Origin of the sequence: Bradyrhizobium sp. LA2.1, assembly GCF_040547725.1 — a bacterium.
GTDB classification, from domain to species: Bacteria; Pseudomonadota; Alphaproteobacteria; order Rhizobiales; family Xanthobacteraceae; genus Bradyrhizobium; species Bradyrhizobium barranii.
Genome location: NZ_JBEPQI010000026.1, coordinates 1 through 55,618, shown reverse-complemented (window position 1 = coordinate 55,618; position 55,618 = coordinate 1). Strand labels below are relative to the sequence as shown.

Here is a 55,618-nt window from a genome sequence, read left to right as displayed (position 1 = left end):
GGGCTGGAGGCGATGTTCGGCGTTCCCGTGCTCGAGACCTACGGCATGACGGAAGCGGCCTCGCAGATCACCGCCAATCCGTTCGAGCTGCGCAAGGTCGGATCGGTCGGCCGCGCTGCGGGCCCCGAGATCGCGATCATGGACGGGGCGGGCCGCACGCTTGCGAGCGGCGAGCATGGCGAGATCATGCTGCGCGGGCCGAACATGAGCCGCGGCTATTATAATGACGAGGCGGCGACACGGGCCGCCTTCCGCAACGGCTGGTTCCGGACCGGCGACCTCGGCTATCTCGACGCCGACGGCTATCTCTTCATCGTCGGCCGCATCAAGGACGTCATCAACCGCGGCGGGCAGAAGATCTCGCCCCTGGAGGTCGAAGAGGTCCTGCTGAGCCATCCGGCGGTGCTGGAGGCCGGCGTGTTCGCCGTCCCGCACCAGAAGCTCGGCGAAAACGTCGCCGCCGTCGTGGTGCTGCGCCCGAATTCCGAAGCGACTCCGGACCAGCTTCGGCAATTCGCGCGCAAACGTCTTGCGGCCTACAAGGTGCCGAGCCTGATCCGCGGCGTGGCCGCACTGCCGAAAGGCGCGAGCGGCAAGGTCAAGCGCAACGCGCTGGCCGATCTGATCGCAACCGCGGAGCATGGCGTCGAAGCGCAATTGCCGCGCAACGCGCTGGAGACCCAGCTCGCGGGGATCTGGGCCGGTCTGTTGGAGCTGCCGCAGGTCGGCATCGACCAGGATGTCTTTGCGCTCGGCGCGGACTCGCTTGCGGCAACGCAGATGCGCTCGCGCTTGCGCGAACGCTTCAACGTCGACTTCTCCTTCGAGGACATCTTCGATTGCGCCACGGTCTCGGCGCTTGCGGCCCGGATCGAGACCGCCACAACCCATCGCGAGACGATGGTGCCCGCATGGCGCCAGGCGGCGGCAGCAGACGCGCCGCTATCGTTCCAGCAGCAGCGGATGTATGTGCTCTCCCGGCTCGATCCGACCCGTTACAATTACAACGTCGTCGAGGTCGCCGTTCTCAAGGGCCTGGTCGACGTCGCCGCGCTTTCTGCGAGCCTCGCCTCGATCTGCGCGCGCCACGAGGCGCTGCGCTCGATCTTCATCGAGCGCGAGGGCGAGCCGGCGCAGCGGGTGCTGCAATCACCTCCGCGATTCGAGCGGATCAAGCTCAAGCCCTGCGCGGCGGACAAGCAGGGCGCAATCATCCGGCGCGAGGCGCTCGAGCTCGCGCAATATCCGTTCGACCTCGCGCGCGAGCCGCCGCTGAAGGTCACCCTGCTGTCGTTCGACAAATCCAGCCACGCGCTGGTGGTCAACGTCCATCACCTCGTCACCGACGGCTGGTCGCAACGGCTGTTCTGGGAGGAGCTTGCCGCCCACTATGCCGCTGCGCGCAAGGCAAGCGCGGTGACGTTGCCCCCGCCCGCCTTCCAGTATCGCGACTTTGCGCTATGGCAGCAAAGCTGGGCTCAGACGCCGGCGGCGAAGGAGCAGCTCGATTACTGGCGGACCCAGCTCGACGGCGTCACCACGCTGCCGCTGCGGACCGACCGGCCACGGCCGGAGGTCTGGAGCGGTCACGGCGCCCGTCACTATCTCGAATTCTCCAAGGCACTGTCGGCCGATCTGCGCGCGCTCAGCCAGGACCAGGGCGTCACGCCTTTCATGACGCTGCTCGCGGCTTTCCAGTGCCTGCTGTTCCGCCACACCGGACACGAGGATGTCGCGACGGGATCGCTGATCGCCAACCGCAACCAGATCGAGAGCGAGCGACTGATCGGGCTGTTCGCCAACACCCTGATCCTGCGCAACGATTTCGGCGGCGATCCGGGTTTTGGCGAAATGTTGCGGCGGGTGCGGCAGGTCACGCTGGATGCCTACCGCAACCAGGACCTCCCGATCGAGGAAGTGCTGCGCGCGCTGCAGATCGCACGCCGGAGCGACGGCAACCCGCTGTTCCGGATCATGTTCATCCTCCAGAACGCCTCGATCGAGGCGGCACGTTTCCCCGGCCTGTCGACGCGGCGGCTGGAGGTCGACCCGAAAGTCGCGCGCTTCGACATCACGCTCGAACTGGTCGAGGCCGACGGCCGCTTCACGGGCTTCTTCGAATACGCCACCGATCTGTTCGACGCTGCGACCATCGAAGGCATGGCCGCTCAATTCAAGACCCTGCTCAAGGCCGTGATCACCAATCCGGAGCAGCGCATCTCGCGCCTGCCGCTCCTGACGGAGGCCGAACGCCGGCAGTTGCTGGCGAAAGGCCAGGGCGTGGTGGCCAATTTCACCACGCGCGGCAATCTTTGCGAACGCCTCGAGCGCCAGGCGAAGAAGACACCGAACGCAATCGCGGTAACGGACGGACACACCTCCCTGACCTATCGGGAGCTCGCCCGCCGCAGCCAGGCGGCGGCACGCTGGCTCGCGCGCGAAGGTGTCGGGTCCGAGAGCGTTGTCGCCTTGCTTGCGGATCGCGGGCCCGACCTGCTCGCCGCGATGATCGCCGCGCAGTGCGTGGGCGCAGCCTTCCTCAATCTCGATCCCGACCAGCCGCCGGCGCGGCTTGCGACCATCCTCGGATCGAGCTGCGCCCGCATGCTGCTGACCGGGCGCGCCCAGTCGGCCATGGTCGAGGCGCTGCTCGAACCGCTGGTCGAGCGCATCCATGTCGCCGAGCTCGAGGACGCGATCGCACCCGGATCGACCAGGCCGGCCCGCGCCGCGCGGCGCGCAGCCGCGAGCCTCGCCTATCTCATCTACACATCCGGCTCCTCCGGCGCGTCGAAGGGCGTCATGATCGAGCAGCGCGGGCTGTCGAACCATCTGGCGTCGCTCATTTCCGAGCTCGGCCTTACGGCCAGGGACGTGATCGCCCAGACTGCGCCGCAGAGCTTTGTCATCTCGGTCTGGCAGTTCCTTGCCGGTCCCATGGTCGGTGCGCGCGTCCATGTCTGCGCCAACGCAATCGTGCAGGACCCGATCCTGCTCGCGCGGGAGATCGAGCGTGAAGGCATCAGCGTGCTCGAGATCGTCCCGTCGCTGCTGCGGGTGATCCTCGACCGCATGGACGAAGCGGAGGTCCAGCGCGCCTTTGCGGGATTGCGGCTCCTGATCTCGACCGGCGAGCCGCTGCCCGTCGATCTCTGCCGCACCTGGTTCGCCCGCTGCCCGAAGGTGCCGCTGATCAACGCCTATGGCGCGTCGGAATGTTCCGACGACGTCTCGCTGCATCGCCTGACCAAAGCGCCGGCGGCGGCGACGAGCAACGTCCCGGTCGGCGCACCGCTGCCCAACACCCAGCTCCATGTGCTCGATCAAAACCTCCAACCGCTGCCGGTCGGCGTGACCGGCGAGCTCTGCATCGGCGGCGCCGGTGTCGGCCGCGGCTACATCAACGATCCCGCGCAGAGCCGGCAGCGTTTCCTGCCCGATCCGTTCGCGCGCCAGGCCGGCGGGCGGCTGTACCGGACCGGCGACCTCGCACGCCGCCGCGCCGACGGCACCATCGAATGCCTCGGCCGCGCCGACCATCAGGTCAAGGTCCGGGGCTACCGTATCGAGCTCAAGGAGATCGAGAACGCGCTTGCCGACCATCCTGCGGTGCGCGCCGGCATCGTCGAGCCGCGCCGCGAGGCCAGCGGCGATGTCAGGCTGATCGCCCATATCGTCGCAAGGGCCGGCAGCCAGAGCAGCGCCAGCGAGCTGCGCGACTTCCTGAAGAGCCGGTTGCCGGGCCATGCCATCCCGTCCGCATTCCTGTTCCTGGACCAGATGCCGCTCAATGCCCATGGCAAGATCGACCGGTCGGCGCTGCTGGCGCCCGCGCAGCAGGACGTCCCCGGACCGGACGCCGCCGTGCCGGCGCGGCACTTCACCGAAAAGGTGCTCTCGGACATCTGGGTCGACCTGCTGAAGGTCGAGAGCCTCGGCGTGACCGATAATTTCTTCGATCTCGGCGGCCATTCGCTGCTGGCGGGCCAGGCGATGGCGCGCGTCGCCCGTGCGCTCGGCGTGTCGCTGCCGATCAAGACCATCTTCGAGGCTCCGACGATCGAAGAGCTCGCCCGCCGGGTTGACGAGGCCGTGGCAGCAAAGCCGCGTAAGCCGGCAACAGGCATGCTGCGGCCTGCTGAAAGCGGGCTCCCAACGCCCTCGATCGCACAGGACCAGATGATGCGGATCGAGCAGAACCTGCCGGGCCTGCCGTTGTTCAACCTGCCCTTTGCCTTCCGCCTCCAGGGCCCGCTCGATCCGACCACCCTCGCGCAGGCGTTCGGCGACATCGTGCGCCGCCACGAATCGCTGCGGACCGGATTCGGCCGGAGAGGCGAAGAGCCCGTCAGCCGCATCGCCACCCCCGGCGAGCTCGGACCGGCCCTCACCATCGAGGTCATCGGCGACGGACGTCCCCACGACAACAAGCGGCGCAAAGCCCTCGAACTCAGGAAGATCGACCTCCTGATCGAGCAGGAGACCTACGCCCCGTTCGACACTGCGCGGCCGCCGCTGTTGCGGGCGCGGCTGTTGCGGCTCCATGCCGACGATCATGTGCTGCTGCTGACGCTGCATCATGCCATTGCCGACGGCTGGTCGATCGGCGTGCTGTTCGAGGAGCTGTCCAACCGCTATGCGGCGCTGGCCGGACGTCCGTCCGTGCCGCTGCCGAAACTGCCGCTCGCCTTTTCGGACGTCGCCCGCTGGCAGCGCTGGTGGTGCGGCACCGACGCCGCCCGCCGCCAGGCCGCCGACTGGACGGAGAATCTGCGCGGCGCGGCCCCCGTCTTCGACGATGAAGCAAGCCCCGGCGCGTCCACCGGGCATCACCCCGTCAGCCTCGAGCGCGAGCTGATCGGCCGGCTCACGGCGTTCGCCGGCCGGCATAACAGCACGCTGTTCATGTGCCTTCTCACTGGCCTGAAAGCCCTGCTGCTGGCGCAGACCGGCCGCAACGACATTTCGGTCGCCACCGCCATGGCCAATCGCGCCCAGCCGGATACCGACCGGGTCGTCGGTCCGTTCGAGAACACGGTGATCGTCCGTACCCGAATCACGCCGGAGCTGTCGTTCGCGCAAGCCCTGGCCCGGGTACGCCAGAGCGTGCTCGACGCGCACGCGCGCCAGGAGCTGCCGTTCAACATCCTGGCCGACCATCTGGAGCAGGAGGGGATCGATCCGGCCTCGCTGCTCCAGGTCTATTTCACCCTGCAAAATCCGCTGCGCCAGCCGCTCGATCTGGCTGACGTCACGATCGAATCGATCGGCAACGTCGCGCGCGAAGGCCAGCCGGTGCTGCCGATCGACCAGACCTGGCTGTCGCTGATGCTCAAGGAACGCCCCACCGGAATCACCGGCTCATGCAATTACAAGGGCGAGCTGCTCGATGGCCGCAGGATCGGTGAGTGGATGGCGCATCTCGTCGCGCTGCTGGATGCGGCCGTCGCCCACCCCAACACGCCGCTCGGCCGATTACTCGCTCGCAGGGCGGCATGACCGGCTGTACGGGACGGGAGAACACAGGTTCACTCGCCAAAGCTGTGCATGACCAAGTTGCATCTTGATTATTTGGCGCCAGCGCGCAAGATTATTCCCTCGATTTGATTTGGACGATTATTTTCAACTTGGGGAGTATGTTGTGGGTTTCATCAAATTTACCAAGGGTACCTCGTTGAGCGACAAGGACCGCAAGGCCCTGCAAAAGTTGCTGGGCGCCGAGAAGAAGAAGCTCCAGTCCGCGCTCAAGGATGTCGACGCCAGCCTTTCGATGCTGGGCGGAGCGAAGAAAGCCAAGAAGAAGAAGAAGTAAGGATCGTCGGCCGGGACGCCGCACGAATCCTCAGGCTTCACTTTCCGGATATGGGCCGCTCGCTCGTCGAGTTGGGGTCTCGCACAAGCTTGCGCCTGTAAACCGGCCTGCAAATCGACAAGAAATTGCCCGGGTGGACCGTTAGAAGCGGTCCGCTCAGTTGATTCTTGCTCAGTTGATTCTTCCGTCAGGGCCGGAGACTTGGCCTCCGCCTGACGCCATGGGCCTTATTGATGGCAGACGACAGAATTGAACTGTTTGTCGGACTGATCGAGACCATTGACGCTCCGGGCGCAGTCGATGCGTGCCGGCGCCTGCTCTCGGTCGACGAACGGATTCGCGCCGACCGCTTCATGTTCGAGCGGCATCGGCGGCAATATATCTTCGCGCACGCGATGCTGCGCCTGGCGCTGTCGCAGGCCGCGCCGAACGTCGCACCCACCGATTGGTCCTTCGGGGCCGGTCGCTACGGGCGGCCGTTTGTTGCGGCGCCCGCGACCTCGACCGCGCTGCATTTCAGCCTGTCCCATGCCGATGGCTGCGTTGCCTGCGTCGTGTCCGGGCATGAGACCGTCGGCGTCGACGTCGAAACCGTGTCGCGGCGGGTCGCGCCACTGTCCACCGCGCTTCGCTTCTTTGCGCCGGAGGAGGTCGAAACGTTGCGCGGACTGCCGGAGCCTGCCGCGATCGAGCGCTTTTTCGACTATTGGACGCTCAAGGAGGCCTATCTGAAGGCAAGGGGTTTTGGGCTCAATCTGCCGCTCGACGCTTTCGCGATGCAGGTGTCCCGGGAGGCCATCGAGATCAGCTTCAAGCCCGATATCGCCGACGATCCGCATGCATGGCGCTTCTCGCTGTGCTCGCCGTCGCCCTCGCATCGCCTCGCGATCGCCGACGGCTCCCGCGCGCGCGGCGGCCTTCCCATCACCCGCAATTCCTGGCCGTTCCAGGAAGCGGCTGAATGACGCCCCCGCGGCTGCGCGTCTTTCCCGCGATCTCGCGCAACCGCGATCCCAAGAAATATGTCGGCGAGCTGATGCGGGTGGCACAGTTCGCCGACCGCAACGGCTTCGAAGGCATCCTGCTGTTCGAAGGCAACGACGTGTTCGTCGAGCCCTGGGCGATGGCCCAGCACATCATGGGTGAGACCACGCGAAGCTCGCCGCTGATCGCGGTCAATCCGGTCTACATGCACCCGTTCACCGCGGCAAAATTCGTCTCGTCCTTTGCGCAGCTCCACGGCCGCAAGGTCTATCTCAACATGATCACGGGGACCGCGGTCAGCGATTTGCAGGGGCTGGGCGACGAGCAGTCGCATGCCGACCGCTACATCAGGCTCGGCGAATTCGTCGCGCTGATGCGCCAATTGCTGGAAAGCCCCCGCCCGGTGAATGTCGAGGGCCGGTTCTACCGCGCGAGCAATCTGCAACTTCGCCCGCGCCTGCCGGCGGAGCTGATGCCGGAATTCCTGGTCGCGGGCCAGTCGGAGGCGGCGCAGCGCGTGGCGAAGGAGACCAGCTGCATCAAGATGCAGATGCTGCCGCCCGATCTCGATCGCGGTCTCGATGCGCCCGGAATGAACTTTGGCATCTTCGCCCGCGAGGGACGCGACGAGGCACGGCAGGCCGCTAAGGCACGCTTTCGCGACAATCCCGATGATCGCGAGCTGCTCGCGCTCACAGTGGAGAACAGCGATTCCGTGTGGAAGCGGCGGCTCTATGAAGGCCAGAGCGGCGAGCTCGCGGACAACGGTTACTGGCTGCTGCCGTACCTCACCTTCCAGGCCGACTGCCCCTATCTCGTCGGCAGCTACACCGAGATCGGCGCAAAGCTGAAGGATTTTGCGGCGAAGGGCCTGACCACGATCATGCTCGATATGGTCGCCGACGAGGCCGAGATGCAGCACGTCCGCAAGGCGCTCGCGGCGAGCGGGATGTTTTAGGACGGCACGCCGAGCGGACTGAGCCGCGCCAATGGCTCGCTGCCCTCCGGCCGCCGCAAGAGCTGCATGACATGCCGCTTCAGGCGCACGAATTCGGGTTCGGTGACGAGATCGTGGCTCCGCGGCCGCGCGAACGGCAGCACGACGTCCTCGATCACCCGACCGGGTCTTGCGCTCATCACGACGATGCGATCGGCGAGAAACAATGCCTCGTCGATGTCGTGGGTGACGAAGACCGTGGTGGTCGGGATCTTGCTCCAGATGTCGAGCAGGACCTCCTGCATCATGCCGCGCGTCTGCGCGTCGAGCGCGCTGAAGGGCTCGTCCATCAGCAGCACCCGCGGCTGGTTGATCAAGACCCTCGCAATTTCCACGCGCTGCTGCATACCGCCCGACAATTGCGCGGGATAGAACGCCTCGAAGCCGGAAAGGCCGACCAGCTTCAGGATCGCGTCGGCGGCGCGGTCGCGCTCCCTCCTCGCAAGGCCCCGCATCTTCGGGCCGAAGGCGACATTGTCGCGCACCCGCTTCCAGGGAAACAGCGTGTGCTGCTGAAACACCATGCCCCGGTCCGGGCTCGGGCTCTGGACCTGCTGGCCGTCGACCGTGAGACGGCCAGCCGTGATCGGCAAATGCCCGGCCAGCGCGCCGAGCAGCGTGGACTTGCCGCAGCCGGAGGGACCGAGGATGCAGACGAGCTCGCCCGGCGCAATCGCGACATCGAGACCGCTGACCGCTTCGAATGCGTCACCGCCCGATCCGAGTGAAATCGAGACATCGGCGAAGTCGATCCGACCGACGCTCTTCGTACCGATATCTGCGACCCGGATGTTCATCGCGCCACCTTCGGGCTACGCCAGGGCATCAGAAGCCGCCCGGCCGTCGTCAGCAGCCAGCTGGATCCCATGCCGAGCAGGCCGATGATCAGCATGCCGACGATGATGTCGGCGTAGTTCTGGAGCGTGTAGGCCTCCCAGGTGTAATAGCCGATGCCGAACTGGCCCGAGATCATCTCCGCGGTGACGAGGCAGAACCACGAGGTGCCCATGCCGATCGCAAGCCCCGTGACGATGCTGGCCGCGGCGTCCGGCAGCACGACTTCGCTCAGGATCGCCAACTCCCCCGCGCCGAGGCTGCGGGCGGAGGCAACCAGCCGGCGGTCGACATTCGCGACACCGTGGACGGTGTTCAGCACGATCGGAAATAGGGCACCGATGAAGGTGATGTAGATCATCGAGAGTTCGGACGACGGAAACATCAAGATCGACAGCGGTATCCACGCCACCGCCGGTATCGGCCGCAGCAATTCCAGCGGCGGCAGCAAAAGGTCGCTCGCGGCGCGTGACCGGCCGATGGCAAAACCAAGGATCACGCCGATCACCACCGCCGCCCCGTAGCCCGCGAACACGCGCCAGAGGCTACTGGTGACATGTGCCGTCAGTTTCGGCGAACGAAACAGGGCGAGCGCGGATTGAACGACCTCGACCGGCGGCGGCACGTTGCGGAAGGTCACGATCCCCAGATTGAGATGCGTTGTCGAAGCGACCTGCCACAGGGCAATGCAGGCCAGGATCGAAATGCCGCGGACCATCCAGCGGATGCCCGCAGGCCGCGCCTTGATAACGGTGGCCATCGCCTCACCGGCTCGCGACGAGGGACTCGCGCGCGGCCGCGAAGTCGAGCACCGCGCCCCCGTTTGTCTTCGACCAGCCCTCGGCCGCCTGCTTGAGCAGGAACGCGCCCAGCTCGCCCTTGGACGACCGCACGAACCAGGCCTGGTTTGCGAACAGCTTGATGCCGCTCTCGCGATCCTGAGCGTAGACGACGCGGATGGTCTTGCCATCCTTCTCGAGGCCGGCGAGCGCCTTGAGCGCGTTCTCGGGCGAGGCATAGTGGCGTACATGAGCCTCGTCCTTGACCCAGATCTGTGCGACGCGGCTGAAGTCGCTGATCTCGGCGCCCGTTGCGGCGTCCTTGGCGCGAAGCGGAAGCTGTGCATAGTTCTTCAGTTCGGAGTCGTAATCGCGGCCCGCCTGCGCCGCCGCGATACGGATGAACTTGTCGGTGACGAACTGGTTGATATCGAGATCGCTGTCCGCGCGCTTGAGCAGCTTCAGCGTTTTGATCGAGGTTGCGACCGCCTGGCGGTACTCCGGCTTCCAGGTCACATCGCGGGTCTGAAGACCGAGCGGCCCGTGAAAGAGGTAGTCGACCTCCGCCTCGATGCCGGTCACCTTCGCGATCAGCTCGCTGTACTTCTCCGGCTCTTCAGCGATCAGGCGGTCCGCTTCCAGCGCTGCGCGCAGATAGGCGACGACGATCTCGGGATATTTCTCGGCATAATCGGCGTCGACCAGCCCGCCGTGGAATGTCGGGGCATTGGCCTGCGCGCCGTCAAAGATCTTGCGCGCGAAGCTGCGCCACGGGAACAGTTCGGCGAACGGAACGAAGTCGGCATGCGCCTCGATCTTGCCGGCCTGCAAGGCCGGCCCCGCCACCTCCGGCGCCTGCGTGATGATGTTGACGTCGGTCTCGGGATTCCAGCCCTTGGCCTCGATCGCGCGGAGCAGCATGCCGTGCGAGGTCGAGGCGAAGGGAACCGAGATGGTCTTGCCTTTGAGCTCATCGAGCGATTGCACCGGCGAGCTCGACGGCACCACGATGCCGTTGCCACTGCCCTTGGTGCTGCCCGACAGCACGCTGATGAAGAGGCTGCGGCGTCCGGCCTTCTGGAACGCCACGCCGTTGAGCGAGCCCGGAAAGTCAGCCATCGCGCCGAAATCGAGCTTGCCTGCGACCATCTCGTTGGTGAGCGGCGCGCCGCTCGTAAAATTCTTCCACTGGATGTCGTAGGTGACATCCTTGTACTTGCCATCATGGGGCAAAAATTTCTCAAGCAGCTTGAGCTCGCGAATGAGCAGTCCGCCGGTCGCGCAATTGATCGTCGTGTCCTGTGTCCCGACTGCCACACGGATCGTCTCCGCCTGGGCCGGCGCGAACATCGCAACAGTGATGGCCACAATGGCCACACTGAGTCTCAAAGAGCTGAATACGATCATCGAACTGTCCTCGGAAGGCCGGGCGCGTGCCGGCAACAACGCTGGCCGGCACTATCGAAGGCGCGGCGCAACGCTTGAAGCAATTACTTGCATCGCTGTCGCAGGACGTTCGCGTCATGATTCCGTCGCGCAACGACGCAAAGGATTTTCTCAGGACGGAGCCATGGACAGAGGAATCGTTTCGCTGCCGGTCGCCGCACACATCAAGCTTTGCTAAGTGATTTGGAACGATCGCAAAGAGATGGACATCGCACCACCGCCGCACTTACCTATTCGCAAGCCCCTGGAGAGCTGACGGATTGCGATGACCATACTCAAGGAAGCTGCCGCGACCGAGCCTGTCGCTTTCGCCGACCGGCCTCATGCAGGCGTTCCGTTCGACTGGACCGACCACAAGAAGACGCGGCGGGTCCGCAGCACGCGTGCAAGGCCCGCAAGCTCGGCGCTGTTCATGAGCGAGACGATCGACGGGCTGAATGCCGGCGCGCATTTCCTCGACCGTTTGTCCGCGTCCGAGCAGGCGCGCGTGCACGCGGCCGGCCGCATCATCTCGGTGCCGCAGGGCGAAATGGTATTCAGCCAGGGCGATGGCCACGACGGCATCTTCATCATCCGCCGCGGACAGGTGCGGGTCTATTACACCGCGCCGTCGGGACGCGAGATCACGCTCGCCTATTGGACGCCGGGACATTTCATCGGAGGCCCCGAGATATCCGGCGGTGGCATTCACATGTGGTCGGGCATCGCCATCGAGGCCTGCGAGATCACGACACTCTCCGGGCCGGCGCTCGAGAAGCTGTTGACCGGCATGCCGAGTTTCGCGCTGGCGCTGATCGACGGCCTCATCGCCAAGGGCAAATGCTACTCCTCGATGGCGCAGATCCTCGGCACGCGCTCGGTGATCGAGCGGCTGGCGCAGTTCCTGCTCACGCTGTCGGAGTTGCACGGCACGGCCGACGGCGACACCATCGTCATCAACCGCAAGATCACCCATGACCAGATCGCCGCCATGGTCGGCTCGACCCGGCAATGGGTGACGATGATGCTGAAGCGTTTCCAGAACCGCCGCATCATCGCCATCGACGGCAGCACCATCCAGATCAGGCGGATCGACCTGCTGGAGCAGATCCTTTTCAAGGACTGAGGTTCGCCTCTCCAGCGCTAGCGCTTTGGGCGTTGAAGCACCATCAGCGTCATGGCCGGGCTTGTCCCGGCCATCCACGTCTCACCCCTCGGCGCAAAGAACGTGGATGCCCGGGACAAGCCCGGGCATGACGACCTCTCGTAAACGTTCACAGACGATCGCCGGCCGCACGTGGGGAGAGGCGAAGATCACCGCGCCTCTTCAAACCCCGCCAGCACTGACGTCAAATTCGCGCCCAGAATATCCGAGAGATAGCCGCCCTCCTGCACGAACACGGTCGGCAGGCCCAGCTTCGCGATGGCCTGGCCGATGCGGCGGAAGCCCGGCGTGGTGACGGCGAGGCCCTTCAGTGGATCTTGCTCGGAGGCATCTAAGCCGAGTGCGATGACGAGGGCGCCGGGGGCAAAGGATTCGATCGCCCTGCGCGCGACGTCCATCGCCTGGATGTAGCCGTCGTCGCCGGTGCCGATGGCGAGGGGAATGTTGAGATTGGCGCCGAGGCCGGGTCCTTCGCCGCGCTCATGCGCGTAGCCCCACACATAAGGATAGTACGCGATGGGGTCCGCGTGGATCGACACCGTGTACACGTCAGGGCGTGCGTAGAAGATTCCTTGCGTACCGTTGCCGTGATGGACGTCGACGTCGAGGATCACGACGCGCTCATGCTTGAGCCGCAGATGCGCGGCTGCGATCGCGCTGTTGTTGAGGAAGCAGAAGCCGCCGGCCATGTCGCGGTAGGCGTGATGACCGGGCGGGCGGCAGAGCGCATAGGTCGCATCCTCGCCGTCCATCACCATCTGCGCTGCCGTGACCGCAACGTCGGTGGCGGCGCAGGCCGCGGCCCAGGTGCCGGGACCGATCGGCGCCGCGGTGTCGGCGGTGTGCCAGCCAAGCTTGCCGACGATATGAGTGGGATAGGTCGCGGCATGACGAACAGGATGGATGTTGCCGATCATCTCCGGGCCGGAATCGCCAAGCGCGGTCCAGGCGTCCCAGGCTTCGCTCAGGAACGACAGATATTCCGGGCTGTGAATCCGCGCACGCGGCCCCTGTCCGAATGTCGTCGGTTCGACCAGTTGATGCTTGCCGTCCTTCAACCCCTTGAGCAGGCGATCGGCGCGCTCGGGCTGCTCTGTGGTGCGCTTGACGACACCGCGAACCAGGAAGAATTGCGGATCGTGGCTGCGATGCAGTTCGGTATGGACGGCTTTCACTCAAAAACTCCGTGGTCGCGTTGACGGTGCCCACAGATGTCTAAATGCCTGCGGCGGCCAGATGCAAGCAAGAAGAATGCCGCCGCTTTGGTGCTGCTCTGCGCCGGAGGCAGACCGCCCGTGATGCTCTAGCAGCGCCCGCGCTGGAGGCAGTGCTCGCGGCCCTGCTGGTCGGTGCGGAAGGACTCGACGAAGCCGCCCTGACGCTGGGTGACGAAGACGGTCTTGCCGTCGCTGCCGCCGAAGGCGAGATTGGTCGGCTCCTTGCCCTTCAGCGCAATCTCGCGCTCGACCGCACCATTGGGCTTCATCAGCGCGATGGTGCCCTTGAGGATGCGCGCGACATAGAGACGGCCGGCGACGTCGGTGCGCAGGCCGTCGACGGTGTCGGGCTGAAAGGCTTTGACGAGTTTTGCGCCGGTGAGCTCGTTGCCGCTGACGGTGTAGGACCAGATTTTGCCGCTGCTGGATTCCCCGACATAGAGCGTCTTGCCGTCAGGGCTGAGATCGATGCCGTTGGTGGTGCCCATCGCGCGCGACGCCGACATCACCTGCCCCTGCACCGTGCCGTCCGCGGATTTGGCGATGCGCCAGATGTGGCCTTCCCTGCCCTTCCAGTTCGGATCGCTCGCATAGATCGTGCCGTCGCGCGCGATGGTGATGTCGTTGGGCTGGTTCATCTCGTCGGAATGAAACCAGACGACGGGCTCGCTCGCGCCCTTCGGGATCGCGAAGATGTTGTGCTTCTTGTAGTCGGCGATGAACATGGTGCCGTCACGCGCAAAGCGGATGGCGTTGCCGACGCTGCCCGCGGGCAGTGCCGTAAACTGCTCCGAAGCCGCGCCGCCCACCGGCAGCTTGCCGATGGTGCCGGGCTTGCCAAAGTTGACCACGAAGAGATTGCCGTCGAGATCGGCCGCCGGCCCTTCGATGCCGAAGGTGTATTCGCCCGACGGCGTCACCTGCACGCTTTCGAACAGCTTTGTTTCAGCATCGGCCGGCGATGCCGCGATGACGAGAAGGAGGCTACTGCACAGGCACCAGAAATTCCTGCCGAATGTAATAGCCATCGTCGTCGCTGCACTCGCCATTCAGATAGGGATCGGCAGGCCGGAAGAATCGGCTGAAGCCGGGTTTGTCTACAGCGCTCCTTTGTGTCACGACAACGACCTTGGCGGCCGGTATTTCGCCGCATTCCTTGTTGGTCTTGCCAAAGAACTTGCGCTGCGGCGGCCCGGACTTGATCCGCATCCGCGTGCCCGGAACCATTTTCGCAACCAGCAGGTCCGCGGTATCGAGCAGCCGCGTGTAGCCAGGCTCTGACTTGGGCAGGCTTTCGCCACCCGGCGGCATCAGCTTCTCGGCGCCGATACCGCGCAGCCGCGTGCGCAGCTTGCCGGAGTCGGGATCGCCCGGATAGATCCAGCCGTCCTGCGACAGCATGAAGCGCAGCACCGTCGCGTCCTTTTCCGCCTCCGATTGTCCTGCCTTCAGGCCGAAATCCGAATGGCAGCCGACGCAATGCTTCTCGACGAGGCCCTTGCGCAGCGTGGTGAGCCGGACACCGTTCTGCGCGTCCCTGGCGACGAAGGCCGCGAGCTGGTCGATCATCGCCTGGCTGCGCATGTCGCAAGGCAGCGGCGGCGGATCGCCAGCAGCGCGATCGATGCGGATTATCGTCTGGTTCTTGTCCTCGACCAGCCAGATTGCGCCGTCCTCTGCGACCGTCATGCCGACGGGCGCGCCCTGCGGCCGCGCGCCGTTGACGCGGTGCCAGCCTGCGATCAGTTCGTCGAACGGCGCGGCGGCGACGTTGCCGGCGTCGGTCTGAAAGCTGTGGGTCGGATCGGCCGCGCAACTGACGTGGTAGCGCACCGGCGCCGGGGCGGGCTTCGGGAAGCCATGGTCGTCGACGTCATAGACGAGGACGCGGCTGCCGGTCGGGCGATAGCCATGCAGGCCGACCAGCAGCTTGCCTTCCAGCTCCGGGAATTTCGCGCCGTGATAATAGAGCATCGCGAGCGGCGCGCCGTGCGGCGGCATCAGCGAGAACGGTGCCTTGTAGAGCGCATTGGCCGTGCAGAGCGACTTGTAGACCCCGGATTGCAGCACGAGCTTGAATTCGGGGCTCGGCGTCGACAGGTCGTAGCAATAGGGCCAGCCATAATGCCTGCCCTGCTCGATCGCGTTGATCTCCTCGTTCGGCTTGAAGATGTCGGGCAGATCGCGGCCGTTCTCGCCCTGCAGGAAGGCGTAACCGGGATCAGGAAAGTTCGGATGCAGCGCCAGCGCCATCGAGTTGCGCAGGCCGCGCGCATAGACGGTGTGCGGCGGGTCGGGATCGTTCGGCTTCAACGCCGGGAAGGCGCTGCCTACGGGCGGTGTGAACAGCCAGATCGAGGCCATCGCGGAGGCGCCTTCGGCCGCCGCGCATGGCCTTGTGATCGGCGCCGGCGTGATGCAGTCGTCGCTGTGCGAGCCGACATTGACGAACAGCCGCCCGTTCCTGTCAAAGACGAACTGCTTGAGCGGATGCGCGCTCTCGTCGAGCCTGGTGCCGTCAGGCAATGTGATCCGGCGGCCGGGCATGTGCCGGATGATGGTCTCGACCGTGCTGCGGGGATTGTCGGCGAGCGGATCGAACCGGAAGATCGTCTCCGCGGTCGAGGCATACAGCTTCTTGTCCGGGCCAATCACGAGGCCGAACGGATATTCGATGGCGGTCAGCAATTCCTTGAACCGCTGCCCCTGCGGCGCGTGCGGATCGAGCAGCAGCAACCGTCCATCGGTGTGGCCCCAGCCCCCCATGTCGGCGACCACGAACAGGTCACGGCCCGGCACCTGGATGATCGAGCGCGGAAATTTCAGGCGATCCTCTTCGCTGGCGACGAGACCGGCGCAGAATCCCGTCTTCATGTCGATCTGGATTCTGGGAAAGGCGAGGTCACCGCCGCCGCAGGTTTCCGTGCCGATCGCGTAGCCGCTTTTCCTCACCGGCTCGGAGGAGGCTCCCGGGGCAAGACCGAGCAGTGCTCCGGCGACGATCGCCGCAAACAGGCTTCGGCGTTCATGCCAGAATGTGAGCTGGTTCACGGCGATCCCCCGGACTTTCGGTCCAAAGTTGTTCCATGCCATGGGAACGCCGTCCAGTTGATCATCACCTCCCTGTGATCAAACCCGCTCGGGCGTTCGCAGCGACCAATCTCCGTAGATTCCCTTACCGGGCTCGCCCCGAATGTTTCGCGAAGGCCTCGGGTGGTATCGATTTGCCATCCCAGTCGCTCCCGACAGGAGACGCATATGGTCCAGGTCTATTTTCACTGCTCCAACACCGAAGGCACGCTGATCGATCGCAGCGGCACCGCGGTGGCCAGCCTGACCGAGGCGCGTGACCGTGCGGCCCAGATCATGCACTCGATGATCTACACCCCGGGTGCCGAAGACTGGCGCGACTGGGTGATCCATGTCAGCGGCTCCGACGGCGAGGAGATCTTCGACCTTCCCTTCACCGCCATGCTCGGCAAGCCGCATTGAGGTGATGCCGTGCTGTTCGCTTCATTAACCCTGCTCTGCCAGCCCCTCAACTTCGTCGCCACCAAGTGGCAGAAGCTGGTGCGGATCGCAGGCAACCCCTACCGCCCCGAGCTTCACTACATGCGCGGGCCTGGCCCGAAATGGCACGCCAAATATCAGGCCAGCCGGCTGGATCGCAGGCTCTGAGCGCAGTCCGCGGCTGCTCCCCTACTTCCCCGTAAACTTCGCCTTGCGCTTCTCGACGAAGGCGGTGCGGCCTTCGATGGCGTCGGCGCTCTTGCGGATCGTGGCCTGAACCTCGATCTCGCGGCGGAACTGCGCCTCGTAAGCCGCATGCTCGCTCTCCTCGACAAGCGCACGCGTTGCGACCAAAGCGCGCGTCGGGCCGTCCGCCAGACGGCGCGCCAGGGCCAGCGCCTCGTCCATCAGCTTCGCGTCGTCGACGACCTGCCGCACCAAGCCGATCTCCTGAGCACGTTCGGCCGTCAGGGGCTCGTTCAGCAACATCAGCTCGAGCGCGCGCTGCCGGCCGACCAGCCGCGGCAGCAGCCAGGTCGAACCGAGGTCAGGCACCAGGGCGATCCGGCTGAACACCTGGATGAAGCTCGCCGACCGCGCCGCAACAATCATGTCGCCGGCCATCGCAAGGCTGAAGCCGCCGCCGGCCGCGACGCCGTTGACGGCGACGACGACAGGCACGCGGCATTCGCGCAACGCCTTGAACGCGGGCCAGTAGAAGCGCATCACGCCGGCGGCGATGTCCTCGCCCAGCGCTTCCGATGCCTTCAAATTCTGTCCTGAGCAAAAACCGCGTCCCGCGCCGGTGAGGACCAGGGCGCGGACGTCCCCATCGCCAGTCATCTCGGCGACGGCGGCGGCGAGCGCGCCGAGCAGGTCCGGCGTCATCGCGTTCAGACTCGCCGGCTCGTCGAGGGTCAGAATTCCGACGGCGCCATCCCGCGCCTGTTTCACACCTGCCATGCCGCGTCTCCCTTTGGATTTTCTCGTTGGCGGCAATGTGCCATCCTTCGCGCGCCCCGCCAATGCTGCAGCTTCCGCGTCAGCGCAACGAAGCCAGAACAACCGAATCCAGAGATCAAGACGACATCATGCCTCATCAGTTCAGCCTCGCCCAAGCCGTCCGCAAACCCGCCGTCACATCCAAGGGCGGCATCGTCGCCTCGCAATCGCGACGGGCGGCCGAAGTGGGCGCGCAGGTGCTGGCGGCGGGCGGCGACTGCGTGGACGCGATCGTCGCGACCACCTTTGCGCTGAACGTGCTGGAGCCCTGGAACAGCGGCATCGGCGGCGGCGGCGCCATGGTGCTCTACCGCGCCAAGGAAAATCGCACCGAGGTGATCGACTACGGCATGTGCGCGCCACAGAGCCTGCGCACCACCGACTACCCGCTCAGCGGCGAAGGCGCGGCCTCCGATCTGTTTCCGTGGCCGCGGGTGAAGGACGATCGCAACATTCACGGCCCCGGCTCGGTCGCCGTCCCCGGCGTCGTCGCCGGCATGGAGGAGGCGCATCGCCGCTACGCCAAGATGCCGTGGAAGGATCTGGTCGCGCCGGCCGCCGCGCTCGCCGGCGAAGGCCTGCTGGTCGATTGGTGGACCACGCTGACGATCGCGGCATCGGCAGCCGATCTCAGGCGCTATCCCGCGAGCGCGGCCACCTTCCTGAGGGATGGCCTGCCGCCGAGCGCGCCGTGGGGTATCAAGTCCGAGACGCGGCTGCCGCTGGCTACGTTGAAGGCGACGTTGTCGCACCTCGCCGAGGCTGGCCCGCGCGATTTCTACCAGGGTGATCTCGCCAAAAGCATCGCATCCGACATCAAGGCCGACGGAGGCTCGCTGTCGGTGGAGGATCTCGCCGCGTTTCGCGCCCATCTGCGCGAGCCGCTGGCGATCCCCTATCGCGACGGCAAGGTGTATGCGACGCCGGAGCTCACGGCCGGACCGACAATGGCGCATGCGCTGCGGCTGTTGCAGCAGAGTCTGAAGCCGGGAAACGCACCCGACGCGACCACCTACAGCGAATATGCGGTGGCGCTGCAAGCAGCCTTCCGCGAGCGGCTCAAGGACATGGGCGATGCCGACGGCAAGCGCTCGCTCGGCGCCGAATATCTGGCGCCCGCCTGCACAACGCATTTCTCCGTGGTCGACCGCCACGGCAATATCGCAGCGGTCACGCAAACGCTGCTCTCGTCCTTCGGCTCGAAATACGTGACGCCGCACACCGGCATTGCCATGAACAACGGCATCATGTGGTTCGACCCGACGCCGGGCACCACCAACTCGCTCGCTCCCGGGAAGCGCTGCCTCTGCAACTACACGCCCGTCATCGCCGAAACGAAGGACGGCAAGCGTCTCGCGGTCGGCGCCTCCGGCGGCCGCCGCATCCTGCCGTCGGTGATGCAGCTCGTGTCCTTTGCGATGGATTTCGGCATGGACCTTGATACGGCCATACACCAGCCGCGGATCGATGCCAGCGAAGGCGCGGTCGTGATCGGCGATATCAGACTGCCGGCGGACGTGCGCAAGACACTTGCCGCACGCTTCGATTATGAAGAGACGCAAGTGCAGGCCCTGCCGCAGAAGTTCGCCTGCCCCAGCGTGGTGATGCGCCAGGGCGATACGAATTCCGGCGCGGTCGAGATCTTCCAGCCCTGGGCCGACGCTGTCGCCGAATCCTGAGCGTCACGACTCCTCCGCATTTGCACGCGACACCGCGATCGATGTTCGTTCGTCGAACGGACAGATGCGTGCCTAACAGGAGAGATTTCGGATGAAGAAACTTGCGCTCGCCGCAACACTGATCATCGCGGCCGGCTTCACCATGCCAAACGCCGCATTCGCCAGAGGCGGCCACGGACATGGTCATGGCCATGGTCACGGCCATCATGGCGGATATCATGGACACCGCCATGCCACTCCTCCCGGATGGCACCACGGGCGCAAGGTCGGCTGGCGCGGCAGGGGCTGCCCGCCCGGCCTGTGGAAACAGGGCCGCTGCTGACGCCCTATCTGCAAGTCATGCAAGGCGTCGCTCCTGACGGGGCGGCGCCTTCTTCTTCAAACGCCCAGCCGGTCCCGCACCCGGCCCGCGATCACGGCAGTCGTAACCCCCAAGGGCCAGAACGCATGCATCGGGATCGGCTTGATCCCCGTGACGGGCATGTCGATCTCGACCTTGGCACCGCCGATCAGCCGGCGCGCGAGCTGCGCGCCCATCGCGGTCGAGAGCGCGACGCCGCGGCCGTTGCAACCGAGCGAGATCAGGACGCTCTCCGTCGGCTCGTGCACATGGGGATAATGATCCTTGGTGATGGCGAGCCGGCTGTTCCAGCCATGCGTCCAGGCGGCGCCCTTGAGCTGCGGCCATAGCCGCTCAGCATAACGCATGAGATAGGCGACGTCGTTGGGCGATTTGATCCAGCGCATCGGGCCGCGGCCGCCCATCAAGAGGCGGTTGTGCTGATCGATGCGGTAATAGACCGTGATGTGGCCGCTCTCGTAGAGCACCGGCCGTGTCGGCATGATCGAACGGACGACCGCGTCGGACAGCGGCGCGGTGGCGGCGATCGAGGAGAACACCGGCACGATGGTGCGGCGGAGCGCCGGCCAGAGATCGTCGGTGAAGCCGTTGGTGGCGAGCAGGACCTTGTCGGCATGCACCACCGCGCGCGGCGTCTCAATGCGCCAGCGCGCGCCGTCGCGACGGAGTGACAGCGCCGGCGTTTCGCCATGGACCTTGGCGCCCGCGGAGATCGCGGCGCGCGCGAGGCCGCGGGCGTAGCTGAGGGGATGCAGATCGCCGCCGCGCGTGTCCAGCATGGCGCCGATGTAACGGTCGGTGCCGGTCATCTCGCGCAGCTGCTCGCGGTTCAGATATGTCACCGGCATGCCGCGGCGGATGCATTGCTGCGCCGTCTTCTCGATCGCGGCGGCGCTGGCCTCGTTGTAGGCCGCGCGCAGCGTGCCATTCTGCCGCGCTTCGCAAGGGATCTGGTAGCGGCGGATCAGGTCGTGCGTGAAATTGGTCGTGCCGTAGGAGAAGTCGATCATGCGGCGGCCGAGTTCGGCGCCGAAATCGGCCTCGATCTGATCGGGGTCGTGCTTCAGGCCGGGATTGGTGTGGCCACCATTGTTACCCGACGCGCCCCAGCCCGGCTCCTGCGCCTCGAGCACCAGAGCCTCGACACCTTGCTCCGCCAGATGCAAAGCCGTGGACAGGCCGGTGTAGCCGCCACCGACGATGGCAACGGAGACGGTCTTGTCGACATCGAGCGGCGGCGTGGCAACCGGCGCGACGGCGGTGTCGGCATAGAGCGAAGGCGGCAGAGGCAGGCGCGTAGTCATGATGAGAACCGATCAGAGCGGATGCAGCACCCGGCGCAGAAAGTCCTGCGTGCGCGGGTGCTGGGGTTGATTGAGGACGGCCTTCGCCGCGCCCTGCTCGACGATGACGCCGCCGTCGATGAACAGCACGCGGTCGGCGACGTCGCGGGCAAAGCCCATCTCGTGGGTGACGACGACCATGGTCATACCGTCATCGGCGAGCTTGCGCATCACGCCGAGCACGTCACCGACCAGCTCGGGATCGAGCGCCGAGGTCGGCTCGTCGAACAGGATCGCCTTTGGCTGCATCGCGAGTGCGCGGGCGATGGCGACGCGCTGCTGCTGGCCGCCGGAAAGCTGCGGCGGATGCGCATCGGCCTTTTCGGCGAGGCCCACCTGACCGAGCAGCGCGCGGCCGCGCTCGAGCACCTGCGCACGCGGCTCCTTCTTTACAAAGAGCGGGCCTTCGACGACGTTCTCCAGCACGGTACGATGCGGGAACAGGTTGAAGCGCTGGAACACCATCGAGACCTGGGTGCGGACCTTCACGATGGAGGGCGCATCGCGATCGACCTTCAGTCCCTCGACGTTGATCTCGCCGCGGTCGTAGCTTTCCAGCCCGTTGATACAGCGCAGGATCGTCGACTTGCCGGAGCCCGAGGGGCCAATGATGCAGACCACCTCGCCCTTCTGGACGGAGGCCGTGATGCCCTTGAGCACCTCGTTCTGGCCAAAGCTCTTGTGGACGTCGGTGAGCTCGATCATTTCTTGCCCGCCCGCTTCTCGAAGTGACGGACCAGCAGGATCAGCGGAATGCTCATGGTGAGGTACATCAGCGCCACAAGCGTGAACACGTTGGTGTTCTTGAAGGTGGATGACGCGATCAGCTTGCCTTGCAACGCTAGCTCGGCGACCGTGATGGTCGAGGCTTGCGACGAGTCCTTCAGCATCATGATCATGACGTTGCCGTAGGGCGGCAGCACGATGCGCACCGCCTGCGGCAGCACCACGCGGCGCATGGTGAGCCACCAACCCATGCCGATCGACTGCGCCGCCTCGATCTGGCCCTTGTCGATCGCCTCGATGCCCGCGCGGAAATTCTCTGCCTGGTAGGCCGAATAGGCGATGCCGAGCCCGAGGATCGCGGCCTGCAAGGCCGACAGCGTGACACCGAGATCCGGCATCACGAAATAGAGGTAGAACAACAGCACGATGATCGGGATGCCGCGGATCACGTTGATCAGGCTGGCGCTGAGCATCGACAGCACCTTGATGCCGGAGACCCGCATCATCGCCCAGATCAGGCCCAGCACGGTCGAGAGCAGCAGCGAGCCGATGGTGACGATGATCGTCAGCGCGACGCCGCTCATCAGGATCGGGAAGAACTCGACGGCGTCGTGCCAGAAACCTTTCATCGGACAGCCTTGCCAGCCTCTGTCAATCAACCCTGCGCCTTCTGACCCCACTTCTCGAGGATCTTGTCGATGGTGCCGTTGGCCTTCAGCTTCGCAAGCGAGGCGTTGATCTTGCCGAGCAGCGCGGCCTCGCCCTTGCGGACGCCGATGCCGACCGAGCCGACGGTGACGGGCTTGTAGCCGTCGACGAGACGCACCTCGGGGAAACCACCCTGCTTCAGATTGTAGGCGAGGATCGGATAGTCGGCGTAGCCGGCCTTGAGCCGACCGGTGTTCACGTCGCGCAGGATGTCCGGGATGGTGTCGTAGGCCTTGACGTCGGCGAACAGGCCGGACTTCTTCAGCGCATCGACGAAGGCGGTGCCGACCTGGGCGCCGACCGTCTCGCCCTTCAAATCATCCTGCGTGGTGTAGGCCTTGGTGTCGCTCTTCGGGACCACTAGGCCTTCGCCGTAGGTGTAGATCGGATCGGAGAAGTCGACGACCTCCTTGCGCGGCGCGGTGATGAACATCGCCGCCGCAATCATGTCGATCTTGCCCGATGTCAGCGACGGGATCAGCGCCGAGAACGCCATCGGCTCGATCTGCACGCTGAGGCCGGCGTCCTTGCCGATCTCGGTGACGAGATCGACCATGATGCCCTGGATGGTGTTGGTCTTGGTGTCGAGAAAGGTGAAGGGAATGCCTGTCGGCGTCGAGCCGACCTTCAGCACCTGCTGCGCCGAAGCCGGCATCACCGCTGCAATCGCGAGCGCCGCGACCGCGGCCAGACCAAAACGCTTCATCGCATCCCCCTTTGGGCTTGGCCGATGTCGGCGCTCGCGCATGTCGTGATCAGACGTTGCGGGCCAAGCCGTTTCGGCCTATTTTCACCAATATGAAAATTTGGTCACACTTTCGCGGGCGATGCAAGCGGTTTTCATGCACATGAAGGAAGCGGTTTGACGTGAGCGGTGGCAAAAGAATACGCAAACCGGCCGCCGCAAAGCCGGCGAAGGTGAAAGCCAAGGCTGCCACCAAGCCGGCCGAGCCCGCGATGGATGTCGCGGTCGGCCGCCGTATCCGCGATCTCAGGCGTGTCAGACAATTCTCGCTCGAGACCGTCGCGGCGCGCACCGACCTGTCGATCGGCTTCCTCAGCCAGATCGAGCGCGGCCTGTCGTCGCCATCGCTGCGCGTGCTGGCAACGCTCTCCGACGTGCTCGGCGTCGGCATGGCCGCTTTGTTCGGTGCGAGCCCAAGTCCAGACGGTGCCTCCGACCAGGTGGTGACGCGCGGGCTTCAGCGGCCGGAACTGAAACTCTGGCGCAGCGGAATTTCGAAGCAATTGCTGAGCGCTGCGGGCAGCGACAACCGGCTCAACCTGTTCCTGGTGCATATCGATCCCGGCGGCTCCGCGGGCGACGAACTCTATACCCATGACGGCGAAGAGGCCGGCCTGGTGCTCGAAGGCGAGATGATGCTGACGGTGGACAGCGAGACGTGGTCGCTGAAGACGGGCGACAGTTTTCGGTTCGCGAGCCGAAGGCCGCACCGGTTTTCCAATCCGGCCAATGATGCGAAGGCTGTGGTGCTGTGGGTGAATTGCGTGACGGGGGCGGGGTAAGCCCGTGCTCACCTTCCACCGCGCACGGCGAAAGTAAGAAAAGCCGCGACGTCTCCACATCGTCATTGCGAGCGAAGCGAAGCAATCCAGACTTTCTCCGCGGAGGCACTCTGGATTGCTTCGTCGCTTCGCTCCTCGCAATGACGGGCGGATGGAGTCTTAGCCGAACCGATACTTGTACCGGTCCACCGTCAGCGCACTCACATCGACCTCCGGCTTCTTGCCCGACAGCATGTCCGCGAGCACGCGGCCGGAGCCGCAGGACATGGTCCAGCCGAGCGTGCCATGGCCGGTGTTGAGGTGGAGGTTGCCGTACTGCGTCGGGCCGATCACGGGCGGGCCGTCCGGCGTCATCGGACGCAGGCCGCTCCAGAACGTCGCCTTGGAGAGATCGCCGCCGCGCGGGAACAGATCGGTCAGCGAATGATCGAGCGTGGCGCGGCGGGCGTCGTAGAGCTGGCTCGAATAGCCGGAGATCTCGGCGGTGCCGCCGACGCGGATGCGATTGCCGAGGCGGGTGATCGCGACCTTGTAGCTCTCGTCCATCACAGTCGATTCCGGCGCGCCGGAGGCGTCCTTGATCGGCACCGTGATCGAATAGCCCTTCACCGGATAGACCGGCAATGAGATGCCGAGCGGTGCAACGAGCCGGGACGACCAGCTTCCGAGCGCGAGAACGTAGGCATCGGCCTGCAACGTGCCCGCACTGGTCACGACACCACTGACGCGCGCGCCGTCCGTGACGATGCGATCGATGCCGGTATTGAACATGAAGCGCACACCGAGCGCTTCGGCATGCTTGGCCAGCGCCTGCGTGAACATGTGGCAGTCGCCGGTCTCGTCCTGCGGCAGGCGAAGCCCGCCGGCGAACTTCTCCTTCACGGCGGCGAGCGCCGGCTCGACCGCGATGCAACCCTCCCGGCTCAACACCTCGAAAGGAACGCCATACTGCTTGAGCACGGCGATGTCCTCACCGGTGCCATCGAGCTGCGCCTGGTAGCGGAACAGCTGCAGCGTGCCCTGCGAGCGCTCGTCATACTGGATGCCGATGTCGCGGCGCAGGTCGCGCAGGCAATCGCGGCTGTATTCCGCGATCGGGATCATCCGGCTCTTGTTGACCGCGTAACGCGCGCTGGTGCAGTTGCGCAGCATCTTGGAGAGCCAGACCCACATCACGGGGTCGAGCTTCGGCCGGATCACCAGCGGGCCGTGCTTCATCAGCAGCCATTTGATCGCCTTCACCGGCACCCCGGGGCCGGCCCAGGGCGACGAATAGCCAGGCGACACCTCGCCCGCGTTGGCGAACGAGGTCTCCAGCGCCGGCTCGGGCTGACGGTCGACGACCGTCACCTCATGACCGGCACGCGCAAGGTAGTAGGCAGAGGTGACACCGATGACACCGCTGCCGAGGATCAGAACTTTCACGCTTCGTCAAACTCCCGCGGCATCACGCTCGCCGCTGCAAGAACAAACTCCGCAACGGCGAGAGCAATTATCAGGCCACCCGCTTGATGGCGTCGCCGAGGATCGAGACCATATCGTCGATATGGCTCTTCTCGACGATGAGCGGGGGCGACAGCGCGAAGGAGTCGCCGCTCATGCGGAAGTACAGACCGCGATTGAAGCAATCGACCATGACGTCGTAACCACGCGCGCCGACCGCACCGTCACGCGACGACAGCTCGACAGCGCCCATCAGGCCGCAATTGCGGATGTCGACGACGTTCGGCAGGCCCTTCAGCGAATGCAGCGCATCGCCCCAGTACCCGGCGATCGACGCACCGCGCGTCAACAGGCCCTCGTCCTTGTAGATGTCGAGCGTCGCGATGCCGGCGGCGCAGGCCGTCGGATGCGCCGAATAGGTGTAGCCGTGGAACAGCTCCATCTGGTTCTCCGGGCCGACCATCAGGCCGTCGTGAACCTTGCGGCTTGCGAACACCGCGCCGCAGGGAATGGTGCCGTTGGTGATGCCCTTGGCCGTCGTCATCAGGTCCGGCGTGACGCCGAAGAAGTCGGCGGCGAACGGCGTGCCGAGGCGGCCGAAGCCGGTGATGACCTCGTCGAAGATGAGGAGGATGCCGTGCTTGTCGCAGATCTCGCGCAGACGCTTGAGATAGCCCTTCGGCGGCGGCAGCACCGCGGTCGAGCCCGGCACCGGCTCGACGATAACGGCCGCGATCGTCTCGGCGCCGTGCAGGCCGACCAGACGCTCGAGATCGTCGGCGAGCTCGGCGCCATGCTCAGGCTGGTCCTTGGCGAAGGCGTTGCGGGTGAGATCGTGGGTGTGGCGGATGTGGTCGACGCCCGGAAGATGGGTGGCGAAGGCGCGGCGATTGGCGACCATGCCGCCGACCGACATGCCGCCGAAGCCGACGCCGTGATAGCCGCGCTCGCGGCCGATCAAACGGGTGCGGCTCGCCTGGCCGTTGGCGCGGTGATAGGCGAGCGCGATCTTCAGCGCGGTGTCGACCGACTCGGAGCCGGAGTTGGTGAAGAAGATGCGGTCGAGGCCCTTCGGCGCGATCTCGGCGAGACGCTCGGCGAAGTCGAATGCCAGCGGATGGCCCATCTGGAACGACGGCGCGAAGTCCAGCGTCATCAGCTGGCGCTCGACCGCGGCGGCGATCTGCTTGCGGCCGTGACCGGCATTGACGCACCAGAGGCCGGCGGAGCCGTCGATCACCTTGCGGCCGTCGACGGTGGCGTAGTGCATGCCCTCGGCCGAGGAGAACAGGCGCGGCGCCTTCTTGAACTGACGGTTGGCCGTGAACGGCATCCAGAACGAGTCGGTCTTGATAGTGTTCGGAATCTGATGAAGGGTCACGGGCCACGCTCCTTTGCTGACCGGATAGCAGAGGCACGGCTTCGGAAGCGCAACAAGTCCTTTTCTGGTCACCTGCAAGCCATTGATTTCACTGGGGCTGCCGGTCCATATTTGCGCGATCCGCAACACCTGCAACAGGGACCAGGGGCATGAGCGTCGACATCGGTGGACGGCTGCGATTCATCCGGGCGCACCACAAGCTGTCGCAGCGCGAGCTCGCCAAGCGCGCCGGGGTCACCAATTCGACGATCTCGCTGATCGAATCCAACCAGATGAACCCGTCGGTCGGCGCGCTCAAGCGCATCCTCGACGGCATCCCGATGGGGCTCGCCGAGTTCTTCGCGCTGGAGCCGGAGTCGCGGCGCAAGATCTTCTACCGCGCCGAGGAGCTGACCGAGGTCGGCAAGAAGCCGATCTCGTATCGCCAGATCGGCGACAATCTGTTCGGCCGCAGCCTGCAGATCCTGAAGGAGCGCTACGAGCCCGGCAGCGACACCGGGCGCGTTCACCTCGTCCATGACGGCGAGGAAGGCGGCATCGTGATCTCGGGCAAGCTCGAAGTCACCGTCGAGGACGAGCGCCGCATCCTCAATCCCGGCGATGCCTACTACTTCGAGAGCCGTCGCCCGCATCGCTTCCGCTGCGTCGGCGGCAAGCCGTGCGAAGTGATCTCGGCCTGCACGCCGCCGACGTTTTGAGGCGCATCGACATTATCCGGAATCTTACGGAGTGCCCCGGTGTCTTACGGAGCTTGAGGCATCTCAAATTCCGCGCGTCGATCCTCTATATGTTGCGAACCCAAGCCGAGGAAACATTCCGGCGCCGCTTCATAACTGGGCTCGAAGATGAAGATCACGCTCGCCAATGCAGAGGCTGCGCTCGATGAAGTGCAGCGCGACACCGACAAGCTCCATTCGCAGGAGCTGCGTAAGGCTATTGCCGACTACATCGAGACGCAGCGAGAAGCGCTGAAGGCGCTCCGCAAGAAACTGCATTAGCAGGACGCGGCGGAACGAGAAGATCTCGTCCCGCCTTTTTGCCTCAACGCTGGGTCAGCAACTCCTCGATCTTGATCGGGAAACGACGCACCCGCACGCCGGTCGCATGCCACACCGCGTTGGCGACCGCGCCGGCGCTGCCGGTAATGCCGATCTCCCCGACGCCCTTGATGCCGAGCGCATTCACATGCGGATCGTGCTCCTCGACCGTGATCACGTCGAGCGGCGGCACGTCCGCATTCACGGGGATGTGGTACTCGCCGAGATTGGCATTCATGATCCGGCCGCTGCGGCGGTCGGTGATGGCTTCCTCATGCAGCGCGAAGGACATGCCCCAGATCATGCCGCCGAACAGCTGGCTCTTCACCAGGTGCGGATTGACGATGCGCCCAGCCGCGAAAGCGCCGACCATGCGGGTGACACGGACCTGGCCGAGTTCGGGATCGACCTTCACCTCCGCGAACACCGCGCCATGGGCGTGCATCGCATACTCCTCCATCGCCGCAGGATTTGGCGCACCGGTGCCGCGGGCCTCGATCTCGGCAACGCCCGCACGGGCGAGGATCTCGACGTAGCTCTCGCCGCGGCTCTCGTCGTCGCGCCGGATCAGCCTGCCGTCGCGCGCGATCACGCCGGCATTGCCGGCACCGAACAGCGGCGAGCGCTCGTCACTGGTGGCGAGATCGGCGAGCTTTGCGACCACGGCCGCACCGGCGCTATGGATCGCAGCACCCGCGGTCGCGGTGTGCGCCGAACCACCGGCAATGCCGGCGTCGGGCAAGTCGGATGAACCAGCCTTGAACTCGACACGGTCGATGTCGAGCCCGAGTTCGTCGGCCGCGATCTGGGCGAGTGCCGTCCAGGCGCCCTGCCCCATGTCATGCGCGCCGATTTCCATCGCGCCGGAGCCGTCGCGGCGGATGACCGCGCGCGCTTCGGCCTGGAACATCAGCGCTGGGAAAGTCGCCGTGCCCATGCCCCAGCCGACGAGAAGGCCGGCATCATCACGCATCTGCCGGGGCTGGAGCGAACGCTTCGACCAGCCGAAGCGCGCCGCGCCCTGCTCGTAGCAAGCACGCAGCGCCTTGGACGAAAACGGCTTGCCAGTGATCGGCTCGACCTCGGCGTAGTTCTTCAGGCGGAAAGCCAGCGGATCGATGCCGCACGCCCAGGCCATTTCGTCGATCGCGCTTTCGAGCGCGATCGAGCCGGTGGCCTCGCCGGGCGCACGCATGAACAGCGGTGTACCGGTGTTGACGCGCACGGCGTCATGCGAGGTGCGGATTGATGGGCTGGCATAGAGTGTATGCGAGGCGTCCGCCGCGGGCTCGTAGAAATCGTCGAACGTGCTCGACACGGTCCGGGCGTGATGATCGAGCGCAGTCAGGCGCCCTTCGCCGTCCGTGCCAATGCGCAGCCGCTGACGCGTCGGTGCACGGTGACCGACCGGGCCGTACATCTGCTCACGGCGCAGTACCAGCTTGACCGGCTTGCCGACCAGCTTTGCGGCCATGATGCCGAGGACCGGCGGACCGGCCATCAGCCCCTTCGAGCCAAAGCCACCGCCGAGGAACGGGCTGCGGATGTGGATCTTGTCATGCGCGATGCCGAACAACTCTGCCACGCGCGCAAGCGACAGCATCAGACCCTGGGTCGGCATGTCGATCTGCAAATTGTCGCCATTCCATGCGGCCACTATCGCATGCGGCTCCATCGCGTTGTGATATTGCGGCGGCGTTTCGTAAAGCGCGTCGATCTGCTTCTCGGCCGCGGCAAGGCCGGCCTCGACATCGCCGAGGTGATTTTCGGTGGGGTTGCCGACGCCGACGACCGGCGGCACGTAACTCTCGCCGGCATCGAGACCGACCAGCGCAGGCAGCGTCTCGTAGCGCGGCGCCAGCAGCACCGCGCCTTCAGTCGCGGCCTCCAGCGTCTCGGCGATCACGACGGCGATGGGCTGGTTGGCGTAGCGGACCTCATTGCTCTGCAAGACCTCCATCCGGAACACGAACGGATTGGTTTTGATTTCAGGGTCGATCGCAAGCTGTGGCTTGTGGTCTGGTGTCATGACGTCGACGACGCCGGGATGGCGTTTTGCGGCGGCGACATCGAGCGAGGTGACGCGGCCATGCGCGATGCTGGCGACCGCCATCACGGCAAACAGCATGCCGGGCGGATGATTGTCGGCGGCGTAGGTCGCCTGCCCCTTGACCTTGAGGACGCCGTCGCGGCGGGTCAGCGGCTGACCGATGTTCGAGCCGTGGCGCAGATGGGCGGGAGAGCTGGACAGATTAAGCTCAGGCATGGATGGCTCCGGACGTCGAGGCAAAGGGAGAGGCCGGCAGCGCGGGGATGCGCGCGGGCGTACCGGCGGCGGCAAGGGTCAGCGCGCGCACGACGATGCGGCGTGCGAGCTTGATCTTGAAGGCGTTGTCGCCGGACGGCTTTGCGTCGGTAAGCGCGCGCCAGGCGGCTTCCTGAAAAGCGTCGCTCGTCGGCGCGACGCCCTTGAGCACATCTTCCGCGGCGCGGGCACGCCAGGGCTTTGCGGCGACGCCGCCGAGCGCCAGCCGCGCCTCCGCGATCTTGCCGTTCTCGATCCGCAACGCAGCCGCGGTCGAGACCACGGCGAACGCGTAAGACGTGCGCTCGCGAACTTTCAGATAGCGCGCATGTGCGGCAAAGCTGCGTGCGGCAGGCGGCAGGCGCACCGCGACGATGAGGTCGCCGGGTTCGAGCGCCGTTTCACGCTCGGGCGTATTGCCCGGCAGGCGATGTAGCGCGTCGAGCGCGATCTCGCGGCGGCCGTTCCTGCCCTCGATCTCGACGACGGCATCGAGCGCGACCAGAGGTACACAGAAGTCCGACGGATGCGTGGCGATACAGCTCTCGCTCCAGCCGAGCACGGCATGCGTGCGGTTCTCGCCCTCGCGCGCGTCGCAGCCAGAGCCCGCCTCGCGCTTGTTGCAGCGGCTGGCGGTGTCGTAGAAATAGGCGCAGCGCGTCCGCTGCAGCAGATTGCCGCCGACGGTCGCGGCATTGCGCAGTTGCGCGGACGCACCGGAGAGCAGCGCCTCAGCAACGGCCGGGTAGGACTTCGCGAAGTTTGCGTCATGCGCGAGATCGGCGTTGCTCACCAGCGCGCCGATGCGCAACGATCCGTCGGCGAGAGTCTCGATCTGATCGAGTCCGTCGAGATGCGTGACATCGACCAGCCGATCCGGTCGGCTGACGCCGCCCTTCATCAGATCGAGCAGATTGGTGCCGGCGGCGAGATAGGCAGTGCCCGGCTTAGCGGCCGCCGCAACGGCCTCGGCCACTGTGGCCGGCCTGATATAATCGAACGGTTTCATGCGGAGCGCCTCTGATTGGATTCGTCCGTGCCGGCCTGGGCTTCCAGCACGGCATCGACGATGCCGGCATAAGCGCCGCAGCGGCAGAGATTGCCGCTCATGCATTCGCGGATGCGCTCGGGATCGTTGCCGGCCTGCGCCTCTTGCATCATGCCGATCGCGCTCATGATCTGGCCGGGCGTGCAGAAGCCGCACTGAAAGCCGTCATGTGCGATGAAGGCCGCCTGCACGGGATGAAGCTGGTCGCCGCGCGCGACGCCTTCGATGGTGAGGATGTCGGCGCCGTCATGGCTGATGGCCAGAGCAAGACAGGAGTTGATGCGCTTGCCGTCGACGAGAATGGTGCAGGCGCCGCACTGGCCGCGATCGCATCCCTTCTTGGTTCCGGTCAGATGGAGGCGCTCACGCAGGAGATCGAGCAGCGTGACGCGCGGATCGTCGAGGACGAAGTCGCGCCGCGCACCGTTCACGGTGAGGCTGATGGAGTGGTTCATACAAGGCTCCGATCAGATATGGACATGAGTCATCGGCCAGCGCGCCACCTCCGTGGCCGCCGTCGATATGCGTTGGCCAGGCGGAACCCAGCCAACATCTCAAGGAAGATACGGAGGCACCCTCCGCTTAACAAGGGTCGCCGAAAAATATTTGGAATTCGTCAAAAGCCCATGCGCAGACAACGCGATGCAGCCTTGCAAGGGTTCATTGCGAGGGTTCAATCTAACCAATTCGTGATCTACATTACCGCCATGGACGACCAGACCGACCAGATTCGGAAGCCTCGCGCCGACGCCGTGCGCAATCGCGAGCGCGTGCTCGAGGCGGCGAAAATCGTGTTCAACGCGGGCGGTCCCGAGGCAAGCCTGGAAGCCGTCGCCAAACGCGCCGGCGTCGGCATCGGCACGCTCTATCGGCATTTTCCAACTCGCGAGGATTTGTTCGAGGCGGTGTACCGGCGCGAGGTCGAGCAGCTCAGCGAGCTTGCCGAGCAATTGAAGAACGCCAAAGACCCGGTCGATGCGCTGCGGCGCTGGCTGCGCTCCAACGTCGAATTCGTTGCCACAAAAAAGGGCATGTCGGCCGCGCTGGCGCTGACGTTCCAGAGCTCGTCGGAACTCGCGGCGTTCTCGATGGACCGGCTGACCAAGGCGATCGGCTCGCTGCTCGACCGCGCGGTCGCGGCCGGCCAGATGCGCGGCGATGTCAGCCCGGAGGATCTGCTCAGGGCACTCGTTGGCATGTGTTACATGCACGACCAGCCCGGCTGGCAATCCTCGGTGCTGCGCATGCTCGACGTGTTCGTGGACGGGCTACGCGTGCAGCCGGCCGGCAAGGCCAAGGCGCGTGCCGCCAAGCCCGCAAAGCCCGCGGTGAAACGGAAGCGATAGCGCGCCGTATTTCCCTGAGGGCGTGCTAGGGTTGGCATCGCCGGGATTTCAACGCGGAGCCTGTCATGCGCATCGCCGCCTTGCTCGTCGCCCTTATGATTATCCTTGGTGCCGCTCCAGCATGCGCCGCCGACGTCACTGCGGCACAGGGCGTGATCCGCGCCCAGGAGCAGGCCTTTGCGCGCGACGATGCGGCCGCGGCCTATTCCCACGCCGCGCCGGCGATCAGGGAGATTTTCCCCGCCCCTGATATCTTCATGTCCATGGTGCAAAACGGCTACGCGCCGGTCTACCGGCACAAGAGCTTTGAGTTTGGCGAGAGCAGGAGCGAAGGCAACTGGATCTCCCAGCACGTCCACATCATCGACGCCAATGGCGAAGCCTGGGAAGCGCTCTACACGCTCGAGCAGCAGGCGGACGGCAGCTACAAGATCACCGGCTGCTCGTTGCTGAAGGTGGGGCGAGAAGTCTAGGTCGCAAAACCCGGTCCCGTCTTGACCGTGTTCATCCGCGAGCGGATCAGCAGCGTCAGCACGATGCCGACATTGAGGGCGTTCCACGCCACGCCGTTCGCGAACGCCGCAGCATAGGAGCCCGTCGCGTCGAAGATGACGCCCGACACCCAGCCGCCGAAGGACATGCCGAACACCGAGGCAAAGATCACGATGCCGACGCGGGTTGCCGCCTCGCTCGCCGGCATCGCCTCGCGCACGATGATGGCGTAGCTCGGCACGATGCCGCCCTGAAACAGGCCGAACATCGCGGAGATGAGATAGAGTGAAGTCAGGCTGTCGAAGAACAGATAGAACACCAGCGCAAAGCCCTGCGCCAGCGATCCGACCAGCAGCGTGCGGATGCCGCCGATCTTGTCGGCGAGGTAACCCGAGCCGATGCGGCTGACGATGCCGCAGGCCATCATCAGCGACAGCATCTCAGCGCCACGCGCCACGCCGTAACCGAGATCGCCGCAATAGGCGACGATGTGCACCTGCGGCATCGCCATGGCGACGCAGCAGGAGATGCTGGCGATCGAGAGCAGCACGGTCAGCGTGTTGGTCGAAAGCTTGAGATCGACCTGCGGCGGGCGCGCATTGGCGTGATTGCGGACCTTGTCGTCGCCCATCTGTGCGCGCAGGACCAGCACCAGGATCGTCATCAAGACCACGCAAACGAGGGCGATGCCGATATGCGTGGTGCGCCAGCCGATCGTCTGCATGCCCTCGCTGATGAGCGGCGGCCACATCGTGCCCGCGACGTAATTGCCGCTCGCGACGATGGTCACGGCAAGTCCGCGATAGCGCTCGAACCAGTGCGAGGCCTCCGCCATCAGCGGCGCGAATGTCGCCGAGGTGCCGAGCCCGATCAGGAAATAGGCCGCGACGAGCTGCCAGAGCTGGGTCGAGAGCCCCGCCAGCACGTTGGCAACGCCGATGAAAGCGATGCTGATCGCCATCGCCGGCACGATGCCGAACTTGTCGGTGATCTTGCCGGCGATCACGCCGCCAAGGCCGAAACCGAACATCATCAGTGTGAAGGCCAGCGACACAGCTGCTCGCGTGGCGGCGAACTCGGTCTGCACGACGGGAATCACCACGACGACCGCCCACATGCCGACGCCGCCGATCGAACCGATCAGCAGCGCAAGCAACAGCCGCACCCAAGCCTGACGCGAATCAGGGGTGAATGAGGCCGGTCTCTGTCCTGGAAGATTTGGCGCGTGCACGGGCCGGACCATGTTCGCTGACCGCCTTGGGGTCAAGCATCGTGCCGCGATATTGGGCATGCGCGGTGCACTGCGGTAAGAAGATGCTTGGCGAAGCCGCGCTTTGCCATTAGTTTGCAATCTGCGTGTGCAACATTGCCGCGCGAGGAGCCTATCGGCGGAATGCTGTTGCGATTGACGCGATCGATGCGGATCAGGGTGGGGCGGATCATCGCCCTCGCCTATCTGTTCTGCGTGCTCGCGCCGGCAGCAGCCCTCGCCTGGGGCAGCGGCCCGGCGCCGTGCCTCGACGACGCGCTCCTCGCCGATCTCGTGCCGGTGCATCACGAGATGCAGGCCGGCCACGTGCATGACGGTGTGTCGCATGACCACGCAGGCCTGCACGCGCATCACCAGGCTGCCGCACAGGATGCGCCAGCCCAACATCACCATGACGGCAAGGCTGGCCCGTGCTGCGCGATGATGTGCGTGAGCGCCCTGCCGGCCGACCTGCCCGGCATCGCCAAGCCGCTGCAGCCGATTTCCGCCTGCGCGCCCGAGATCGTGGTCAGCCTGCACAGCGCGGCGCCGCCTCAGCGCTACCGCCCTCCCATCGCCTGATCTGACGCGACGACGTCAGGACCGCACGCGCATCCGCGCGCGCGAACCTGTGGTCTCTACGACAGATCAGGGATGACTCATGCTTACGCTTTCCGGGGCGAAGGTCGCCGCCGCATCCGCGGCGCGTGGACGACACTTTCGATTCAATTGGCCGCTGCTGCTCGTGCTTGCGCTCGCGCTGTCGGGCTGCATGCCGGCAACGACGCAAATTGCTGGCGCCGATCCTGCCGATCCTGCGGCAAAGGTCGCACGCGCCAGCTATCGGTCGACCATCGCGCCCTATACCAGCCTGCGACCTGCGACGCCGGGGCCATGGCGCGACCGCAACGACGCTGTCGCACCGCAGCCGAAGCAAGACCGGTAGGGGCGCGCCATGACGCATCATTTTGCGCGGGGCCTGCTCGTGCTCACTGCGCTGGGGCTCTCCGGCTGCATGGCATTCTCGCCGGACGGAGGCATGACGACGGTCTCGGACCTCACCAGCCAGACCATCAACAAGGACGTCGCCTTCGTGCGAACGGCCGAAGGTGCGGAGGCCGTCAACGCGACCGTCCGCCGCTTGCTGGCGCGCACGCTGACCACCGAGACGGCCGTGCAGATCGCGCTGCTCAACAACAAGGGACTGCAAGCGACCTATAACGAGCTGGCGCTGGCCGAGACCGATTTGGTCGAGCAGAGCCTGCCGCCCAATCCTGTGTTTTCGATCTCGCGCATCGCAGGCAATGGCGCGAGCGAGATAGAGCGTCAGGTGGTCGGCGACATCCTCGCGCTGGCCACGCTGCCGTTCCGCTCCGACATCGCCCGCGACCGTTTCCGTCAGGCGCAATTGCGCGCGGCGTTGGCGACGCTGCGGCTGGCTGCCGATGTCCGGCGCGCCTATGTCCGCGCAGTCGCCGGCAACGAAATGGTGGCGCTGCTCACCGACGCGAAGGCGACGGCGGAATCGACGGCGCAGCTCGCGGTCAAACTCGGCGAGACCGGTTCGATCAACAAGCTCGACCAGGCCCGCGAGCAGGTGTTTTATGCCGAGACCACGGCCGACCTCGCCACCGCGCGGCAGGCGGCAACGAGCGCGCGCGAAAGGCTCGCGCGCCTGATGGGGCTGTGGGACGGCGGCCTCGACTTCCGTCTGCCCGATCAACTGCCGCCGCTGCCGCGCCGGCCGCAGGCACTGCCCTCGATCGAGGCCGATGCGGTTGCCCATCGTATCGACCTTCAGATCGCGCGGCTGGAGCTGACGGCGCTGGCAAAGTCGCTCAATCTCACCGAGGCGACGCGCTTCGTCACGCTGCTCGACCTCGCCGGCATCTCCCGCCGCACCCAGGATCCCGAGGGCCCGCCGTTCCGCGAACGCGGTTTCGATGTGCAGTTCCAGATCCCGATCTTCGACGGCGGCGAGGTGCGGGTGCGGCAGGCGGCGGAGACCTACAATCTCGCCTTCAACCGCCTGACCGAGCGCGCCGTCAACGTCCGCTCCGAGGCCCGCGATGCTTATCGCGTCTATCGCTCCGGCTACGACATCGCCAGCCACTACCAGCGCGAGATCCTGCCGCTGCGCAAGATCATCACGGAGGAGATGCAGCTGCGCTTCTCCCGCATGCAGGTCGATATTTTCGCGCTGCTCACCGAAGCGCGGCAGCGCCTGGCGTCGCTGCGCGGCGCGATCGATGCCAAGCAAAAACTCTTCCTCGCCCAGTCCGACCTCCAGACTGCCGTCAACGGCGGCGGCGCACCTGCGTCGGGCGGCGACACTTCAACCACCATCGCCGCGGCAGCGCCTGCCGATGGCGGTCACTGAGATGGAGGCCAACATGTATTCCCGCCGAGGATTTTTGGGCACCGCCGCGCTTGCCAGCGCGTCAGCCGTCAGCGGCCGTGTGCAGGCCGCGTCCATTCCGGAAGCGCCTCACATGGACAAGGTGGTGATGCAGCCGCCGCTGCATCCGATCAGCGGCCCGGACTACCGCCCCGTGGTCACGCTGAACGGCTGGTCACTGCCGTTCCGCATGAACGGCGACTGGAAGGAATTCCATCTCGTCGCCGAACCCGTGGTGCGCGAGTTCGCCGAAGGCATGAAAGTGAATCTGTGGGGCTATAACGGCCAGTCACCGGGTCCGACCATCGAGGCGGTCGAAGGCGACAAGATTCGTGTCTTCGTCACCAACAGGCTGCCCGAATACACCACCGTGCACTGGCACGGCATGATCATTCCCAGCGGCATGGACGGTGTCGGCGGACTGACGCAGCCGCACATCCAGCCGGGAAAAACCTTCGTCTACGAGTTCGAGATGAAGAAGAGCGGGACCTTCATGTACCACCCGCATTCCGACGAGATGGTGCAGATGGCGATGGGCATGATGGGCATGGTCGTCGTGCATCCGCGCGATCAAAGCTTCCGGCCCGTCGACCGCGACTTCGTCTTCGTGATGAGCACCTATCGCGTCGATCCCGGCACATACCTGCCGCAGGTCAACGAGATGACCGACTTCAACATGTGGACCTGGAATTCGCGGGTGTTTCCCGGCATCGATCCCTTGCCGGTCAGGCTCGGCGACAAGGTGCGCGTGCGCATCGGCAATCTCAGCATGACCAACCATCCGATCCATCTGCACGGCCACAGCTTTGCAGTGACCTGCACCGATGGCGGCTGGATTCCGGAGAGCGCGCAATATCCGGAGACGACCACCGATGTACCCGTGGGCGCGGTACGGGTGTTCGACGTGCTCGCCGACAATCCCGGCGACTGGGCGTTCCACTGCCACAAGTCACATCACACCATGAACGCAATGGGGCACGAGGTGCGTAACCTGATCGGCGTGTCGCGCAAGGATCTCGCCAGGGCGGTCGGCAAGCTCGCGCCCGATGCCATGGCGATGGGCTCGACCGGCATGGCCATGGGCAACATGGAGATGCCCGCGCCCGACAACACGCTGCCGATGATGACCGGTACCGGTCAGTTCGGGCCGATCGAGATGGGCGGCATGTTCACCGTGATGAAGATCCGCGAGGACCTCGCGCGCGACGATTATCGCGATCCCGGCCCCTACAAATTCCCGCAAGGCACCGTCGCCTACGAGGTCACGCCGCCGGCCGCAGAGCCGGCGCGGCAGCAAGGCGCGCCGATGAAGAACATGAAGATGTGAGCGTTTCGATGAACCACCACCAACTGGAGAACAAGATGAAGAAGACGATCAAACTCGGACTTGCGCTGGCCGCGCTTTCGACCGCGCCGGCCTTTGCCCACGACCAGCACGGGCATGGGACCTTTTCGGCCGGCGAGCCCGGCGATCCCAGGAAGCCCGCGCGCACGATCGAGATCCTGCTGAACGAGATGGACTACGCGCCCGCCAGGATCGAGGTCAAACGCGGCGAGCAGATTCGTTTCGTGCTGCGCAATGTCGGCAAGGAGGACCATGAATTCCTGCTCGCCACCACGAAGGAGAATCTCGCGCATGCCGTGGAGATGAAGAAGCATCCGCATATGGAGCACGACGACCCTAACGGCGTCAGGCTCGCACCGAACAAGACGGCCGAGATCCTCTGGAAGTTCAGCAAGGCCGGCACGTTCGAATTCTCCTGCCTGATTCCCGACCATCGCGACTACGGCATGGTCGGCCACGTCACCGTGAAGTAACAAGGAAGACTCCCATGAACCGGACCATCCGTATCGCCGCAGCGCTGGCGCTGACCGTCGGCCTTGCCGCCGAAGCCCTCGCGGCCCAGGGCGCCGCGATCAGCGGCGAAGTCAAGAAGATCGACGAGGGCGCCGGCAAGATCACGCTCAAGCACGGACCGGCGAAAAGCCTCGGCATGGATGAACCCATGACCATGGTCTATCGCGTCAGGGACCCCGCCTTGCTCAAGCAGGTGAAGGTCGGCGACAAGGTAACCTTCGAGGCCGAGGAGGCGGCTTCGGGGTATACGGTGACGACGATGCAGAAGGCGAAGTAGGGCTACGTCCTCCGCAGCTGATTTCGGCGCCAAACGCTTCCACAACGTCATGGCCGGGCTCGTCCCGGCCATCCACGCCTTGGGCCGCGCAGGCGGGACAAGCCCGGGCATGACGACTTCGTCCCTGCCAGGTGGCCGAAACACCCCGATCTGACCACCTGCCGCACCCTCCGTTAACCCTTTGCTAACCATACACCCGGCAAGAATTGCCGGGTGAAGTCGAGTGTCGTCAGCCGCGTAGAACGGGAGGTCCCCCGTGGACGCCAGTGCGGTGCCTCACTTTCGAAACGGCGGCCCTTCGGCCGCCGCGCAGACATTTGGGGCGCGCGGACGGCAGTCGCGCGGGGGAGCAGCTACCATGGTCGACGTCACCGCGGGACAGGGCGTAGGCAGCACGAACGCCGGCTTCCCGACCCTCACCGAGATCGGCAACATCCTCAAGCGCGGCGATATCGCGCTGGCGCTGGGCGTCCTCACCATCCTGGTGGTGCTGATCCTGCCGCTGCCCGCGATCGTGCTCGACCTGTTCCTGGCGATCTCGATCACGCTCTCGATCCTGATCCTGATGACGTCGCTGTTCATCCAGGCGCCGCTGGAATTCTCCGCCTTCCCGACCGTCCTCCTGATCTCGACCATGCTGCGCCTGTCGCTGAACATGGCCTCGACCCGCCTGATCCTGTCGCACGGGCACGAGGGCACGGATGCCGCCGGTCACGTCATCGAAGCCTTCGGCAGCTTCGTGATGGGCGGCAATTTCGTCATCGGTATCATCGTCTTCGCCATCCTGATCATCGTCAACTTCGTCGTCATCACCAAGGGTTCGGGCCGTATCGCCGAAGTCGCCGCCCGCTTCCACCTCGACGCCATGCCCGGCAAGCAGATGGCGATCGACGCCGATCTCTCCGCCGGCCTGATCGACGAGAAGGTCGCCAAGCAGCGGCGGAAGGATCTGGAGGACGAGAGCGGCTTCTTCGGCGCCATGGACGGTGCCTCCAAATTCGTCCGCGGCGACGCCATCGCGGGCCTTTTGATCGTCTTCATCAACATCGTCGGCGGCATGATCATCGGTGTCGCGCAGCAAGGCCTCTCCTTCGCCGATGCCGGGCGCAGCTACACGCTGCTGACCGTCGGCGACGGCCTCGTCACCCAGGTGCCGGCGCTGATCGTTTCGACCGCGGCCGGCCTGCTCGTCTCCAAGGCCGGCGTGTCCGGCGCCGCCGACAAGGCGCTGATGAAACAGTTCTCCGGCTATCCGCAGGCGCTGGCGATGTCCGCGGCGGTCATGCTGGTGCTGGCGGCGCTGCCGGGTATCCCGACCATCCCCTTCCTGGCGCTCGGCGGCGGCGCCGGTGCGCTCGCCTGGCACGCCCGCAACCGCAACCGGGCGACTGCCAGGGCTGACGAAGTTGCAAAGACCGCATCCGCTCCGGGAACGCCGGGTTCACCTGGCGCCGCTGCGGCCGAAGAGCCGATCTCCGCCGCGCTCAAGATCGACGATCTCAAGATCGAGCTCGGCTATGCGCTACTGCCGCTCGTCAACGGGCCTGATGGCACCGACCGCCTCACTGAGCAGATCAAGGCGCTGCGCCGTTCGCTCGCCATCGAGATGGGCTTTGTGATGCCCGCGGTGCGTATCCTCGACAACGTCCAGCTCGAAGCCAACACCTACATCATCAAGATCAAGGAGGTCGACGCCGGCACCGGCAAGATCTGGCCGAACCAGTTCATGGTCATGGACCCCGGCGGCAGCCAGGTGCAGGTGCCCGGCATCCACACCACCGAGCCGACCTTCGGCCTGCCCGCAACCTGGGTCGATGCCAGCCTCAAGGAAGAAGCCTCGCTCAAGGGCTACACCGTCGTCGACGCCGCGACCGTGCTCTCGACCCACCTCACCGAGCTGCTCAAGGCCAACATGTCGGACCTGCTCTCCTATGGCGAGGTGCAGAAGCTGCTCAAGGAGCTGCCGAAGGAGCAGGGCGAGCTGGTCAAGGACATCGTGCCGGGCCAGGTCACGGTCTCCGGCATCCAGCGCGTGCTGCAGCTGCTGCTCGCCGAGCGCATCTCGATCCGCGACCTCTCGACCATCCTGGAAGGCATCGCCGACTCGCTCGCCTTCTCGCGCAATCCCGCGACCATGGTCGAGCATGTCCGCGCCCGCCTCGCGCGGCAGATCTGCGCGCAGAACACCTCCTACAGCGGTTATCTGCCGCTGATCGCGCTGTCGGCGCGGTGGGAACAGGCCTTCGCCGAATCCATCATCGGCCAGGGCGAGGAACGCAGCCTCGCGATGCAGCCCTCGAAGCTGTCGGAATTCATGACCGGCGTGCGCGAGGCCTTCGAGCGCGCCGCGCGCGAAGGCGAGGCGCCGGTGCTGGTCACGTCTGCGGCAATTCGTCCCTTCGTACGCTCCCTCGTCGAGCGGTTCCGGGCTCAGACGACGGTGCTGTCGCAGGCTGAAATCCACCCCAGGGCGAGATTGAAAACGGTCGGAAGCATCTGATTTGCCTTAAGAAGCCGTATGTTTTTCGGCCACAGGCAAATGGTTTTTGAGTTCCTGGCGCCTTGTCGACCAAATGCGAACAAGGCGCCTCGCAAGCACATTACACCTTTGAAATAATTATATAATCGCACGATTGAGGGGTCGCTTTCGATCGCGATCTTTCACGTCCTGTCACGCTCTTGTGATCGCCCCTTGGGAACGAATCCCCCCAATACTAGGTTGTTGGTGACCGGAAGCATGAACCTCCCCCAACAGGGTAGCGACTACTTCGGGTAGATGGCGGCAGGAGCCTTCCATGAACCACTCGATTTACAGCGCCGATCGCTCGACCCACTTGAAAATCGTGGTCGTAGCCCTCGTCGCCGGCATCGCGGTGGCAGGCTTCGGCATCACGGCGGCGCGCACGGGTTCGGACGAAGGTCTGACCCAGACCGCCCGCGTCATCAAGGCCGGCAAGCCGGTTGTTATCACCAGCTCGAACGCATCCCTCGTTCGATAAGGAGATTTGACGAGTTTTGTGAATTCACGCGGCTCTTTACCAGCCCCCCAAAGTCGCCACGTGGATATGTAGACGACCCCAACCCCAAGTCGACTACGGAAAGCGCCCGCCCCCCACGGGCGCTTTCTCATGTCTGGGGTACCTCGTCATTGCGAGCGTAGCGAAGCAATCCAGACTGTCGCCGCGGAAAGATTCTGGATTGCTTCGCTGCGCTCGCAATGACGGAGCAATTGGCACAGCCGCGATCCTCCAACCAGCCCCGATCAAATTCTACTGCGCCCCATAAGTCGGCGGCGGCGCCTGCACCGTCGGCGCTGCGGCAGCAAAGAGCTCGGCCTTGCTACCGGTGAGCGGCGGGTAGATGCGCTTGCAGTTGATGGTCTGCTTGGTCGCCTTTGCGGCCGCGCCAGTGGCGCGAACCTCGCGATCCCACCCTTCCGTATAGAGCGCGCCCCAGCCGCCGAGGTCGAGCACGGTCACGTACCAGTCGATGCGCAGCGGCAGCATCGGCAGGCCCGCGAGATCAGCCACGACGTTGTGACCGGCGAAGCGGCCCATGGGACGGGCGAACTGGCAGGACATCACCGTCGGATGCAGTCCGTCGACCACGCTCGAGGCGACATCGCCGGCGGCGAACACGCCCGGCACATCGGCAACCCGCAAAAAAGGATCGACCAGCAGGCGGCCGAGGCGATCGCGCGCGCCCGCGAAGCTCTCGGCCAGCCGGCTCGCGCGCATCCCGGCGCACCAGATCACGGTCTGCGCCGGGATGAACTCGCCTGAGCTCAGGCGCATGCCGGCAGCCTCGACGGACACGACGCGCACGCCAAGCCGCGTCTCGACGTCGAGCGAGGCCAATGCCGTCTCGATGACAGGACGCGCATGCGCGCCGATGGTGGCGCCGACCGCAGGGTTGGGATCGACCAGCACGATGCGGCGGCTGCCGGTGATGCCGGCGCGCGCCAGCCTGTCCGGCATCTCGGCCGCCACCTCGATGCCGGTGAATCCGGCGCCGACCACCACGACCGTCGAGCGCCCTGGCGAGGGCGCGCTGTGTCCGAGCGAGACGAGATGATTTTCGAGGATGAGCGCGGCGGCATAGGTATCGACATCGAAAGCATGCTCGGCAAGGCCGGGGATGGCGGGACGCATCACTTCGCTGCCGAGCGCCAGCACCAGGCGGTCGTAGCTCAGCGTCTCCTCGCCGCTGCTCGTGACGAGCGAAATCTCGCGCCGTGACGGGTCGATGGCTTCGACCTCGCCAATGCCATGAGTGACGCCGATCGGATCGAGCAGTTGCGGCAACGGCAGCGCGACCTCGCTGAGGTCGGCCTCGTAATTGCGCACCCGGATGTTGTGATAGGGATTGCGATCAACGACACGGATCTCGACGTCACGGCCGGCCGCGCCGATCTCGTCGCGCTTGCGCGCGGCGCCGATGGCCGCCCATAGACCCGCAAACCCCGCGCCGAGCACGACGATACGCGCCATGTCCGTTTACTGCCTTGTTCAAGAATTCCGGCGGCCTGCCCGCGCAGGCAGATATAGCTCATTTGCCCGGATCGACCAACCGCGGCGTCGCCGCTCCGCCGCATAAAATCGCGGCTCAGGCCTCGCGCAGCTCCGATGGCGTCGCGCCAAAACGCTTGCGGAAGGCGCGGTTGAAATAGGACAGGTCGGAGAAGCCCGAGGAATGCGCGATGTCGCTGATCTTGCGCGCCCTCGCGCGGGGATCGCCGAGCAGCTTGCGTGCCAGCAACAGGCGCTGCTCCAGCACGAATTCGGTGAAGGTCGTGCCGGCCTGCTCGAACAAGCGTTGCGCCTGGCGCGGGCTGAGCCCTGAGCGCGTCGCGATCTCGGACAGACAGAGATCGTTGCGGCCGAGCGCGGCCATCACGTCGGCACGCATGAGATCGAGACGGGCCGCCGCATGTCCGCGACCGCGCGCAAGGCTTGCATGCTCCGCATCGGTGCCGAGCAACAGGCCGACGAGATCGATCACGTGCTGCGCGGTCAGGCGCTGGCCGACGGCGTCGAGATGCGGCGCGTGATTGGCGGCGAGTGCGTGGTAGCGGAAGATCGTCTCGGCCACCGCGCCGTCCGAGAGCACTTGCGACAGCTTGTCCTCGGCACGCGGATTGATGTCGAGCAGCGCGCGGCGCGGCATGCGGATGCTGGTGAATCGATCTTCCTGGGTGTGGCCGACGGTGCCGGTGACGCCCATGTCGACGAGCACCATCTGCGCGGGCGCAAGTTCGACGGTGTGGCCGTTCTGCCCGACGCGGACGAGACCCGCATGCGCGGCGATCAGGACCAGATCGTCGCTGCCGTCGGCCAGATGGCTCTGCGTGCGCGAATATTGCGCGGAGGCACCTTCGGGAATGGCCAACGCGATATTGTCGACTACGCTGACCTGGAGCCGGCAATCGATGTTGTCGCCATGGCTCGGCCCGACGTCGAGGCCGCAGGGACCGAAGGCCCGCTCGCGCCAATGTTCGAAGGCCGGACCATGCGGAAGGCCCGCATATTGGTGGACGAAGATGCCCGGCGTCTTAGCTGCATCCATCTGACTTCTAGCCCCTCTCCGGCACCATGATGTGCGGCGCCGACTGCAAATTCCGGGCATTTGACGCCGCGGATTGCGGGGAGGTTCAAAGCGGAAGTGGATTCGGCGGGACTTGTCGGGTTGCGACGGCTGGACGGACCTTGGCGACGGTCGAGCGCCGTGTGCGCTCCATCCGGGCTACGGCGCCACGACACCTACTTCTTCGCGGGCGCCTGCGGCTGAGACGGCGGCACGGTCTCGATCAGCTTGCCGGAAAACACCGGAGCCGAGGTCGGCTGGCCGTTGGGCGAGCCGCCGGCCTGCTCGACGGTGACGGCGTAGGTCGCACCGTTGACGACCTCGGGATCGAAGGAGCCGAGCACCGGGCGCGCGGTGAAATCGCCCGCGCCAATCACGCCGAGCGAGCGCGGACGCGGCAGCTTGTCGGAGATCAGCCAGAGCTCGAAGCTCTTGCCGGCCTCCGGAGTCGCGCCGACCTTGCGCACGGTGAAATTCCGCGTCGCGCCGTCGACGGTGAGGATGAAGGCGGGACCGCCGCCCTGGCCCTGCAGCAGCGCGACATATTGCGCAGCAGCCGTGAGCGGCGCCGGCGTCTTCACTTCCACCGTCTGGATGCGCGGCGCCGGACGCAAGCCGCCCGGCAGCGCATCGGGCTGGAAGATCTGAAGCGACAGCGTCACCAGCAGTGCCGCCGCAAGCGCGCCCACCGCGGAGGCGATGGTGCGCCAGCGTTTCACGCGGCCCTCGAGCCGGATGACATTGCTGTTGTCGGCGACCGGCGCCGGCGGCGCGCGCGCGACGTCAGGATCGGGCGCATGGACCTGCGGCATGAATATCGGCGCGATGTCGGGAAGCGCATCGGGTGCCGGCCGCGCCGTCCCGGGCTGCTCTGCTTCGGAAGGCTGCAGCTCCGGTTGCGGCGCGACGTCCGGTGCCAGCTCGGGCGGTGCAGCTTCGATCGAGGAGGGCTCCGGCACAGGTGGTGGCGGCGACGAAGCTTCCGGCGCAGGCGTCTCCTGCGCAAAGTCCGTCCGCGCAAGCTCGGACCGGATGTTCTCCCACACGATCGGACGCGGCTCGACCGAGCCGACCATCTGGTTGAGGACGCCGAGCCGGTAAGCCCAGGCCTGCACGACATCGGCGAACGCCTTGTCCACGGCCATCATGGTCTCGACCTGCGCGCGCTCATCGGCGTCGAGCGTACCGAGCGCATATTCCGCGGCGAGCGCGATATGGTCCTCCGTGTAGGCCATCACTTGCAGTCCAGAACCACCCTCACAATGCGAGCCCTCATAGTCCGAGGCACTCGCGGATATCCAACATGCTGCGCCGGAGCCACGTCTTCACCGTGTTGACGGGCGCGGCGAATTTTTCCGCCAATTGCTCGCGGCTCCAGCCGTTGTAATAGGCGAGAAGCACGAGCCTCTGACGATCCGGCTCGAGCCGGCCGATGCATTCCAGGAGCCGCTTCAACTCCTCGGTCATCTCCCTCCGCGCCAGCGGATCGGGGCTGTCGGCAGCGACTTCCATCGCCTGCGGCTCTTCCTCGATGGAGACTTCCGTCTTCTTGCGCACGATGTCGATGGCGCGGTTGCGCGCGATCGATGCCATCCATGTGATCGGCGACGACAAGGCCGGATTGAACTGGCCGGCGCCGTTCCAGATCTTGACGTAGGTCTCCTGAATGACCTCCTCTGCGAGATCCTGTCGACGCAAGATACGGAGCACGACGCCATAGAGTTTCGCGCGCGTGGCGACGTAGAGGCGCTCGAACGCGGCCTGATCGCCCCTGGCGACCTCCCCAATCAGCCCGACCAGCTCTGCTGGCGTCAGCATTCAGCCCCCCACGCACGGCCTGTCGCGTTCGGCGCAGGCCCTGGCACTCCGCTACCATAGCGCGCGGCAAAGCCCATCACCAAGGGGCGGCGCGCCACACTGTGGATAGCAAACGCGAAACCCGGACCTTGCGGGTCCGGGTTCGACGAATTCTCGGCTGTTGGATCGCTGGCTGCGTCGTCAGGCGACGGCGCCGATGCGGGCGCGCATCAGGCCGATGCTGTCGAGGTCGGCCTGCTCGCGGGCGTTTTCTTCGGCGCGCTCGCGGGCCTGGTCACGCTCGTCGAGGAGCTCGACCTTCTTCAGTTCCTCGAAGGCTTCGGCCAGCGCGGCCTTGGCTTCGTCGAGCTGGCCCTTCAGTTCGTCGGCCGAGCGGGTCAGGTTCTCGCGGCGCTGAATCGCGGCCTTGGCATAGGTCGGATAAGCGAAGTGCGAGGGATCGTTGATCCCGGCACGCTCCTGCTCGGTCGTGATCTCGCGTTCAAGATCGGTCGACATCCGCTGGAAGTCGGCGATCATGGTCTCGATCTGGGTGACCCGGCGGCGCTTCTCGTCGACCTGAAATTTCTTCAGGCGGATGAGGGTATCACGTGACTTCATCGACTCATACTCCCCAGAAGTCCCCTGGCTGCACGTGGGACGTCACCGGTCTCCCCACAGGCCCGATTGGGGCCAAGACCGGCTCTGCTACTCTGTGAGAGCGGATGATGACCTGACAAAGTTAGCGTTCCGTTTCCAAATCACCGAGGATTTGCGCCAACTGGCGGTAGCCGTCCGCCAGTGATGCATTTTCGTCCTTGCGCTGGCGCAGGAACGCCTCCAGCGGCTCGTGCAGCCGGATCGCCTCGTCCACCTCGGGGCTGGAGCCGGCCCGGTAGGCCCCGAGCCGGATCAGTTCCTCCATGTCGGCATAGGTCGCCATCACCTGGCGGGCCCGCTGGATGGTCGGCCAGAACTGCGGATCGGCCGATTTCGGCATGGTGCGGGAGACGGATTTGAGGATGTTGATGGCGGGGTAACGGCCGCGCTCGGCGATCGAGCGCTGCATCACGATATGGCCGTCGAGGATGCCGCGGACGGCATCCGCAATCGGCTCGTTATGGTCGTCGCCGTCGACCAGCACCGTGAAGATCGCGGTGATCGCGCCCTCGCCCAGGCCCGGCCCCGCGCGCTCCAGAAGCTTCGGCAGCTCGGTGAACACAGTCGGCGTATAGCCCTTGGCGGTCGGCGGCTCGCCGGCGGACAGGCCGATCTCGCGCTGGGCCATGGCAAAACGCGTCACCGAGTCCATCAGGCAGAGCACGTCCTTGTCCTCGTCGCGGAAATATTCGGCGACCGCGAGCGTCAGATAGGCGGCCTGGCGCCGCATCAGCGCCGGCTCGTCCGAGGTCGCGACCACCACGACAGAGCGCGCCAGGCCCTCCTCGCCGAGGTCGTCCTGCAAAAATTCCTGGACCTCGCGGCCGCGTTCGCCGATCAGCCCGATGACGCTGACCGCGGCATCGACGTTGCGCGCCAGCATCGACAGCAGCACCGATTTGCCGACGCCGGATCCTGCGAAAATGCCCATGCGCTGGCCGCGGCAGCAGGTAAGGAACGTGTTCATCGCGCGCACGCCGAGATCGAGCGGGGCGCCGACGCGTTTGCGCGAATGCGCCGGCGGCGGCGAATTTCGGTATGGCATCGGCGCCGGGCCCTGCGGCAATGGCCCCTTGCCGTCGATCGGTTCGCCCAGCGCGTTGACGACGCGGCCGAGCCAAGCCGATGACGGACGCACTTGATTGGCGGCATTGGCGATGACGGCCTTGCAGCCGCGGCGCACGCCGTCCAGGCCGGCGAACGGCATCACGACAGCGTTGTTGCCGGAGAAGCCGATCACCTCGCAGGGAATGGAACGGTTCGCGCCGGTCTCGATTACGAGCCGCGCACCGACCGACATCGCGTGAATGGGTCCGGCCACTTCGACCATCAGGCCGCGAACGCCGACCACGCGGCCATAGATGTTGACGCCGTCGATGTCGCCGATCTGTTCGGCAAGAGCCTTCATCAGGGGCGCGCCTTTAATAAGAGGACCTTCATAAGGTGATCGCCTCCGATCCCGGGCTTCATGGCGAAAGACTTAAGTTTCGCCATATTTCTGAACGGCGCTTAACTTCGTGTTTACCCGCATCGTTAATCATTGCGTCACTGTCTTTGTGACTGAGCGTGACTCCCCTTCAGAAGAAGGCTGAGTCGCGGGAGTCGGTTAGGCCCGTCTCTTAAAGTGGAACTTGAACTGTACGGGGTGACGAAAGCTGCTTCGAGCGCAAGACCTTAGGGCGATTCGACAAAAATTGCACCGGGGGGACTTGCGTTCCAGAATCAGAGTTTGTTAACCATCTGTTGTCAGGATCCGAATCAGTTGTTCAAAGGCGTTTTGTTGAGTGCCGCGAATGCGGCCGACCTGACGCCCAGGAGCGGCGACTATGGGGAACTGGCATGCGCGTTTTGCTGATTGAAGATGACAGCGCCGTCGCGCAGTCGATCGAGCTGATGCTGAAGTCTGAGAGCTTCAACGTCTACACGACCGATTTGGGGGAAGAAGGCGTCGATCTCGGTAAGTTATACGATTACGACATTATTCTTCTCGACCTCAACCTGCCCGACATGTCCGGCTACGACGTGCTCAAGCAGCTTCGGGTCTCCAAGATCAAGACACCAATTCTGATCCTCTCCGGCCTCGCCGGCATCGAGGACAAGGTCAAGGGTCTCGGCGTCGGCGCCGACGACTACATGACCAAGCCCTTCCACAAGGACGAGCTGGTGGCCCGCATCCACGCGATCGTGCGCCGCTCCAAGGGTCACGCCCAGTCGGTCATCCAGACCGGCGACCTCGTCGTCAACCTCGACACCAAGACGGTGGAAGTCGGTGGCCAGCGCGTGCATCTGACCGGCAAGGAATACCAGATGCTGGAGCTCCTCTCGCTCCGCAAGGGCACGACCCTCACCAAGGAAATGTTCCTCAACCATCTCTATGGCGGCATGGACGAGCCCGAGCTGAAGATCATCGACGTCTTCATCTGCAAGCTCCGCAAGAAGCTCGCCAACGCTTCCGAGGGCCGCAACTTCATCGAGACCGTGTGGGGCCGCGGCTACGTGCTGCGCGAGCCGCACGAGCACGAAGAGCGCATTCCCGCCTGATCCCTAAGTTTACGTCGCGAGCCCCCGGGGCTCGCTCCTCCCAGCCTGGACCCCGCCGCAAATGGCGGGGTTTTGTTTTTTGGGGACGCCAACGCGGCCTCATCGTCCTTGCGCCATTGAACCGCTATCCTCCCCCCGCCGACGAATGGTCGCTGCACGATGGGGGAACGATGATCCTGCAATCACTGGCCGGCCTGCCCGCCTTCCTGGTCTATTTCTGCACCGGCCTGATCGCGATCGTGGCGTATCTGTTCGTCTACACCCGCATCACTCCGCACAATGAGTTCCAGCTCATCCGCGACAACGAGCCGGCCGCCGCGATCGCGCTCGGCCTCAGCCTGCTCGGCTTCGTGGCGCCATTGGTCAGCGCGATCGCGCATTCGGCCAATGTGCTGGACTGCCTGATCTGGGCGGTCATCGCGCTGATCGTGCAAATCATCGTGCTCTTTCTGGTGAAGGTCCCGGTGCCGAACCTGTCGGCGCGGATTGCCGCAGGCGAGCTTGCGCCGGCGATCTGGCTCGGGCTGTCCTCCCTCGCGGCGGGCCTGTTGAACGCCGCCTGCATGATCTACTGACATGGCCAAACCCTCCAAAAAGGAGTTCGGCAAGCGCCGGCCGGCGCCCGCGGCGCCGCCATCGGGGCCGCCGGTGAAGCGCTCCGGCCATGTCGCGCTGCTGGTGATGGGCACGATCGCGGTCGGCACCACCGCCTACACGCTGATGCCGCGGCAGCACTGCGAGCCCTCGCCCGGAGCCGTGCCGGGCCAGACGACCACGACGTGCAGCAGTAGCAGCAGTAGTTCGTCAGGTGGCAGCGGCGGCTCGCGCTGGTCGTCGCGATCGAGCTTCTTCAGCAGCGATTCCTCGAGCCATTCCTCATCGGGCACCTCTTCGGACTCAGGCTCCAGCAGCGTGAGCCGTGGCGGCTTCGGCTCGTTCGGCCATGGCTTCTCGGGCGGCGGGTGATCCATGCGACGCATCGTCTGCCCCGAGCGCGACGACTGGCGGCAGACCGCCGAACAATGCGGCTTCGCCTTCCACACCATCGACGGCGAACGCTATTGGGACGAGAGTGCCTATTACGCCTTCACGCTCGACGAGATCGAGCGCGGCATCGAGGCGCCGACAGCCGAGATCGACGCGATGTGCCTGGAGCTTGCCGGCCGCGTGATCGGTGACGAGCGCTATCTGCGACGCCTGAAGATTCCGGAGGCGTTCTGGAGCTTGATCGCCGAGAGCTGGAAGCGCGACGATCGCAGCCTCTATGGCCGGCTCGATCTGAAGTTCGACGGACAGTCGCCTGCAAAGCTGCTCGAATACAACGCGGATACGCCGACCTCGATCTTCGAGGCCGCGGTGTTTCAATGGACCTGGCTCGAACAGGCGATCGAACGCCGCATCATTCCGGCGCGCGCCGACCAGTTCAACTCCATCCACGAGCGGCTGATCGCGGCGTGGAAGGAGATCGCCGCGGGCCGCCATGTCCATCTCACCGGCACCACCGGCAACGAGGAAGACGCCGGCACGCTCGCTTATCTCGAGGACACCGCGCGCCAGGCGGGGCTCTCGACCAGGATGCTCGACATCGAGGAGATCGGCTGGCGCGACGAGCCTGGCGGCTTCGTCGATCTCGACGACGGCGACATCGCGTTCGCCTTCAAGCTCTATCCCTGGGAATGGATGTTCCACGACGCCTTCGGCGCCAAGCTGATGAGTGCGCCGACACGCTGGATCGAGCCGCCGTGGAAGGCGGTACTCTCCAACAAGGGCATTTTGCCGCTGCTCTGGGAGATGTTTCCGAACCATCCCAATCTGCTGCCGGCCTTCTTCGAGGACGATGCGCGGGCAGCCGAGCTCGGCAGTTCCTACGTCCGCAAGCCGCTGCTGTCGCGCGAAGGCGCCAATGTCACGCTGGTGTCCGGAGGCACGCAACTCGACGAGCAGGCAGGCCCCTACGGCGCTGAAGGTTTCGTGCGGCAGGCATTGTCACCGCTGCCGAATTTCTCAGGCTTCTACGTTGTGGTGGGAAGCTGGCTGGTGAACCACGAGCCGTGCGGCCTGTCGATCCGCGAGGACGAGAGCCCGATCACGGGCAACCGCTCGCGGTTTCTGCCGCATGCGATTTTGTGAAATGCGCTCGCGACCTCATCGGAACGGGACGCGAGCGCAGAGACTTGCGTGCTTACTCAGGGTGTCTTGACGATGAATCTCCCGTCGTAGAGGCCCGCGCCCTTGAAGCCGGCTTGCGCACTTTCGAAGCCGCCCGTGCCCGTCGCGTTTGCATACGCCCCGGTGCCCGACAGGATCGTGTATTCGCCTTTCGTCCGACCATCCTTGATCGCGCCGGCGTAGCGCGCCGTGATCGAGGATCCGTCGTCGAAGGTGTAGGTGCTGTAGCCGTAGATGGGTCCTGAGCCCTTGATCAGGTCGGCGGAGTGGACGAAGTCCTTCACCGCAACGCGGCCGTCCTTGAAGAAGGCAACGCCAAACATTTTGCCAGACATGACCGTCTGACCTTCGACGTTCGCGACCTCGGTGACCTTTAAGTCCATCGGCTTGGTGACAAGCTTGAATTCGAGGACCTGCTCGCCAGCGAGAGCAGTGGCGGGCAACGAAAGCGCCGCGAACAAGAAATACGAGGCACAAGACATTCGCATGGTATGTCCTCCTCAGTACAATTCATGATGGAATGAAATCCCGCCTCGGTTCGGCGGGACCATCGCCAGCATAGCACAACCGTCAGATGCTGATCAGGGCCGCGATTGCATTGCATCGCGGCACGAGCTCTATTGCGCGGTAGTCGAGTAATCCGCAATGCTCAAACGCGTGTGAAGCGTCACGCACTCTGACGGAACGATATCCGCCAGTTGTTGCCGATCATTCGCGACGACGGCGTTCAGTGAGATTGCCTGTCGTTCGGCGAATCACCTCGCCGCTGCGATTTTCAGCGGCTGCGGCATCAATCCGCCCATCGGACGGCCGGAGCGCGCGGGATTGAGCTGATAGAGACCGCGGCGCTCGGTGATCGGGCGGAACGCGTCGGTGATGCCGACGACGGATTCGGCGGCGCCAAGCAGCAGCGTGCCGTCGGCCTCCAGTCCCTTCGCCATGCGCTCGAAGATCACGGCCTTGGTGTCCTGGTCGAAATAGATCAGAACGTTGCGGCAGAAGATCACGTCGAACGTGCCGAGATGGGAGAAGTCCTGCAACAGATTGAGCTGACGGAACTGCACCATCGCGCGAATGTCGGCATTGAGCTGCCAGAGCTCGCCGACTTGCGTGAAGTATTTCATCAGGTGCTGGATCGGCAGGCCGCGCTGCACCTCGAACTGGCTGTAGATGCCGGCCCTGGATTTCTCCAGCACCTCCTGCGACAGATCGGTGGCAACGATCTCGATGCGCCAGCCGGCGAAGGCCGCGCCCATCTCCTTCAGGCACATCGCGATTGAATAGGGCTCCTGCCCGGTCGACGAGGCCGCCGACCAGATGCGGAGCGACCTGCGCGCCGCGCCCGCCTGGAGCAGGCCCGGCAGGATGGTTTCGCGCAGATGATCGAACGGGATCTTGTCGCGGTAGAAGAAGGTCTCGTTGGTGGTCATCGCTTCGACCACGTCGGTCGCAAGCCGGCCGTCGCCGTTCCTTATCTTCAGCACGAGATCGGGAATGCCGGGCAAGCTCGCCTTGCGGGCAAGCGGCAGCAGCCGGCTCTCGACGAGATACTGCTTGTCGGCGGAGAGATCGAGGCCGGAGCGCTCTTTCAGGAACTTGCGCAGATATTCGTAGTCAACCGGCGTCACGAGCGGTCTCCCGCGAACAGGCGGTTGACCTTGGCGCCGATCTGGTTGAGCGGCAGGATCGCCGCGCAGATGCCGGCATTGGCCGCCGCGCCCGGCATGCCCCAGACCACGCTGGAGGCTTCGTCCTGCGCGATCACGTTGCCGCCAGCGGCGACGATGTCCTTGCCGCCGCGCATGCCGTCCGAGCCCATGCCCGTCAGGATCACCGAGAGGATGTTGCCGTGCCAGATGTCGATGGCGGAGGTGAACAACGGATCGACCGCGGGCTTGCAGAAATTGACGGCAGGACCGTCGTCGAGCGCGATCGCCGCGTCCGCGCCACTGCGCACGACACGCATGTGCTTGCCGCCGGGCGCGAGGTAGATCCGTCCCGGCTTCACCGGCTCGCCGTCGACCGCCTCGGCTGCCGGCTTGCGGCTCGCGCGCGCCAGGTGCTCGGCGAGAATGGTGGTGAAGGTCGGCGGCATGTGCTGGGTGATCAGCACCGGGAAGCGGTCGATCACCGGGCCGAGCTCGGTGACGAGCGCCATCAGCGCCTGCGGACCGCCGGTCGAGGAGCCGATCAGCAGCACCTTCGGTGCGTGGGCCGAGAACGGGCGCGTGGACAGCACCCCAGACGACGGCGCATGCAGAGCCGGTGCGGGCGCGGCGGGCCGCACGACAGCCGGCGCACGTGCAGCCGGTGCCGGGGTCGCGGGCGCCAGCGGCGGACTCGCGACTGCGGGCCTGCGGCGTAGCCGCGCGCCGAGGTGACGGATCTTCTGGATCAGGTCGTGATGAAAGATCTCCGCAGCCGACGCTTCGCGCGTCGACTCCGGCTTCGGAATGTAGTCGGCCGCACCGAGCGACAGCGCCTTGAAGCTGATCTCCGCGTTACGACGGGTCAGCGTCGAGGCCATGATGATGACGAGATCGCGCTTCTTCGCCAGCAGTTGCGGCAGCGCCGAGATGCCGTCGAGCTCGGGCATTTCGATGTCGAGCACGGCAACGTCGGGATTGATGCGTTCGAGCTGGTTGACCGCCTCGAGCCCGGTGCGCAGCGAGGCCGCGACCTCCATGTCATGCTCGGCACCGATCCAGCGCGAGATCAGACCGCGTATGACGACGGAGTCGTCGACGACCATCACCCGCAGCGGCCCGGCGTCGCGCGACGGACCCGTGGTCGAATTACCTGCGAACGCAACACTCATTACTCACCAACTCAGACTGAAACGGTTCAGTTGAAACAATCGCCGAAGGATCCGTTCAGCCTCCGGATGTTCGCTCAGATAAGTCCGACTTCCTGAAATTTCGCCGTCACGATGTCCTTGTCGAAGGGCTTCATGATGTATTCGTTGGCGCCGGCGTGCAGCGCACGGGCGATGTGCGCGACGTCGTTCTCGGTGGTGCAGAACACCACCTTGGGCTGGTCGCCGCCGGGCATCCGCCGGAGATGGCCAAGGAATTCGTAGCCGTCCATGACCGGCATGTTCCAGTCGAGCAGCACGGCATCGGGCAAGCCGCGCTTGCAGGCCTCCAGTGCCTTCTCACCGTCCTCGGCTTCGAGAATCTGGAAGTCGAGGCCCTCCAGGATCCGGCGCGCAACCTTGCGGATGACGCTGGAATCATCAACGACGAGACAAGTGCGCATGTGAACCTCTGCTTCCTACCCCCTTGTGGGGGTACTTCCATTGCGAGTCCGTCGGCGGCGATGCCGCCGTATCAGGCCGCCATCATCTCGGGCGCTAGCTCGAGGACGCGATCGACGTCGAGGACGACCATGAGCTGGCCGTCGAGGCGGTGGACGCCGCCGGCGAGCTTGGCCATGCGGGGATCGAGGTTGACGGGGTTCTCTTCCATGCCGGCCTCGGCAAGCCGCAGCACTTCGCCGATCTGGTCGATCAGGAGGCCGTAGGATTCACCGCGCAGGTCGACGCCGACCGCCATCGGGGCCTTGCCGTCCTCGGGCTTGGGCAGGCCGAGCCGGGCACGCATGTCGACCACGGTGACGATGCGGCCGCGCAGGTTCAGCACCCCCGCGATCTCGCGCGAGGACAGCGGAACGCGGGTGACGCGCTCGGGCATGAACACGTCCTGGACCCGGGAGATCGGCAGGCCGAACAGCTGGCCGCCGATCATCGCGGTGACGTATTCGACCATGGCGCCTTCGCCGATCTGCGTCTTCTTGTTGCTCATAGCGGTATCTCCTGATCCCCAGTGCCGTTACGCCGCTGCCCGGCTCAGCTCGGAGGCGCCGGCGGCACCCGCGGTCTGTTCCTTCAGCGCCGCGATCAGACCGGGACGGTCGAACTTGGCGACATAGTCGTGGAAGCCGGCCTGACGGCCGCGCTCGATCGC

General features: G+C 65.3%; 55 protein-coding genes (1 of these 55 cut by a window edge). 27 read left to right on the top strand and 28 right to left on the bottom strand.

Annotated elements, in window-relative coordinates; all coding sequences use genetic code 11:
- The 4 genes from ABIB95_RS36875 to ABIB95_RS36860 form a co-directional block, all read left to right on the top strand.
- On the top strand, positions 1–5,499 hold the 3' portion of the coding sequence (locus ABIB95_RS36875; RefSeq protein WP_354247040.1) for a non-ribosomal peptide synthetase. It extends 945 nt beyond the left edge of the window; 5,499 of the gene's 6,444 nt are visible here — the last part of the coding sequence; the start codon falls outside the window, past its left edge; the stop codon is at positions 5,497–5,499.
- Between the two features lie 142 nt (positions 5,500–5,641).
- A complete protein-coding gene (locus ABIB95_RS36870) occupies positions 5,642–5,812 on the top strand; it encodes a hypothetical protein (RefSeq protein ID WP_014497648.1) in 171 nt (56 codons plus the stop codon).
- A gap of 233 nt (positions 5,813–6,045) precedes the next feature.
- The gene (locus ABIB95_RS36865; protein ID WP_166082145.1) at positions 6,046–6,777 is read left to right on the top strand and encodes a 4'-phosphopantetheinyl transferase family protein; all 732 of its coding nucleotides are present in this window, start codon (positions 6,046–6,048) and stop codon (positions 6,775–6,777) included.
- Entirely contained in the window at positions 6,774–7,754 is a 981-nt protein-coding gene (locus ABIB95_RS36860; RefSeq protein ID WP_354247037.1) for an LLM class flavin-dependent oxidoreductase, read from the top strand. Before ABIB95_RS36865 ends, ABIB95_RS36860 begins: the two co-directional genes overlap by 4 nt.
- On the opposite strand, the gene ABIB95_RS36855 is transcribed toward ABIB95_RS36860, so the two are convergent.
- The 3 genes from ABIB95_RS36855 to ABIB95_RS36845 are packed head-to-tail and all read right to left on the bottom strand — an operon-like array spanning position 7,751 to position 10,756.
- Positions 7,751–8,590, bottom strand: coding sequence for an ABC transporter ATP-binding protein (locus ABIB95_RS36855; RefSeq protein WP_041955035.1), 840 nt, complete (start codon positions 8,588–8,590; stop codon positions 7,751–7,753). The genes ABIB95_RS36860 and ABIB95_RS36855 overlap by 4 nt on opposite strands.
- Positions 8,587–9,387 (bottom strand): ABC transporter permease, encoded by an 801-nt coding sequence (locus tag ABIB95_RS36850; protein ID WP_354247034.1) that lies wholly within the window; start codon positions 9,385–9,387, stop codon positions 8,587–8,589. The genes ABIB95_RS36855 and ABIB95_RS36850 overlap by 4 nt, the downstream gene beginning before the upstream one ends.
- A 4-nt stretch (positions 9,388–9,391) precedes the next feature.
- On the bottom strand, positions 9,392–10,756 hold the full coding sequence (locus ABIB95_RS36845; RefSeq protein WP_354247237.1) for an ABC transporter substrate-binding protein: 1,365 nt from the start codon (positions 10,754–10,756) through the stop codon (positions 9,392–9,394).
- A 19-nt stretch (positions 10,757–10,775) separates the two neighbouring features.
- Between ABIB95_RS36845 and ABIB95_RS36840 the strand changes: the two genes are divergently transcribed.
- Positions 10,776–11,030, top strand: a complete 255-nt coding sequence (locus ABIB95_RS36840) for a hypothetical protein (RefSeq protein ID WP_354247031.1) — start codon at positions 10,776–10,778, stop codon at positions 11,028–11,030.
- Between the two features lie 87 nt (positions 11,031–11,117).
- Positions 11,118–11,957, top strand: coding sequence for a Crp/Fnr family transcriptional regulator (locus ABIB95_RS36835; RefSeq protein ID WP_502917916.1), 840 nt, complete (start codon positions 11,118–11,120; stop codon positions 11,955–11,957).
- A gap of 188 nt (positions 11,958–12,145) precedes the next feature.
- Here ABIB95_RS36835 and ABIB95_RS36830 read toward each other — a convergent pair whose 3' ends face one another.
- The 3 genes from ABIB95_RS36830 to ABIB95_RS36820 all read right to left on the bottom strand — a co-directional run bounded on the left by ABIB95_RS36830 (position 12,146) and on the right by ABIB95_RS36820 (position 16,264).
- Complete coding sequence (locus ABIB95_RS36830) at positions 12,146–13,171, bottom strand: histone deacetylase family protein (RefSeq protein ID WP_354247028.1); 1,026 nt, start codon at positions 13,169–13,171, stop codon at positions 12,146–12,148.
- 128 nt (positions 13,172–13,299) lie between these two features.
- The gene (locus tag ABIB95_RS36825) at positions 13,300–14,241 is read right to left on the bottom strand and encodes an SMP-30/gluconolactonase/LRE family protein (RefSeq protein ID WP_354247026.1); all 942 of its coding nucleotides are present in this window, start codon (positions 14,239–14,241) and stop codon (positions 13,300–13,302) included.
- Entirely contained in the window at positions 14,198–16,264 is a 2,067-nt protein-coding gene (locus ABIB95_RS36820; RefSeq protein ID WP_354247023.1) for a PQQ-dependent sugar dehydrogenase, read from the bottom strand. Before ABIB95_RS36820 ends, ABIB95_RS36825 begins: the two co-directional genes overlap by 44 nt.
- Before the next feature lie 207 nt (positions 16,265–16,471).
- Between ABIB95_RS36820 and ABIB95_RS36815 the strand changes: the two genes are divergently transcribed.
- The gene (locus ABIB95_RS36815; RefSeq protein ID WP_014497658.1) at positions 16,472–16,705 is read left to right on the top strand and encodes a DUF6894 family protein; all 234 of its coding nucleotides are present in this window, start codon (positions 16,472–16,474) and stop codon (positions 16,703–16,705) included.
- Between the two features lie 9 nt (positions 16,706–16,714).
- Positions 16,715–16,891 (top strand): hypothetical protein, encoded by a 177-nt coding sequence (locus tag ABIB95_RS36810; protein WP_014497659.1) that lies wholly within the window; start codon positions 16,715–16,717, stop codon positions 16,889–16,891.
- A 21-nt stretch (positions 16,892–16,912) separates the two neighbouring features.
- Here ABIB95_RS36810 and ABIB95_RS36805 read toward each other — a convergent pair whose 3' ends face one another.
- Positions 16,913–17,686 (bottom strand): enoyl-CoA hydratase-related protein, encoded by a 774-nt coding sequence (locus ABIB95_RS36805; protein ID WP_354247019.1) that lies wholly within the window; start codon positions 17,684–17,686, stop codon positions 16,913–16,915.
- 128 nt (positions 17,687–17,814) lie between these two features.
- Here ABIB95_RS36805 and ABIB95_RS36800 point away from each other — a divergent pair, with 128 nt between their 5' ends.
- Positions 17,815–19,404, top strand: a complete 1,590-nt coding sequence (locus ABIB95_RS36800) for a gamma-glutamyltransferase family protein (RefSeq protein ID WP_354247017.1) — start codon at positions 17,815–17,817, stop codon at positions 19,402–19,404.
- Positions 19,405–19,495: 91 nt separating this feature from the next.
- A complete protein-coding gene (locus ABIB95_RS36795; RefSeq protein WP_041955033.1) occupies positions 19,496–19,726 on the top strand; it encodes a hypothetical protein in 231 nt (76 codons plus the stop codon).
- Between the two features lie 56 nt (positions 19,727–19,782).
- Here ABIB95_RS36795 and ABIB95_RS36790 read toward each other — a convergent pair whose 3' ends face one another.
- Genes ABIB95_RS36790 through ABIB95_RS36775 form a run of 4 tightly spaced genes read right to left on the bottom strand, consistent with a single transcriptional unit; the run spans position 19,783 to position 23,248 of the window.
- Positions 19,783–21,069, bottom strand: a complete 1,287-nt coding sequence (locus tag ABIB95_RS36790; RefSeq protein WP_354247014.1) for an NAD(P)/FAD-dependent oxidoreductase — start codon at positions 21,067–21,069, stop codon at positions 19,783–19,785.
- Between the two features lie 12 nt (positions 21,070–21,081).
- A complete protein-coding gene (locus ABIB95_RS36785) occupies positions 21,082–21,813 on the bottom strand; it encodes an amino acid ABC transporter ATP-binding protein (RefSeq protein ID WP_028149547.1) in 732 nt (243 codons plus the stop codon).
- Positions 21,810–22,463, bottom strand: a complete 654-nt coding sequence (locus ABIB95_RS36780) for an amino acid ABC transporter permease (RefSeq protein ID WP_354247010.1) — start codon at positions 22,461–22,463, stop codon at positions 21,810–21,812. Before ABIB95_RS36780 ends, ABIB95_RS36785 begins: the two co-directional genes overlap by 4 nt.
- 26 nt (positions 22,464–22,489) lie before the next feature.
- The gene (locus tag ABIB95_RS36775) at positions 22,490–23,248 is read right to left on the bottom strand and encodes an ABC transporter substrate-binding protein (protein WP_166349738.1); all 759 of its coding nucleotides are present in this window, start codon (positions 23,246–23,248) and stop codon (positions 22,490–22,492) included.
- Positions 23,249–23,409: 161 nt separating this feature from the next.
- Here ABIB95_RS36775 and ABIB95_RS36770 point away from each other — a divergent pair, with 161 nt between their 5' ends.
- Positions 23,410–24,069 carry a helix-turn-helix domain-containing protein gene (locus tag ABIB95_RS36770; protein ID WP_354247006.1) on the top strand — a complete coding sequence of 220 codons (660 nt, stop codon included), beginning with the start codon at positions 23,410–23,412 and terminating at the stop codon, positions 24,067–24,069.
- Positions 24,070–24,228: 159 nt separating this feature from the next.
- Here ABIB95_RS36770 and ABIB95_RS36765 read toward each other — a convergent pair whose 3' ends face one another.
- Both ABIB95_RS36765 and aptA read right to left on the bottom strand, forming a co-directional pair.
- Complete coding sequence (locus ABIB95_RS36765) at positions 24,229–25,494, bottom strand: D-amino acid dehydrogenase (RefSeq protein WP_247311648.1); 1,266 nt, start codon at positions 25,492–25,494, stop codon at positions 24,229–24,231.
- Positions 25,495–25,564: 70 nt separating this feature from the next.
- Positions 25,565–26,893, bottom strand: coding sequence for an omega-aminotransferase AptA (gene aptA / locus ABIB95_RS36760; protein ID WP_354247001.1), 1,329 nt, complete (start codon positions 26,891–26,893; stop codon positions 25,565–25,567).
- Positions 26,894–27,042: 149 nt separating this feature from the next.
- Here aptA and ABIB95_RS36755 point away from each other — a divergent pair, with 149 nt between their 5' ends.
- Complete coding sequence (locus ABIB95_RS36755) at positions 27,043–27,591, top strand: cupin domain-containing protein (RefSeq protein WP_014497670.1); 549 nt, start codon at positions 27,043–27,045, stop codon at positions 27,589–27,591.
- Positions 27,592–27,738: 147 nt separating this feature from the next.
- Entirely contained in the window at positions 27,739–27,891 is a 153-nt protein-coding gene (locus ABIB95_RS36750) for a hypothetical protein (RefSeq protein WP_166082130.1), read from the top strand.
- Between the two features lie 43 nt (positions 27,892–27,934).
- On the opposite strand, the gene ABIB95_RS36745 is transcribed toward ABIB95_RS36750, so the two are convergent.
- The 3 genes from ABIB95_RS36745 to ABIB95_RS36735 are packed head-to-tail and all read right to left on the bottom strand — an operon-like array spanning position 27,935 to position 31,738.
- Positions 27,935–30,196, bottom strand: coding sequence for a xanthine dehydrogenase family protein molybdopterin-binding subunit (locus tag ABIB95_RS36745; RefSeq protein WP_354246998.1), 2,262 nt, complete (start codon positions 30,194–30,196; stop codon positions 27,935–27,937).
- Entirely contained in the window at positions 30,189–31,244 is a 1,056-nt protein-coding gene (locus ABIB95_RS36740; RefSeq protein ID WP_354246996.1) for an FAD binding domain-containing protein, read from the bottom strand. Before ABIB95_RS36740 ends, ABIB95_RS36745 begins: the two co-directional genes overlap by 8 nt.
- Entirely contained in the window at positions 31,241–31,738 is a 498-nt protein-coding gene (locus ABIB95_RS36735; RefSeq protein ID WP_041955025.1) for a (2Fe-2S)-binding protein, read from the bottom strand. Before ABIB95_RS36735 ends, ABIB95_RS36740 begins: the two co-directional genes overlap by 4 nt.
- A 252-nt stretch (positions 31,739–31,990) precedes the next feature.
- On the opposite strand from ABIB95_RS36735, the gene ABIB95_RS36730 reads away from it, so the two are divergent.
- Positions 31,991–32,629, top strand: a complete 639-nt coding sequence (locus ABIB95_RS36730) for a TetR/AcrR family transcriptional regulator (RefSeq protein WP_354247232.1) — start codon at positions 31,991–31,993, stop codon at positions 32,627–32,629.
- Between the two features lie 65 nt (positions 32,630–32,694).
- A complete protein-coding gene (locus ABIB95_RS36725) occupies positions 32,695–33,102 on the top strand; it encodes a DUF4864 domain-containing protein (protein ID WP_071916412.1) in 408 nt (135 codons plus the stop codon).
- On the opposite strand, the gene ABIB95_RS36720 is transcribed toward ABIB95_RS36725, so the two are convergent.
- Positions 33,099–34,364: an MFS transporter gene (locus ABIB95_RS36720; RefSeq protein WP_354246992.1), complete on the bottom strand. Its 1,266-nt coding sequence runs from the start codon at positions 34,362–34,364 to the stop codon at positions 33,099–33,101. The genes ABIB95_RS36725 and ABIB95_RS36720 overlap by 4 nt on opposite strands.
- A 150-nt stretch (positions 34,365–34,514) precedes the next feature.
- Between ABIB95_RS36720 and ABIB95_RS36715 the strand changes: the two genes are divergently transcribed.
- From ABIB95_RS36715 to ABIB95_RS36680, 8 genes are all read left to right on the top strand, one after another.
- The gene (locus tag ABIB95_RS36715) at positions 34,515–34,952 is read left to right on the top strand and encodes a hypothetical protein (RefSeq protein ID WP_085403230.1); all 438 of its coding nucleotides are present in this window, start codon (positions 34,515–34,517) and stop codon (positions 34,950–34,952) included.
- Positions 34,953–35,031: 79 nt separating this feature from the next.
- On the top strand, positions 35,032–35,316 hold the full coding sequence (locus tag ABIB95_RS36710) for a hypothetical protein (RefSeq protein ID WP_354246987.1): 285 nt from the start codon (positions 35,032–35,034) through the stop codon (positions 35,314–35,316).
- A gap of 9 nt (positions 35,317–35,325) precedes the next feature.
- A complete protein-coding gene (locus ABIB95_RS36705; RefSeq protein ID WP_354246984.1) occupies positions 35,326–36,750 on the top strand; it encodes a TolC family protein in 1,425 nt (474 codons plus the stop codon).
- A 13-nt stretch (positions 36,751–36,763) separates the two neighbouring features.
- The gene (locus tag ABIB95_RS36700) at positions 36,764–38,095 is read left to right on the top strand and encodes a copper oxidase (RefSeq protein WP_354246981.1); all 1,332 of its coding nucleotides are present in this window, start codon (positions 36,764–36,766) and stop codon (positions 38,093–38,095) included.
- Positions 38,096–38,130: 35 nt separating this feature from the next.
- Positions 38,131–38,586 (top strand): cupredoxin domain-containing protein, encoded by a 456-nt coding sequence (locus tag ABIB95_RS36695; protein WP_028149531.1) that lies wholly within the window; start codon positions 38,131–38,133, stop codon positions 38,584–38,586.
- Positions 38,587–38,600: 14 nt separating this feature from the next.
- Positions 38,601–38,903, top strand: coding sequence for a copper-binding protein (locus tag ABIB95_RS36690; RefSeq protein ID WP_354246979.1), 303 nt, complete (start codon positions 38,601–38,603; stop codon positions 38,901–38,903).
- Between the two features lie 358 nt (positions 38,904–39,261).
- Positions 39,262–41,403 carry a flagellar biosynthesis protein FlhA gene (gene flhA / locus ABIB95_RS36685; protein ID WP_063985393.1) on the top strand — a complete coding sequence of 714 codons (2,142 nt, stop codon included), beginning with the start codon at positions 39,262–39,264 and terminating at the stop codon, positions 41,401–41,403.
- 295 nt (positions 41,404–41,698) lie between these two features.
- Entirely contained in the window at positions 41,699–41,902 is a 204-nt protein-coding gene (locus ABIB95_RS36680) for a hypothetical protein (RefSeq protein WP_014497685.1), read from the top strand.
- A 270-nt stretch (positions 41,903–42,172) separates the two neighbouring features.
- Here ABIB95_RS36680 and ABIB95_RS36675 read toward each other — a convergent pair whose 3' ends face one another.
- The 6 genes from ABIB95_RS36675 to fliI all read right to left on the bottom strand — a co-directional run bounded on the left by ABIB95_RS36675 (position 42,173) and on the right by fliI (position 48,351).
- Positions 42,173–43,393 carry an NAD(P)/FAD-dependent oxidoreductase gene (locus ABIB95_RS36675; protein WP_354246976.1) on the bottom strand — a complete coding sequence of 407 codons (1,221 nt, stop codon included), beginning with the start codon at positions 43,391–43,393 and terminating at the stop codon, positions 42,173–42,175.
- A gap of 115 nt (positions 43,394–43,508) precedes the next feature.
- Positions 43,509–44,468: a helix-turn-helix transcriptional regulator gene (locus tag ABIB95_RS36670; protein ID WP_354246974.1), complete on the bottom strand. Its 960-nt coding sequence runs from the start codon at positions 44,466–44,468 to the stop codon at positions 43,509–43,511.
- A gap of 194 nt (positions 44,469–44,662) precedes the next feature.
- On the bottom strand, positions 44,663–45,721 hold the full coding sequence (locus ABIB95_RS36665; RefSeq protein WP_354246972.1) for an anti-sigma factor: 1,059 nt from the start codon (positions 45,719–45,721) through the stop codon (positions 44,663–44,665).
- 37 nt (positions 45,722–45,758) lie between these two features.
- A complete protein-coding gene (locus ABIB95_RS36660) occupies positions 45,759–46,304 on the bottom strand; it encodes a sigma-70 family RNA polymerase sigma factor (protein WP_041955015.1) in 546 nt (181 codons plus the stop codon).
- Positions 46,305–46,484: 180 nt separating this feature from the next.
- A complete protein-coding gene (gene fliJ / locus ABIB95_RS36655) occupies positions 46,485–46,904 on the bottom strand; it encodes a flagellar export protein FliJ (RefSeq protein WP_008138882.1) in 420 nt (139 codons plus the stop codon).
- A 121-nt stretch (positions 46,905–47,025) separates the two neighbouring features.
- Complete coding sequence (fliI, locus tag ABIB95_RS36650) at positions 47,026–48,351, bottom strand: flagellar protein export ATPase FliI (protein ID WP_038936482.1); 1,326 nt, start codon at positions 48,349–48,351, stop codon at positions 47,026–47,028.
- A 431-nt stretch (positions 48,352–48,782) separates the two neighbouring features.
- Here fliI and ctrA point away from each other — a divergent pair, with 431 nt between their 5' ends.
- From ctrA to ABIB95_RS36630, 4 genes are all read left to right on the top strand, one after another.
- A complete protein-coding gene (ctrA, locus tag ABIB95_RS36645; RefSeq protein WP_008138878.1) occupies positions 48,783–49,484 on the top strand; it encodes a response regulator transcription factor CtrA in 702 nt (233 codons plus the stop codon).
- A gap of 170 nt (positions 49,485–49,654) precedes the next feature.
- On the top strand, positions 49,655–50,059 hold the full coding sequence (locus tag ABIB95_RS36640) for a DUF350 domain-containing protein (RefSeq protein ID WP_014497691.1): 405 nt from the start codon (positions 49,655–49,657) through the stop codon (positions 50,057–50,059).
- Between the two features lies 1 nt (position 50,060).
- Positions 50,061–50,450: a hypothetical protein gene (locus tag ABIB95_RS36635; protein WP_354246968.1), complete on the top strand. Its 390-nt coding sequence runs from the start codon at positions 50,061–50,063 to the stop codon at positions 50,448–50,450.
- 3 nt (positions 50,451–50,453) lie between these two features.
- Positions 50,454–51,614, top strand: a complete 1,161-nt coding sequence (locus tag ABIB95_RS36630) for a glutathionylspermidine synthase family protein (RefSeq protein WP_354246965.1) — start codon at positions 50,454–50,456, stop codon at positions 51,612–51,614.
- Between the two features lie 56 nt (positions 51,615–51,670).
- Here ABIB95_RS36630 and ABIB95_RS36625 read toward each other — a convergent pair whose 3' ends face one another.
- The 5 genes from ABIB95_RS36625 to ABIB95_RS36605 form a co-directional block, all read right to left on the bottom strand.
- Positions 51,671–52,114 carry a hypothetical protein gene (locus ABIB95_RS36625; RefSeq protein ID WP_354246962.1) on the bottom strand — a complete coding sequence of 148 codons (444 nt, stop codon included), beginning with the start codon at positions 52,112–52,114 and terminating at the stop codon, positions 51,671–51,673.
- A gap of 294 nt (positions 52,115–52,408) precedes the next feature.
- Positions 52,409–53,281 carry a CheR family methyltransferase gene (locus tag ABIB95_RS36620; RefSeq protein ID WP_354246959.1) on the bottom strand — a complete coding sequence of 291 codons (873 nt, stop codon included), beginning with the start codon at positions 53,279–53,281 and terminating at the stop codon, positions 52,409–52,411.
- Positions 53,278–54,471, bottom strand: a complete 1,194-nt coding sequence (locus tag ABIB95_RS36615; protein WP_354246956.1) for a protein-glutamate methylesterase/protein-glutamine glutaminase — start codon at positions 54,469–54,471, stop codon at positions 53,278–53,280. The genes ABIB95_RS36620 and ABIB95_RS36615 overlap by 4 nt, the downstream gene beginning before the upstream one ends.
- A gap of 74 nt (positions 54,472–54,545) precedes the next feature.
- Positions 54,546–54,911 (bottom strand): response regulator, encoded by a 366-nt coding sequence (locus ABIB95_RS36610; protein ID WP_007600538.1) that lies wholly within the window; start codon positions 54,909–54,911, stop codon positions 54,546–54,548.
- A 71-nt stretch (positions 54,912–54,982) separates the two neighbouring features.
- Complete coding sequence (locus ABIB95_RS36605; protein WP_166082010.1) at positions 54,983–55,456, bottom strand: chemotaxis protein CheW; 474 nt, start codon at positions 55,454–55,456, stop codon at positions 54,983–54,985.
- Positions 55,457–55,618: the final 162 nt, after the last annotated feature.

What these genes read in the sequence shown, in the direction of transcription:
- ABIB95_RS36705 (WP_354246984.1), top strand. Translation starts at nt 35,326, where the DNA reads ATGACGCATCATTTTGCGCGGGGCCTGCTCGTGCTCACTGCGCTGGGG.
- ABIB95_RS36715 (WP_085403230.1), top strand. Translation starts at nt 34,515, where the DNA reads ATGCTGTTGCGATTGACGCGATCGATGCGGATCAGGGTGGGGCGGATC.
- ctrA (WP_008138878.1), top strand. Translation starts at nt 48,783, where the DNA reads ATGCGCGTTTTGCTGATTGAAGATGACAGCGCCGTCGCGCAGTCGATC.
- ABIB95_RS36780 (WP_354247010.1), bottom strand. Translation starts at nt 22,463, where the DNA reads ATGAAAGGTTTCTGGCACGACGCCGTCGAGTTCTTCCCGATCCTGATG.
- ABIB95_RS36605 (WP_166082010.1), bottom strand. Translation starts at nt 55,456, where the DNA reads ATGAGCAACAAGAAGACGCAGATCGGCGAAGGCGCCATGGTCGAATAC.
- ABIB95_RS36840 (WP_354247031.1), top strand. Translation starts at nt 10,776, where the DNA reads ATGGCCACACTGAGTCTCAAAGAGCTGAATACGATCATCGAACTGTCC.
- ABIB95_RS36835 (WP_502917916.1), top strand. Translation starts at nt 11,118, where the DNA reads ATGACCATACTCAAGGAAGCTGCCGCGACCGAGCCTGTCGCTTTCGCC.
- fliI (WP_038936482.1), bottom strand. Translation starts at nt 48,351, where the DNA reads ATGAAGGCTCTTGCCGAACAGATCGGCGACATCGACGGCGTCAACATC.
- ABIB95_RS36610 (WP_007600538.1), bottom strand. Translation starts at nt 54,911, where the DNA reads ATGCGCACTTGTCTCGTCGTTGATGATTCCAGCGTCATCCGCAAGGTT.
- ABIB95_RS36865 (WP_166082145.1), top strand. Translation starts at nt 6,046, where the DNA reads ATGGCAGACGACAGAATTGAACTGTTTGTCGGACTGATCGAGACCATT.
- ABIB95_RS36615 (WP_354246956.1), bottom strand. Translation starts at nt 54,471, where the DNA reads ATGAGTGTTGCGTTCGCAGGTAATTCGACCACGGGTCCGTCGCGCGAC.
- ABIB95_RS36730 (WP_354247232.1), top strand. Translation starts at nt 31,991, where the DNA reads ATGGACGACCAGACCGACCAGATTCGGAAGCCTCGCGCCGACGCCGTG.
- ABIB95_RS36710 (WP_354246987.1), top strand. Translation starts at nt 35,032, where the DNA reads ATGCTTACGCTTTCCGGGGCGAAGGTCGCCGCCGCATCCGCGGCGCGT.
- fliJ (WP_008138882.1), bottom strand. Translation starts at nt 46,904, where the DNA reads ATGAAGTCACGTGATACCCTCATCCGCCTGAAGAAATTTCAGGTCGAC.
- ABIB95_RS36680 (WP_014497685.1), top strand. Translation starts at nt 41,699, where the DNA reads ATGAACCACTCGATTTACAGCGCCGATCGCTCGACCCACTTGAAAATC.
- ABIB95_RS36720 (WP_354246992.1), bottom strand. Translation starts at nt 34,364, where the DNA reads ATGGTCCGGCCCGTGCACGCGCCAAATCTTCCAGGACAGAGACCGGCC.
- ABIB95_RS36700 (WP_354246981.1), top strand. Translation starts at nt 36,764, where the DNA reads ATGTATTCCCGCCGAGGATTTTTGGGCACCGCCGCGCTTGCCAGCGCG.
- ABIB95_RS36845 (WP_354247237.1), bottom strand. Translation starts at nt 10,756, where the DNA reads ATGTTCGCGCCGGCCCAGGCGGAGACGATCCGTGTGGCAGTCGGGACA.
- ABIB95_RS36750 (WP_166082130.1), top strand. Translation starts at nt 27,739, where the DNA reads ATGAAGATCACGCTCGCCAATGCAGAGGCTGCGCTCGATGAAGTGCAG.
- ABIB95_RS36785 (WP_028149547.1), bottom strand. Translation starts at nt 21,813, where the DNA reads ATGATCGAGCTCACCGACGTCCACAAGAGCTTTGGCCAGAACGAGGTG.
- ABIB95_RS36745 (WP_354246998.1), bottom strand. Translation starts at nt 30,196, where the DNA reads ATGCCTGAGCTTAATCTGTCCAGCTCTCCCGCCCATCTGCGCCACGGC.
- ABIB95_RS36855 (WP_041955035.1), bottom strand. Translation starts at nt 8,590, where the DNA reads ATGAACATCCGGGTCGCAGATATCGGTACGAAGAGCGTCGGTCGGATC.
- ABIB95_RS36860 (WP_354247037.1), top strand. Translation starts at nt 6,774, where the DNA reads ATGACGCCCCCGCGGCTGCGCGTCTTTCCCGCGATCTCGCGCAACCGC.
- ABIB95_RS36640 (WP_014497691.1), top strand. Translation starts at nt 49,655, where the DNA reads ATGATCCTGCAATCACTGGCCGGCCTGCCCGCCTTCCTGGTCTATTTC.
- ABIB95_RS36800 (WP_354247017.1), top strand. Translation starts at nt 17,815, where the DNA reads ATGCCTCATCAGTTCAGCCTCGCCCAAGCCGTCCGCAAACCCGCCGTC.
- ABIB95_RS36635 (WP_354246968.1), top strand. Translation starts at nt 50,061, where the DNA reads ATGGCCAAACCCTCCAAAAAGGAGTTCGGCAAGCGCCGGCCGGCGCCC.
- ABIB95_RS36670 (WP_354246974.1), bottom strand. Translation starts at nt 44,468, where the DNA reads ATGGATGCAGCTAAGACGCCGGGCATCTTCGTCCACCAATATGCGGGC.
- ABIB95_RS36805 (WP_354247019.1), bottom strand. Translation starts at nt 17,686, where the DNA reads ATGGCAGGTGTGAAACAGGCGCGGGATGGCGCCGTCGGAATTCTGACC.
- ABIB95_RS36660 (WP_041955015.1), bottom strand. Translation starts at nt 46,304, where the DNA reads ATGCTGACGCCAGCAGAGCTGGTCGGGCTGATTGGGGAGGTCGCCAGG.
- ABIB95_RS36755 (WP_014497670.1), top strand. Translation starts at nt 27,043, where the DNA reads ATGAGCGTCGACATCGGTGGACGGCTGCGATTCATCCGGGCGCACCAC.
- ABIB95_RS36790 (WP_354247014.1), bottom strand. Translation starts at nt 21,069, where the DNA reads ATGACTACGCGCCTGCCTCTGCCGCCTTCGCTCTATGCCGACACCGCC.
- ABIB95_RS36825 (WP_354247026.1), bottom strand. Translation starts at nt 14,241, where the DNA reads ATGGCTATTACATTCGGCAGGAATTTCTGGTGCCTGTGCAGTAGCCTC.
- ABIB95_RS36850 (WP_354247034.1), bottom strand. Translation starts at nt 9,387, where the DNA reads ATGGCCACCGTTATCAAGGCGCGGCCTGCGGGCATCCGCTGGATGGTC.
- ABIB95_RS36690 (WP_354246979.1), top strand. Translation starts at nt 38,601, where the DNA reads ATGAACCGGACCATCCGTATCGCCGCAGCGCTGGCGCTGACCGTCGGC.
- flhA (WP_063985393.1), top strand. Translation starts at nt 39,262, where the DNA reads ATGGTCGACGTCACCGCGGGACAGGGCGTAGGCAGCACGAACGCCGGC.
- ABIB95_RS36665 (WP_354246972.1), bottom strand. Translation starts at nt 45,721, where the DNA reads ATGGCCTACACGGAGGACCATATCGCGCTCGCCGCGGAATATGCGCTC.
- ABIB95_RS36675 (WP_354246976.1), bottom strand. Translation starts at nt 43,393, where the DNA reads ATGGCGCGTATCGTCGTGCTCGGCGCGGGGTTTGCGGGTCTATGGGCG.
- ABIB95_RS36735 (WP_041955025.1), bottom strand. Translation starts at nt 31,738, where the DNA reads ATGAACCACTCCATCAGCCTCACCGTGAACGGTGCGCGGCGCGACTTC.
- ABIB95_RS36795 (WP_041955033.1), top strand. Translation starts at nt 19,496, where the DNA reads ATGAAGAAACTTGCGCTCGCCGCAACACTGATCATCGCGGCCGGCTTC.
- ABIB95_RS36630 (WP_354246965.1), top strand. Translation starts at nt 50,454, where the DNA reads ATGCGACGCATCGTCTGCCCCGAGCGCGACGACTGGCGGCAGACCGCC.
- ABIB95_RS36695 (WP_028149531.1), top strand. Translation starts at nt 38,131, where the DNA reads ATGAAGAAGACGATCAAACTCGGACTTGCGCTGGCCGCGCTTTCGACC.
- ABIB95_RS36725 (WP_071916412.1), top strand. Translation starts at nt 32,695, where the DNA reads ATGCGCATCGCCGCCTTGCTCGTCGCCCTTATGATTATCCTTGGTGCC.
- ABIB95_RS36775 (WP_166349738.1), bottom strand. Translation starts at nt 23,248, where the DNA reads ATGAAGCGTTTTGGTCTGGCCGCGGTCGCGGCGCTCGCGATTGCAGCG.
- ABIB95_RS36815 (WP_014497658.1), top strand. Translation starts at nt 16,472, where the DNA reads ATGGTCCAGGTCTATTTTCACTGCTCCAACACCGAAGGCACGCTGATC.
- ABIB95_RS36740 (WP_354246996.1), bottom strand. Translation starts at nt 31,244, where the DNA reads ATGAAACCGTTCGATTATATCAGGCCGGCCACAGTGGCCGAGGCCGTT.